This is a genomic window from Rhodopirellula bahusiensis, assembly GCF_002727185.1.
In the GTDB taxonomy this organism is placed as follows: Bacteria; Planctomycetota; Planctomycetia; order Pirellulales; family Pirellulaceae; genus Rhodopirellula; species Rhodopirellula bahusiensis.
In genome coordinates, this window is sequence record NZ_NIZW01000002.1 from 57,672 (window position 1) to 115,342 (window position 57,671).

General features: G+C 56.0%; 51 protein-coding genes and 1 pseudogene (2 of these 52 cut by a window edge). 17 read left to right on the top strand and 35 right to left on the bottom strand.

What is annotated here, in order from left to right; genetic code table 11:
• On the top strand, positions 1-90 hold the 3' end of the coding sequence (locus CEE69_RS02965; RefSeq protein ID WP_099259280.1) for a PLP-dependent aminotransferase family protein. It extends 1,251 nt beyond the left edge of the window; 90 of the gene's 1,341 nt are visible here — the last part of the coding sequence; the start codon falls outside the window, past its left edge; it ends in the stop codon at positions 88-90.
• A 50-nt stretch (positions 91-140) separates the two neighbouring features.
• Here the strand turns inward: CEE69_RS02965 and CEE69_RS02970 are convergent, their stop codons facing one another.
• Positions 141-1,460, bottom strand: coding sequence for an NRAMP family divalent metal transporter (locus CEE69_RS02970; RefSeq protein ID WP_233214559.1), 1,320 nt, complete (start codon positions 1,458-1,460; stop codon positions 141-143).
• 54 nt (positions 1,461-1,514) lie between these two features.
• Here CEE69_RS02970 and CEE69_RS02975 point away from each other — a divergent pair, with 54 nt between their 5' ends.
• Both CEE69_RS02975 and CEE69_RS02980 read left to right on the top strand, forming a co-directional pair.
• Complete coding sequence (locus CEE69_RS02975; RefSeq protein ID WP_099259672.1) at positions 1,515-2,282, top strand: glucosamine-6-phosphate deaminase; 768 nt, start codon at positions 1,515-1,517, stop codon at positions 2,280-2,282.
• Entirely contained in the window at positions 2,279-3,196 is a 918-nt protein-coding gene (locus CEE69_RS02980; protein ID WP_099259282.1) for an N-acetylglucosamine-6-phosphate deacetylase, read from the top strand. The genes CEE69_RS02975 and CEE69_RS02980 overlap by 4 nt, the downstream gene beginning before the upstream one ends.
• A gap of 33 nt (positions 3,197-3,229) precedes the next feature.
• Here CEE69_RS02980 and CEE69_RS02985 read toward each other — a convergent pair whose 3' ends face one another.
• Together CEE69_RS02985 and glgC are read right to left on the bottom strand one after the other, a co-directional pair.
• Entirely contained in the window at positions 3,230-4,198 is a 969-nt protein-coding gene (locus CEE69_RS02985; protein ID WP_099259283.1) for a GGDEF domain-containing protein, read from the bottom strand.
• A gap of 51 nt (positions 4,199-4,249) precedes the next feature.
• Positions 4,250-5,590, bottom strand: a complete 1,341-nt coding sequence (gene glgC, locus CEE69_RS02990; RefSeq protein WP_099259284.1) for a glucose-1-phosphate adenylyltransferase — start codon at positions 5,588-5,590, stop codon at positions 4,250-4,252.
• Positions 5,591-5,937: 347 nt separating this feature from the next.
• Here glgC and CEE69_RS02995 point away from each other — a divergent pair, with 347 nt between their 5' ends.
• Entirely contained in the window at positions 5,938-7,572 is a 1,635-nt protein-coding gene (locus CEE69_RS02995) for a Do family serine endopeptidase (RefSeq protein ID WP_099259285.1), read from the top strand.
• A 193-nt stretch (positions 7,573-7,765) separates the two neighbouring features.
• Complete coding sequence (locus CEE69_RS03000; RefSeq protein ID WP_099259286.1) at positions 7,766-8,644, top strand: hypothetical protein; 879 nt, start codon at positions 7,766-7,768, stop codon at positions 8,642-8,644.
• A gap of 238 nt (positions 8,645-8,882) precedes the next feature.
• Here the strand turns inward: CEE69_RS03000 and CEE69_RS03005 are convergent, their stop codons facing one another.
• The 5 genes from CEE69_RS03005 to CEE69_RS03030 all read right to left on the bottom strand — a co-directional run bounded on the left by CEE69_RS03005 (position 8,883) and on the right by CEE69_RS03030 (position 13,011).
• On the bottom strand, positions 8,883-9,023 hold the full coding sequence (locus CEE69_RS03005) for a hypothetical protein (protein WP_233214561.1): 141 nt from the start codon (positions 9,021-9,023) through the stop codon (positions 8,883-8,885).
• 589 nt (positions 9,024-9,612) lie between these two features.
• A complete protein-coding gene (locus CEE69_RS03015) occupies positions 9,613-9,753 on the bottom strand; it encodes a hypothetical protein (RefSeq protein ID WP_233214562.1) in 141 nt (46 codons plus the stop codon).
• A 216-nt stretch (positions 9,754-9,969) separates the two neighbouring features.
• Complete coding sequence (locus tag CEE69_RS03020; RefSeq protein ID WP_099259287.1) at positions 9,970-10,335, bottom strand: GxxExxY protein; 366 nt, start codon at positions 10,333-10,335, stop codon at positions 9,970-9,972.
• A 195-nt stretch (positions 10,336-10,530) separates the two neighbouring features.
• Complete coding sequence (gene ald, locus CEE69_RS03025) at positions 10,531-11,616, bottom strand: alanine dehydrogenase (RefSeq protein ID WP_099259288.1); 1,086 nt, start codon at positions 11,614-11,616, stop codon at positions 10,531-10,533.
• 3 nt (positions 11,617-11,619) lie between these two features.
• The gene (locus CEE69_RS03030) at positions 11,620-13,011 is read right to left on the bottom strand and encodes a sulfatase (RefSeq protein ID WP_233214563.1); all 1,392 of its coding nucleotides are present in this window, start codon (positions 13,009-13,011) and stop codon (positions 11,620-11,622) included.
• A 23-nt stretch (positions 13,012-13,034) separates the two neighbouring features.
• On the opposite strand from CEE69_RS03030, the gene CEE69_RS03035 reads away from it, so the two are divergent.
• Positions 13,035-13,976, top strand: a complete 942-nt coding sequence (locus tag CEE69_RS03035; RefSeq protein ID WP_099259289.1) for a WecB/TagA/CpsF family glycosyltransferase — start codon at positions 13,035-13,037, stop codon at positions 13,974-13,976.
• 61 nt (positions 13,977-14,037) lie between these two features.
• Here the strand turns inward: CEE69_RS03035 and CEE69_RS03040 are convergent, their stop codons facing one another.
• Positions 14,038-15,393 (bottom strand): S49 family peptidase, encoded by a 1,356-nt coding sequence (locus tag CEE69_RS03040; RefSeq protein ID WP_390179958.1) that lies wholly within the window; start codon positions 15,391-15,393, stop codon positions 14,038-14,040.
• A 779-nt stretch (positions 15,394-16,172) separates the two neighbouring features.
• Here CEE69_RS03040 and CEE69_RS33055 point away from each other — a divergent pair.
• Positions 16,173-16,544, top strand: a pseudogene (locus CEE69_RS33055) (O-antigen ligase family protein); the annotation flags it as partial.
• A gap of 304 nt (positions 16,545-16,848) precedes the next feature.
• On the opposite strand, the gene CEE69_RS03050 reads toward CEE69_RS33055, so the two are convergent.
• Entirely contained in the window at positions 16,849-19,563 is a 2,715-nt protein-coding gene (locus CEE69_RS03050) for a leucine-rich repeat domain-containing protein (protein WP_099259291.1), read from the bottom strand.
• Between the two features lie 302 nt (positions 19,564-19,865).
• Here CEE69_RS03050 and CEE69_RS03060 point away from each other — a divergent pair, with 302 nt between their 5' ends.
• Complete coding sequence (locus CEE69_RS03060) at positions 19,866-20,825, top strand: deoxyhypusine synthase family protein (protein ID WP_099259293.1); 960 nt, start codon at positions 19,866-19,868, stop codon at positions 20,823-20,825.
• A gap of 30 nt (positions 20,826-20,855) precedes the next feature.
• Here CEE69_RS03060 and CEE69_RS03065 read toward each other — a convergent pair whose 3' ends face one another.
• The 5 genes from CEE69_RS03065 to CEE69_RS03085 all read right to left on the bottom strand — a co-directional run bounded on the left by CEE69_RS03065 (position 20,856) and on the right by CEE69_RS03085 (position 25,758).
• Positions 20,856-21,335, bottom strand: coding sequence for a hypothetical protein (locus CEE69_RS03065; RefSeq protein ID WP_099259675.1), 480 nt, complete (start codon positions 21,333-21,335; stop codon positions 20,856-20,858).
• Positions 21,336-21,411: 76 nt separating this feature from the next.
• Complete coding sequence (locus tag CEE69_RS03070; RefSeq protein WP_099259294.1) at positions 21,412-22,464, bottom strand: nucleoside hydrolase; 1,053 nt, start codon at positions 22,462-22,464, stop codon at positions 21,412-21,414.
• Between the two features lie 307 nt (positions 22,465-22,771).
• The gene (locus CEE69_RS03075) at positions 22,772-23,221 is read right to left on the bottom strand and encodes a hypothetical protein (RefSeq protein WP_099259295.1); all 450 of its coding nucleotides are present in this window, start codon (positions 23,219-23,221) and stop codon (positions 22,772-22,774) included.
• On the bottom strand, positions 23,218-24,723 hold the full coding sequence (locus CEE69_RS03080; RefSeq protein WP_099259296.1) for a TIGR01777 family oxidoreductase: 1,506 nt from the start codon (positions 24,721-24,723) through the stop codon (positions 23,218-23,220). Before CEE69_RS03080 ends, CEE69_RS03075 begins: the two co-directional genes overlap by 4 nt.
• A gap of 12 nt (positions 24,724-24,735) precedes the next feature.
• Positions 24,736-25,758, bottom strand: a complete 1,023-nt coding sequence (locus CEE69_RS03085) for a sigma-70 family RNA polymerase sigma factor (RefSeq protein WP_099259297.1) — start codon at positions 25,756-25,758, stop codon at positions 24,736-24,738.
• A 464-nt stretch (positions 25,759-26,222) separates the two neighbouring features.
• On the opposite strand from CEE69_RS03085, the gene CEE69_RS03090 reads away from it, so the two are divergent.
• Complete coding sequence (locus CEE69_RS03090; RefSeq protein WP_099259676.1) at positions 26,223-27,113, top strand: helix-turn-helix domain-containing protein; 891 nt, start codon at positions 26,223-26,225, stop codon at positions 27,111-27,113.
• 57 nt (positions 27,114-27,170) lie between these two features.
• On the opposite strand, the gene CEE69_RS03095 is transcribed toward CEE69_RS03090, so the two are convergent.
• The gene (locus CEE69_RS03095; RefSeq protein WP_099259298.1) at positions 27,171-28,457 is read right to left on the bottom strand and encodes a L,D-transpeptidase family protein; all 1,287 of its coding nucleotides are present in this window, start codon (positions 28,455-28,457) and stop codon (positions 27,171-27,173) included.
• A gap of 443 nt (positions 28,458-28,900) precedes the next feature.
• On the opposite strand from CEE69_RS03095, the gene CEE69_RS03100 reads away from it, so the two are divergent.
• The 4 genes from CEE69_RS03100 (at position 28,901) to hisN (ending at position 34,464) form a co-directional block, all read left to right on the top strand.
• Positions 28,901-29,422, top strand: a complete 522-nt coding sequence (locus CEE69_RS03100) for a hypothetical protein (RefSeq protein WP_099259299.1) — start codon at positions 28,901-28,903, stop codon at positions 29,420-29,422.
• Positions 29,423-29,876: 454 nt separating this feature from the next.
• Positions 29,877-31,457 (top strand): type II secretion system protein GspD, encoded by a 1,581-nt coding sequence (locus CEE69_RS03110; RefSeq protein WP_233214565.1) that lies wholly within the window; start codon positions 29,877-29,879, stop codon positions 31,455-31,457.
• 237 nt (positions 31,458-31,694) lie between these two features.
• Complete coding sequence (locus CEE69_RS03115; protein WP_233214566.1) at positions 31,695-33,371, top strand: DUF4832 domain-containing protein; 1,677 nt, start codon at positions 31,695-31,697, stop codon at positions 33,369-33,371.
• A gap of 265 nt (positions 33,372-33,636) precedes the next feature.
• On the top strand, positions 33,637-34,464 hold the full coding sequence (gene hisN / locus CEE69_RS03120; RefSeq protein WP_099259303.1) for a histidinol-phosphatase: 828 nt from the start codon (positions 33,637-33,639) through the stop codon (positions 34,462-34,464).
• Positions 34,465-34,559: 95 nt separating this feature from the next.
• Here hisN and CEE69_RS03125 read toward each other — a convergent pair whose 3' ends face one another.
• Complete coding sequence (locus CEE69_RS03125) at positions 34,560-35,822, bottom strand: DUF1559 domain-containing protein (protein ID WP_099259677.1); 1,263 nt, start codon at positions 35,820-35,822, stop codon at positions 34,560-34,562.
• A gap of 65 nt (positions 35,823-35,887) precedes the next feature.
• Positions 35,888-36,058: a hypothetical protein gene (locus CEE69_RS32735; protein ID WP_199169780.1), complete on the bottom strand. Its 171-nt coding sequence runs from the start codon at positions 36,056-36,058 to the stop codon at positions 35,888-35,890.
• A 335-nt stretch (positions 36,059-36,393) separates the two neighbouring features.
• Here CEE69_RS32735 and CEE69_RS03130 point away from each other — a divergent pair, with 335 nt between their 5' ends.
• The gene (locus CEE69_RS03130) at positions 36,394-37,443 is read left to right on the top strand and encodes a nucleoside hydrolase (protein ID WP_099259678.1); all 1,050 of its coding nucleotides are present in this window, start codon (positions 36,394-36,396) and stop codon (positions 37,441-37,443) included.
• A 110-nt stretch (positions 37,444-37,553) separates the two neighbouring features.
• Here the strand turns inward: CEE69_RS03130 and CEE69_RS03135 are convergent, their stop codons facing one another.
• The 14 genes from CEE69_RS03135 to CEE69_RS03205 all read right to left on the bottom strand — a co-directional run bounded on the left by CEE69_RS03135 (position 37,554) and on the right by CEE69_RS03205 (position 51,164).
• On the bottom strand, positions 37,554-39,644 hold the full coding sequence (locus CEE69_RS03135; RefSeq protein ID WP_099259304.1) for a hypothetical protein: 2,091 nt from the start codon (positions 39,642-39,644) through the stop codon (positions 37,554-37,556).
• A 135-nt stretch (positions 39,645-39,779) separates the two neighbouring features.
• Positions 39,780-41,519 carry a Na(+)/H(+) antiporter subunit D gene (locus tag CEE69_RS03140; protein ID WP_099259305.1) on the bottom strand — a complete coding sequence of 580 codons (1,740 nt, stop codon included), beginning with the start codon at positions 41,517-41,519 and terminating at the stop codon, positions 39,780-39,782.
• Positions 41,516-41,842: a hypothetical protein gene (locus CEE69_RS03145; RefSeq protein WP_099259306.1), complete on the bottom strand. Its 327-nt coding sequence runs from the start codon at positions 41,840-41,842 to the stop codon at positions 41,516-41,518. The genes CEE69_RS03140 and CEE69_RS03145 overlap by 4 nt, the downstream gene beginning before the upstream one ends.
• Positions 41,839-43,386: a proton-conducting transporter transmembrane domain-containing protein gene (locus CEE69_RS03150; protein WP_099259307.1), complete on the bottom strand. Its 1,548-nt coding sequence runs from the start codon at positions 43,384-43,386 to the stop codon at positions 41,839-41,841. Before CEE69_RS03150 ends, CEE69_RS03145 begins: the two co-directional genes overlap by 4 nt.
• Positions 43,383-44,861, bottom strand: a complete 1,479-nt coding sequence (locus CEE69_RS03155) for a monovalent cation/H+ antiporter subunit D family protein (protein WP_099259308.1) — start codon at positions 44,859-44,861, stop codon at positions 43,383-43,385. The genes CEE69_RS03150 and CEE69_RS03155 overlap by 4 nt, the downstream gene beginning before the upstream one ends.
• Complete coding sequence (locus tag CEE69_RS03160; protein WP_099259309.1) at positions 44,858-45,457, bottom strand: sodium:proton antiporter; 600 nt, start codon at positions 45,455-45,457, stop codon at positions 44,858-44,860. The genes CEE69_RS03155 and CEE69_RS03160 overlap by 4 nt, the downstream gene beginning before the upstream one ends.
• On the bottom strand, positions 45,454-45,891 hold the full coding sequence (locus CEE69_RS03165; RefSeq protein ID WP_099259310.1) for a Na(+)/H(+) antiporter subunit B: 438 nt from the start codon (positions 45,889-45,891) through the stop codon (positions 45,454-45,456). Before CEE69_RS03165 ends, CEE69_RS03160 begins: the two co-directional genes overlap by 4 nt.
• Positions 45,888-46,466 (bottom strand): DUF4040 domain-containing protein, encoded by a 579-nt coding sequence (locus CEE69_RS03170; RefSeq protein WP_099259311.1) that lies wholly within the window; start codon positions 46,464-46,466, stop codon positions 45,888-45,890. The genes CEE69_RS03165 and CEE69_RS03170 overlap by 4 nt, the downstream gene beginning before the upstream one ends.
• A complete protein-coding gene (mnhG, locus tag CEE69_RS03175; protein ID WP_099259312.1) occupies positions 46,466-46,828 on the bottom strand; it encodes a monovalent cation/H(+) antiporter subunit G in 363 nt (120 codons plus the stop codon). The genes CEE69_RS03170 and mnhG overlap by 1 nt, the downstream gene beginning before the upstream one ends.
• A gap of 13 nt (positions 46,829-46,841) precedes the next feature.
• Entirely contained in the window at positions 46,842-47,270 is a 429-nt protein-coding gene (locus CEE69_RS03180) for a monovalent cation/H+ antiporter complex subunit F (RefSeq protein WP_233214568.1), read from the bottom strand.
• Complete coding sequence (locus CEE69_RS03185) at positions 47,267-47,749, bottom strand: Na+/H+ antiporter subunit E (protein WP_099259313.1); 483 nt, start codon at positions 47,747-47,749, stop codon at positions 47,267-47,269. The genes CEE69_RS03180 and CEE69_RS03185 overlap by 4 nt, the downstream gene beginning before the upstream one ends.
• Before the next feature lie 325 nt (positions 47,750-48,074).
• Positions 48,075-48,830, bottom strand: a complete 756-nt coding sequence (locus CEE69_RS03190) for a tetratricopeptide repeat protein (RefSeq protein ID WP_099259314.1) — start codon at positions 48,828-48,830, stop codon at positions 48,075-48,077.
• 6 nt (positions 48,831-48,836) lie between these two features.
• Entirely contained in the window at positions 48,837-49,619 is a 783-nt protein-coding gene (locus CEE69_RS03195; protein WP_099259315.1) for a tetratricopeptide repeat protein, read from the bottom strand.
• A 255-nt stretch (positions 49,620-49,874) separates the two neighbouring features.
• The gene (locus CEE69_RS03205) at positions 49,875-51,164 is read right to left on the bottom strand and encodes an outer membrane protein assembly factor BamB family protein (protein ID WP_199169793.1); all 1,290 of its coding nucleotides are present in this window, start codon (positions 51,162-51,164) and stop codon (positions 49,875-49,877) included.
• Positions 51,165-51,611: 447 nt separating this feature from the next.
• Between CEE69_RS03205 and CEE69_RS03210 the strand changes: the two genes are divergently transcribed.
• A complete protein-coding gene (locus tag CEE69_RS03210; RefSeq protein ID WP_099259316.1) occupies positions 51,612-52,829 on the top strand; it encodes an AraC family transcriptional regulator in 1,218 nt (405 codons plus the stop codon).
• A gap of 176 nt (positions 52,830-53,005) precedes the next feature.
• Complete coding sequence (locus CEE69_RS03215) at positions 53,006-54,385, top strand: sulfatase family protein (RefSeq protein WP_099259681.1); 1,380 nt, start codon at positions 53,006-53,008, stop codon at positions 54,383-54,385.
• A gap of 2 nt (positions 54,386-54,387) precedes the next feature.
• On the opposite strand, the gene CEE69_RS03220 is transcribed toward CEE69_RS03215, so the two are convergent.
• From CEE69_RS03220 to CEE69_RS03230, 3 genes are all read right to left on the bottom strand, one after another.
• Entirely contained in the window at positions 54,388-55,683 is a 1,296-nt protein-coding gene (locus CEE69_RS03220) for a hypothetical protein (protein ID WP_233214570.1), read from the bottom strand.
• Between the two features lie 10 nt (positions 55,684-55,693).
• On the bottom strand, positions 55,694-56,263 hold the full coding sequence (locus CEE69_RS03225; protein ID WP_099259683.1) for an RDD family protein: 570 nt from the start codon (positions 56,261-56,263) through the stop codon (positions 55,694-55,696).
• Between the two features lie 100 nt (positions 56,264-56,363).
• Positions 56,364-56,744, bottom strand: a complete 381-nt coding sequence (locus CEE69_RS03230) for a hypothetical protein (protein ID WP_099259317.1) — start codon at positions 56,742-56,744, stop codon at positions 56,364-56,366.
• A 410-nt stretch (positions 56,745-57,154) separates the two neighbouring features.
• Here CEE69_RS03230 and CEE69_RS03235 point away from each other — a divergent pair, with 410 nt between their 5' ends.
• On the top strand, positions 57,155-57,671 hold the 5' portion of the coding sequence (locus tag CEE69_RS03235; RefSeq protein ID WP_233214571.1) for a PDZ domain-containing protein. Its footprint extends 2,363 nt past the window's final position; 517 of the gene's 2,880 nt are visible here — the first part of the coding sequence; the start codon lies at positions 57,155-57,157; its stop codon lies off the right edge, out of view.

The following is a 57,671-nucleotide window of genomic DNA, read 5'->3' on the forward strand; positions in this document are numbered from 1 at the left end:
TCTGATGACGGCATCGCAATCGATCTGCGATGGATCACACCGGATCAACAAGCTCGGATCTCGCAGCTGTTTTCCGCCGCGATTCACTGAGTCGATCTTTGCCTCGCGATCGCGAGGCAATCGGAAGCACGCGGATACACTCAGATCAATCCGCTGAGTGTTTTCACTGACAAGGCGATCACGACGGCCAATCCGATCCAAGCCAGCACACGGATTGGCCAGGCGACGTCTTTGCGATCCAGCGTGTGCAATTGCCATACGATGACGCCGGCGAGCAGTGGAAAGCAAAGCACGGTGAGCGACTGTGCAATGACAATGAAGCTGACCAAATCCACATCAGTCAATGCGGCGAGGCTCGCGACCGCCCATCCCGCGAGCAGGGCCGCAATGGTTGCTCGCCGGACCGGTCGAGATGAGACTCGGCAATCCGTCCCAATCGCGTCGCAAAAGACGACTCCGCCAATCAAAGCGTTGACTAAGAACGAACTGGCCGCTCCCGCGAAAATTCCGATCGAGAAGACGATTCGGGCCCATGAGCCGAATAAGGGCTCAAGCGACAAGGCAACGACAGACGCGTCGGTCAAATCTTTTGGTGCGATGTTGCCGTGCAACGCAGTCGCTGCGGTGACATAAATCATTCCGGTGATCAAAGCCAAGGATGAAATTCCGACGAAGACGTCGAGAAATCCGGTGGAAAGGTTGTCCCGTTTCCAACCCTTCTCTTTGACTTGATAGGACTGGTAAAAGGCGCCCGCGACGGAAAACGTTGTTGCGACCAATGCCGCCATGCTCAACCAAGCGATCGAGGCGTTGTCGGAATTCGCAATCGCTTCGGAATCGCTGGCCAGCGCCGCGTCGGCTACTGGTGTCGGCAGGCTCGGGACCAATCCGCCGATCACTTCGCTCCAATCCGGTGCCGAAGCAAACATGCTGGCTCCAAACGACAGGACCATCGCACCGACGAGGAACGCCATCACTCGTTCAATCCATCGATATAAATCGCGGCGGCCCAGCCACACCAGTGCGATGATGGCTCCGTTGAACAGCAGCAATCCTGATGCACGTCCAAGTGTTGACCATTTGTTCACGGTGTCGTGACCGATGAATCCACTGACGGCCATCCACATCGCGTTGTTGTTCGATGCTTGGAACAACGTGATCGCGATCAGCAGGGAAAGTCCGACGATCCAGGCGGCCCACCGTCCAAATCGATCGGCAACCAAACCGCACAAAGTATTTTCTTTGCAAACGCCAACCGTCATCGCGGCGGCGGTCATCCCGATCATCAAGATTCCCGCGAGCGGAACAATCCAAAGCAAATCGAAGCCTTCTCCGCAGGCAACACGGCTGGCACTGACGATGCTTCCGGGGCCAAGAACGACCGCCGCGACGACGATTGCGGGTCCAATTCGGCGGTATCGTTTCCAACCACTCTCGTTTACTGCTACCGGCTGTGTCACAATGAAGCCTTGTCGAAGAACAAATGATTTGTTAGCCGCCACATGCGACCGCCAATGTTGAACAAGATCCTAGCCGCTGACCGCTTCGAAATGGGGCTGTGGGTTGGCCGAAATGCTGCCGACTCGATCCGAACGGCTCTGAATGAGTACGGTAATGCCAACATAGTGGTGGCAACCGGTGCTTCTCAATTTGAAGTTTTGTCGTCTTTGTCCGAGCAACCTGGCATCGATTGGTCGAAGGTGACCGGTTTTCATCTCGACGAATACGTCGGGGTTTCACCGGAACACCCCGCGTCGTTCTGCCGGTATCTGCGCGAACGCTTTGTCGAAAAAGTCTCGCCGGGTGCGTTTCACTATCTTCGCGGCGATGAAAATCCCACGGAAACGATGAAGCGTGTTGGTGATCTGCTGCGTCAAACCCGAATCGACGTGTCGCTGGTGGGAATTGGTGAGAACGCACACCTCGCGTTCAATGACCCGCCCGCGGATCTGGAGGCGACGGACCCTTATTTGTTGGTCGATTTGGACCAGCGTTGTCGTGAGCAGCAAGTCGGCGAAGGTTGGTTCTCGTCACTTGACGAAGTCCCAACGCAAGCGATCAGCATGTCGGTTCAACAGATTCTGAAATCACGTCAGATCTTTTGTTCCGTCCCCGACGCTCAGAAAGCGGAGGCGGTCGCCAGAACGTTGTCGGTAGTCAATGATCCGATGGTGCCCGCGTCAGCTCTGCACACGCATTCCAACGCGACGCTAATCATCGACATCGCGTCGTCAGCTCAACTCGATCGCGATCTTCGCAACTCGATGGAGCCTGGCAGTTGAGCTACGTCGATCTTCAGGTCAACGGCTATGCCGGCGTGGACTTCAATGGGAATGAACTTTCCACTTCGCAGGTTCAGCATGCTTGCCGTGCGATGCGTGACCACCAGGTGGACCGATGCTTGGCCACGGTGATCACCGATTCGATGGACGCCATGTGCGGACGAATCAGCCGTATCGCTGATGCGATTGATGCCGACGCCGACATCGCGAAAACGATCGCGGGAATCCATGTCGAAGGTCCGTTTCTGTCACCGTTGGACGGTTACGCGGGGGCTCATCCGAAGTCTGAGATTCGTGCGGCGAAGATCGAGGACGCTCAGCGTTTACTAGACGCCGGGCGAGGGCACGTGCGTTTGGTCACGCTTGCACCCGAGCAGGATCCGACGGGCGAAACAACGCGTTGGTTGCACCAGCACGGACTGATCGTTGCGGCGGGACACACCAACGCGAGCTTGAGTGAACTCGACGTCGCGATTGATGCTGGGCTGTCGATGTTCACTCATCTGGGCAATGCCTGCCCGTCGCAGGTTCCTCGTCACGACAATATTGTGCAGCGAGTCCTTTCGCGTTCATCCCGTTTGGCGATCAGCTTCATTGCCGATGGTTTTCACATTCCGATGATGGCCCTCGGCAACTATCTGCAGTGCGTGCCGGAAGAAAACATCGTGATCGTCAGTGACGCGATCAGTGCGGCTGGATTGGGACCGGGCACCTATGCTCTGGCGGGCCAGAACGTGCATGTCGATGACGACGGCGCCGCGTGGGCGGAGTGTCGAACTCACTTCGCCGGGTGTGCAACCTCGGTTCAAACCATGACCGAAAAACTACGCCAAGACCTGGGCATCGATGAAGCTCGTATCAAGGCGTGGACCCAAACCAATCCGGCAAGATTGCTGGATGAAGCTAGGTCGTGACCGCGAAAACGTTTCGCGGTTGGCAGACCGCGTTTACGATCGGACCACTTCGGGCGCGTTGATCAGTTGGGCGCCGTTGCCGTCATTGAAGTAAACCCGGTTCCGGCCCATGTTCTTCGCCGAGTAAAGGGCTTCGTCCGCCCGACGAACGATCGGACCGATGACCAAGTCTTCGTGAGGTGTGCTCAGCCCGACGCTCAATGTGACTTGCAGTTCTGCCGAGCCCGCTTCGATGGAATCGTTGGCGATACGATCTCGCAGTTTGTTGACCTTGTCGGCCGCGGCGCGGATCGGCAGATAAGTCAGGATGGCGAACTCTTCGCCACCAAAACGCGAGACGATCTCGGCGTCTTGCATGCCATGACCGAGTCGTTGTGAAATCTGTTGCAAGACGACATCGCCGATGGGGTGGCCATGCGTGTCGTTGATCATCTTGAAATGATCGATGTCCATAAGGATCAGCGTGAACGACTTGCCGCCAGCACGATAGGCGGAGAACATCTCGTCGAGCTTCTTGTCGAAGGCTCGACGGTTGAACAGGCCGGTCAATCCGTCCGTTCGAGCTTCGGTCAGGTAGGACTGAATTTGTTCCGTTTGTTCTTCGAGCTGTTGTTCGGCCGCTTCCAATCGCGTTTGCAGTTCGGTGTTGGTCGACATGATCTGGTTGATCAACGTCACCATGCGAGCGTCACTGGCTTGTTGGTTCTCATTTGCCCTGCCATTGCGAGCGGCGCCGGAACGCGATTGATGCAGACTGATCCGCATCGCGTCGCTGAGTTCACCCAGTTCGCTTTGGTAGTTCGAAACGTTCCCGGAATACTCGTTGGTCCATCGGGACAATCCTTCGAGTAAGCCCAACATACGTTGACGCTCGTCTTCTTGAATGATCGGGCCTTCCGGGATGGACTTCGTGACCTTGCGGCGACGTCGTCCAATGAAGTAACCGATTGCAATCAAAACCGCGGCAAAGAAGAAACCGGCGGCGATCAATGACGGGTTCACGGCAATGCGGAGGGTTACGAGGAAGCCCTCAGCGATCGCCGAAAGCTACGGTCAGGAAGTCAAACTGGACGTCGGATCATGCGATCCATTCGCGGAGACCGGAGGTGCGATCATCTCGCCGCGCGCTATCACAACGAGTCCACTGTCTGTCACTGTTAGCCCACGAGCACGATCCGCTGCCAGATCATATCCAATTTCTGTTTCTGGAGGGATGTGAACTCCCTTGTCGATGATCGCGCGTCGGATGCGGCTGTGTCGGCCCACGTTCACATCGTCGAACAGGATGCTGTCTTCGACTTGAGCATAGCTGTTGATGCGGCACCCCGTGCCAATGATGCTGCGCCGAACGCAACCGCCGCTGACGATCGCGCCTTGGCAGACGATTGAATCAAGGGCTTCGCCGCGGCGTGACGAGCGACCTTCGCTACCGAAGACAAACTTTGGCGGTGGCAATTGAGGTTGAAAGGAGCGAATCGGCCATTGGCGGTCGTACAGATTCAGCTGAGGATCGACGCCGACCAGGTCCATGTTGGCTTCGTAGTAAGCTTCCAACGTGCCGACGTCACGCCAATACGCATCGCGTTTGCGGTTCTCGTCGGTGAATGGGAACGCGAACACTTGGCTGTCTTTGATCGCGCCGGGAATGATGTTCTTGCCAAAATCGTGATCGCTGTCTGGCTGAGTCGCGTCGTCACACAGTCGTTCGAACAGGAACCGAGTGTTGAAAACGTAGATACCCATCGATGCCAAGCAGACATCGGGATCGTCAAGCGTTGGACGTGGGTTTTCCGGTTTTTCCTGGAATTCCACCAACCGATTGTCGGTATCCACCTGCATCACACCGAACTGTCTCGCTTCATCGCGACTGACACGCAGTGCGCCAACTGTGACATCGGCACCCTTACGATGATGGAAATTCACCATCGATTCGTAGTTCATTTTGTACAGGTGGTCGCCTGCCAAAATCACGACGTACTCGGGCGCCTCACGCTCGATCGCGTAAATGTTCTGATAGACCGCATCGGCGGTGCCTTGGTACCAATTGTCATCGATGCGTTGTTGCGGCGGCACAACGTCGATGAATTCCCCCAATTCGCGGCAGAAGTAATTTCGCCACGCGACGTTGATGTGTCGATCGAGCGACTGGGCTTTGTACTGCGTCAGCAACAGCAAACGCCGCATGTCACTATTCAGGCAATTGCTCAGCACAAAGTCGATGATGCGATAGGCACCACCGATGGGGACCGCTGGTTTCGCTCGGTCTCGCGTGAGCGGTTCGAGTCGTGAGCCACGACCTCCGGCCAGAATCACCGTTACTGTTTGTCGCATCATTGGATCGTGGTTTCCTACCTCGGTGGGCATGTTGGCACCCGCAACATGCGAAGACCGCATGCTAGCAAAGTCCCTTGAGGACTGTCGAGCGGAATTTAAGTTTCCCTCACCGGCTTCAAAGGGAGTTTCATGCGTCGATGCGGGGTTGTTTCTCTATCTTAACAGTCGCCGCTGCAACCACTTTCCCCGTTGCAGGTCGTTTGCGGCATTGGGGGCTCACGAACACTCTGCGTCAGGCGCCGCCGCAGTGGCGAACCGGGGTTGCCGACTCAGCACATATCGCGCCGCTGGGATCATGCACCGGCGGGCCGTGCCCCGAGACAGCACCGAACGTTTTCGCGAACTTGTCTCCGGTTCAAAGTGAACCAAACGGGCACCGTTCGCAGTAGTACTGCTCTCGAATTGTCATGGGAACGGTCTGGACTCGGATGCGTGCAACTCATGGCAAATGTTTGGAAGAGGTTGCGCGACGGTGCGTTGACTTCACCGCGGTACGAGCGAAATATCACTCACCCGACCATCCCCCTTTGGAGAAGACATTCACGATGCGAAATCAATGGAAACCAATCAGTTTTGCTCTGGGAAGTTTGTGGATAGCCACGCTGACCACCGCCGTGGTCGTGAGTTTGCCGGATGGAATGCAGTCGGACGCGATGGCAGATCAAACGACTCAGCGAACGGGCGCGATCGATCCGGGCCAAGGGTTGAACACGGCTCAAGATTTGTCCGCTTCGTTCCGGACGGTTGCCGAAGCGATGCGTCCCAGCGTCGTCAGCATCAGTTCCAAGACGACCGCTAAAGCGGTCAGCAACCAATTGCCGCCAGGATTGCGGAATCAGCTCCCGCCGGGATTGGAAGATTATTTCAGAGAACGTTCGCGGGGCGGTCAACGCATGCCCAGCCGTGAGGGTCAGGGCAGTGGAGTGATCGTGCGAGAGGACGGCTACATCCTGACGAACAATCACGTGGTGGAAGACGCTGATGAGGTGTTCGTCGAACTCAGTGACGACCGCCGTTTGCCGGCCGAAGTGGTGGGGACCGATCCGGAAACCGATTTGGCCGTTCTGAAAATTGAAGCTGACAACCTGCGAGCGATCGCGTTTGGCGATTCGGATGCAATTCAGGTCGGTGACTGGGTGCTGGCGATCGGCAGCCCGTTCGGTTTGGATCAAACCGTCACCGCAGGCATCATCAGCGGAAAGAATCGCAATCGCCGCATCGTAAACAACGGCGAGGGTTTCGAAGACTTCTTGCAAACCGATGCAGCCATCAACCCAGGCAACTCCGGCGGACCGTTGGTGAACCTGCGTGGCGAGTTGGTAGGTATCAACACCGCCATCCTTTCTCGCAGTGGTGCCAGCGCTGGAATCGGGTTCGCGATTCCTGTCACATTGGCTCGGCCGGTTTTGACATCGATCATCGAGTATGGGCAAGTTCGCCGCGGATTCTTGGGTGCCCAGGTTCGTGACGTGACGCCAGCTTTGGTCGACGAGATGGGATTGAGTGTTGACGATGGGGCACTGATCCAAGGCGTGTTGGACAAACAACCTGCCGCAAATGCAAACTTGCAACCTGGCGATGTCGTTGTCAGCGTGGACGGAAAGAAGGTCCGCAGCAGTTCGCAATTGGTCAACTACATCGCCAGCCGTCCTCCCGGTGCGAGCGTCGCGATGGTGATCAATCGTGATGGTGAAACGCTGAACAAGACGGTCAATCTGCAAGAACGAACCAGCGAAGCGATGGCGATGTTCAACGGCGGCAGCGTCTTGGGCGCAAAGCTTGAACCCATCACGCCCGAGTCCGCTCAACGCTACGGATACGCCGGGATGGATTCGGGGTTGATCGTTGTCAGTGTGGAGGACGGCGGCGTTGCGGCTGAGTCTGGATTGATGGCCGGTGATGTGATCGAGAGTGCCGGAGGCAACGCGGTCAACTCCGTGGCTGTCTTGCAGTCAGTGATTGCGGAAGCCAAACGCCAAGAGATTCCGTTGCGATTGATCATTCGCCGCGGGAACACTCGGATGATTGTTCCGTTGCAGTGATGAATGGACTATTGATCTGAACGGATGCATCGCCCATCGCGTTAATGCATTCGCTTTGTTCAGAGGAATGTCGTGCAAAGCGACGCGGATCGAATGAATGCAAACGGGCTGGTGGAAATCACCAGCCCGTTTTTGTTTATACTTCGCCTCATATCGCATTCTTCCGGCATCCAATCCATCAGCAGCTTTGCTCATGTCCAACGCGCCTCATTCGCCTTACACCCAACCCGTCCCCAACTCGCCTTCGAGTGGTGGTTCTTCGAAGAACACGGTCATCATCGTCGCGATCGTTTCGGTGACGATGCTGTTGATGTGCGGAGGTGTTTTGGGGCTCGGGTACTACGCGGTCGAACGGCTCGCGAAAGAAATCAATGCGGTCAACTATGACTACATGATCGATGACGAAGAAACCCCCGAGGCGTTGATGTTCGCGTTGTCTGAGAATGACACCCTTCGCGAGGAAGTCGGCGTAATTGAATCGATCGAATTCGCTGAAGAGCACAACGCTGACAATGCGATCTATGCCGAGAATTATTTTTATCGCGTGATCGGAACCGATGGAGAGGCCGTCATCCGTGCCGAACTCAGTGAGAAAGAAGACGTTTGGTTCAATCGCGTCGATTGGATTCCAGACGAAACAGATTTGTACGCTCGGGTGGAGTTGGAAACCATCCCGGTGCCGTTCGACTCGACCATGGCGCACTCCACCTATCGTTTGCTGAAAGACAACGAAACGATCCAAGACAAAGTCGGAACGATCAACTATGTCGGCTACGAATGGGAAATGACCGACGAATACACCGATGCGGAAGCGGCCAGCTATGTCTTCGTCGTTCGTGGCGACGCTGGTGAAACGAACGTCCGAGTCATGTTCAACGATTACGACTACGTGACGGTCGAGCGAATTGAACTGATGGAGGATCCGGAGAACCCAGTGCTTCTGTTCGGCGAACCGGAGGTAGGTTTGGAGATGGAGAAATCCGAGCCGTCGCCAATCAATCAAGATCTAGCTGAATCAGAAGCTGAGGTTGCTGACCCAGACAGTTCGGAAAATACCGAAGCCGGTGAGTGACACACCGTTGGCTTTCAAGGGGGGCTGTTTTCTTTGTGAGTCTGGTGTGGATTGGTTTTGCCACAGAGATCACCGAGTCCACAGAGATGGCGTTCGAGGCAGCGCGTCGGACCGGAACTACCACTCGCATCCCTCTGTGCACTCTGTGCACTCTGTGCACTCTGTGATCTCTGTGGCGAAAACTCAATCACGACTCAGTGAGAGTGTTTGTCTCTTCCGTCCGCCGGCGTTGCGATGGCTAGAGCGAAAGACGTTTGATTCCGTCCACCAAACGGGACTGGCCGAAGTTGATTGCATCGACGTCTTTCTGACGCTCGCAAGCCAAGTATCGCAGGCTGAGTTCGTGACAAAACGTTTCTTCGTCGATCGTCGCCAGCAACCCGGAGCACGATCAATTGCCACACCAATGATCGTCTCTGTTATTTCATCGCTCATTGGTTTTGCCACAGAGGGCACAGAGTCCACAGAGATGGCGTTCGAGGCAGCGCGTCGGACCGGAACAACCACGCGCATCCCTCTGTGCTTTCTGTGATCTCTGTGGCTAAAACTCAATCCTGACTCAGTGAGAGTGTTTGTCTCTTCCGTCTGCCGGCGTTGCGATGGCTGGAACGAAAAACGTTTGATTCCGTCCACCAAACGGGACTGGCCGAAGTTGATTGCATCGACGTCTTTCTGACGCTCGCAAGCCAAGCATCGCAGGCTGAGTTCGTGACAAAACGTTTCTTCGTCGATCGTCGCCAGCAACCCGGAGCACGATCAATTGCCACACCAATGATCGTCTCTGTTATTTCATCGCTCATTGGTTTTGCCACAGAGGGCACAGAGTCCACAGAGATGGCGTTCGAGGCAGCGTTTCGGACCGGAACAACCACGCGCATCCCTCTGTGCTTTCTGTGATCTCTGTGGCTAAAACTCAATCACGACTCAGTGAGAGTGTTTGTCTCTTCCGTCCGCCGGCGTTGCGATGGCTAGAACGACAGACGTTTGATTCCGTCCACCAAACGGGACTGACTGAAGTTGATTGCATCGACGTCTTTCTGACGCTCGCAAGCCAAGTATCGTAGGCTGAGTTCGTGACAAAACGTTTCTTCGTCGATCGTCGCCAGCAACCCGGAGCACGATCAATTGCCACACCAATGATCGTCTCTGTTAGTTCATCGCTCATTGGTTTTGCCACCGAGTCCACAGAGATGGCGATCGAGGCAGCGCGTCGGACCGGAACTACCACGCGCATCCCTCTGTGGACTCTGTGATCTCTGTGGCTAAAACTCAATCACGACTGAGAGAGAGTGATTCGTTCCTTCCGTCCGCCGGCGTTGCGATGGCTAGAGCGAAAGACGTTTGATTCCGTCCACCAAACGGGACTGGCCGAAGTTGATCAGAAGGGCTCGCTTCAGACCGGTTGCTCTCAGGTAAGAAAGCGTTTGGGCCGTTGCCACATCGGGCAATTTCTTCACTGCTTTCAGCTCCAGGACAACTTGCCCGTCGACCAGGATGTCTAGCTTCTGTCCTTTGATCGTTCTCCCTTTGTAAATCACATCGACGTCTTTTTGACGCTCGCATGCCAAGCCTCTCAGGCTGAGTTCGTGACAAAGGGCTTCTTCGTAGATCGACTCCAGCAACCCGGGACCGAGAATGCGGTGCACCTCAATTGCCGCACCGATGATCTTTTCTGTCAGTTCATCGCTCATTGCTTGATACCCTCCGAGATCCGCTTGCCTGCTTGTGGTTGCAAGAGCCTAGCGAAATTATTTTGTCACAGAGTTCACAGAGATGGTGTTCGAGGCAGCGCGTCGGACCGGAACAACCACGCGCATCCCCTCTGTGATCTCTGTGGCAAAAAACTCTTCGAGCGAAGAGCTGAAACAGCCAACAAGACCGAAGGCTCAGCCTTGGTAGGCGTTGGAGACGGCTTCGTGGACGATTTTTCCTGCGTGGATGTTGATCGCGGATTGCAGAGGGCCGGTGTCTTGGATGACACCGTCGATTCCCGAAGCAGCGACTTTCATCACCCAACGCATCGTGGCGTTGCACAACGCAAACGTGCTGGTCCGGCCGACTGCTCCGGGCATGTTCGCCACGCAGTAGTGGACGACCTCATCGATGATGTAGGTCGGTTCGCTGTGTGTGGTCGGACGGCTGGTTTCGATGCAGCCGCCTTGGTCAACCGCGACGTCGATCACGACCGCACCCGACTTCATGGTGCGAAGGTCTTCGGCACGCACCAAATTGGGAGCTCGGGCCCCAGGGATCAACACGGAACCGATCACCAAGTCGGCTCGTTCGAGTTGTTCGACGATGTTATGGCGATCGCTGTAGAGCGTGTTCACGTTGGCGGGCATCACGTCGTCGAGGTATCGCAAACGATCGAGGTTGACATCTAAAATCGCGACGTCGGCTTGGAAGCCGGCTGCGATTTTGGCCGCGTTGGCTCCCACCACACCGCCGCCCAGAATGGTGATGTGAGCGGGCGCGACACCGGGCACTCCGCCCAACAAAATGCCGCGTCCCATTTGAGGCCGTTCGAGAAACTTCGCTCCTTCTTGGATGCTCATCCGGCCTGCCACTTCACTCATGGGGGTCAGCAGAGGAAGCTGCCCCGATGCATCGCGAAGCGTTTCGTAGGCGAGGCAGGTCGCACCGCTATCGAGCATCGCTTTGGTGAGTGAATCGTCGGCGGCGAAGTGAAAGTAGGTGAACACCATTTGGCCAGACCGAATGAGCTCGTATTCTGACGGCTGGGGCTCTTTGACTTTGATGACCAAGTCCGCTCGCGCGAAAATGTCTTCGGCGGAGGCAACCAATTCGGCTCCGGCACGGAGGTAATCATGGTCGGGCAGTCCCGATCCCAAACCGGCCCCGGCTTGCACCAAAACGGTGTGACCGGCTTGCGTGAGTTCCGCGACCCCGACGGGCAGCATGCCAACACGGTATTCGTCGGTCTTAATCTCCGAGGGCACGCCAACAATCATGAGTCACTCTATTCGATGGAATTCGTTCAAAAGGGTTTGGTGAAGTTGGTCCGCCTCTTCGAGTCGCAAACGCACCACGTTGTTGAAGTCGTCGACATCGTCGGGCTTCAAATACAGGTGGCATCGATCATCGGAATCACTTGGCAACGAGGGGACGTCGGACCCGGCGTCTTCCGAGAGGACGTAAAACCATTCGTTGGTGGTGATCGCGATAGGAACATTGCGATGGTGGGTGATAACACGAGTTTCAGACGAAGGCGACGTGGTGTTTTCAGACAAAGATTCGTCGGGTTTGGATTCTTCCTTTGATGAGCCCCCAACGTTTTCGAAGACAAAACGTTCGGCTGGCATGAGGTCCCCACTCGGGTCGGCCAATCGGACGCCAATCGCTACCGCGACTTCATCAGCGGAAGCGACCATACGAGAGCGGAGCCCTGAGCCACCGGAGCAAATCAGCGGCACGTGCAGGTGACACGAACGCCACGGACCGGAGCGGTGTCCGATGCCACCGTTCTGCCCGAGTGCGAAACCGCTGGTCCCACCCAGCACGATTGTGTCAGTCGGTTCCAGCACCGAATCCAAGACATCAATCATCGCATCAACCAATTTGATTTGGCATCCGTAGGTTCGCATCCACGTTGTGATCCAATCCGGATCGTCGTTGGCGGTGATGCGATGGTCGGGCGGCGTGGTCGTTTCAACCATGAACGGCACTTCTTCGGCCGCGTTCTCGCCGTCGTCATCTGCGTCGGTGATTTCATGGCCGAGGTCTTCTTCATACTCGTCGGCGTAGTAGACCGGTTCGTCAGCAACCGAATCATCGCTAAGTTCTCGCGGTGCATCCCAACCATGCGTGAGAAAACGCGAGTGCAACCAAACCGAATCGCCTTGAGCCAATCGATCGGCAGCGACGGCGGTCAATCTTCCAATCGATGTGTCTTCGATTTCGATCGAAACGGTTTCGTCACCTGCGTCCTCATCGAGGTCGCTTTCCAACAAGACGATTTCTTCAAACACGGCCGCGGATTCGCGCTCCAGCAATCGTGGGTCGTCGGTGATCACGACGATTTCGCTGGCCCGCTGCGTCTTCGCCAATGTCCTTGCCCAGCGGTCCCATTGTTCCAGCGGATCCGTGACCGGAGTGATGGCTCGGTTCCATGTTGTTCCCTCGGCCGCCAAGCGATCGATGGCGGGAGTTCGATTCCAAGAGGACCCATAAGACGAGATCGCAGCGGGAGTGAATCCTTCCAGGGTGAAGATCAGCATGCGTTGCTTGGGGCCAAATTTGCGTTGGGTCAGAAAACGTGACGTAGGGTTCAGCGTGCAGTCTATCGCGGCACGGTCACTCTCAGAATGACAGGTGATCGGATTGTCGCGGTTGGATCGATTTTTCAACCACTCATCGAATACGCTCCGCAATGAATTCGGCTTCTCCCGTCAGTTCTTATCCCGAATCCTCGACCTCGACCGCCTCGGTTGTCGTGCCGCCGGCATCGAAAGAAGCCACCGGCAAATTTCAGTCCGGTCCGCGATTCGAGGCAACCGTTCTCACGGAATGCGATCCTTCGGTCGTCACGGCGCCACCCTGCGCCCGTGATACGGTGAGCGTTTGGGATGTTCCGTTTGATCGTTTGGATATGTGGCAATCGGTCGATGCGATTGATCAACTCATCGCCGCTCGAACACCTCAGTACGTGATCACGGCGAACCTGAACTACTGCATGCTGCATCATCGATCGCAGCAGCTTCAACAAATCACGCATCGCGCCGCGTTGGTGTTGGCTGATGGTCAACCGATTGTGGCACGCAGCAAATTGACCGATCGACCTTTGCCCGAGCGAGTCGCAGGTAGCGAGCTGATTGTTCACTTGTGTGGACGAGCCGCCCAACGTGGACACCGCGTTTACTTCCTCGGCGGAGAACCGGGTGTCGCCGACAAAGCGTCCAAGCGATTGAAAGCGATGTATCCCGGACTGCGAATTGCCGGATGTGAGTCACCTCCCTTCCGCAAATTGACAGCAGAAGAACAGTCCGCTCAAGACGCGAGAATTCGCGACGCAGGAACCGATCTATTGTTCGTTGCGTTTGGCCAGCCCAAGGGCGAACAATGGATCGCCGAACATTCCGCTCGCATCGGAGTGCCGGTCAGCATTCAGCTGGGTGCGTCGTTCGACTTCTTGGCCGGGACCGCGAAGCGAGCTCCAAAAATCTTCCAAAGCGTTGGTATGGAATGGGCCTATCGGATGCTCAGTGATCCAAAGCGTTTGGTGCCGCGCTACATGTCCAACATTGGTTACCTGTGTTCCGCATTGACAACCGATTGGAAGAACACGGTCAAGAGTTGGGGCATGACTTCCTAGACGAGCAGATTTTGTTCTGCGACTGAGGAAACAACGAATCCTTCCCGGACCGGGACCGGGATCAACCGCCGTTCGCGGTCACGATGCTTGGATCAGGCTGCCAGAGATACAGGAACGTTGGCATTGCACTGCGATCCAGTCCTGGCAATTGAATTGGCAGGATCGATGTCATCGGCACGTTGGGAGTGACATCAAACTCTGACATCGCTCGGTCGTTGTCTCGTCGTAGAAGCACGAGCGACGGGGAAGACGACAGACCCGCCATGCTTCCCGCCAACGCCACGGCGTCATCGAGGTAACCGGTTTGGTCGACGAGTCCCATGGTTTGGGCTCGCACTCCCGAGACAACCCGGCCATCAAACGGAATCAGATCGCTCGGATCTATTTCGGCTGCCTCATCCTCATCCGCCTCGCCGTCCGGTTTATCAGTGTCAATATCTTCAGCACTGCTGGTGACCACCAATCGCGAACCACGCGACGAGCGGACTTGTTCAATGAATCGATGGTGGAATTCATCAGCCATCGACTGCAGAAGATCGCGTTCTTCTCGCTGCATCATCCGTTCTGGAGATCCAACGTCGATCTTCTCACCGGCTTTGATCGGCAACGAGACGATGTTGAATTGGCCCAGCGTGTCTTCCATGTTGTAGTTGTTCAGGATGACACCGATTCCGCCGACAACTGACGTCGGATGCGCGACGATCGCGTCAGTGTGGGTGGCCAAGTAGTATGCGCCGCCGGTACCGGTGGTCATCAAGCACGCGACAATCGGAATGCCACGTTTTGCCTTGAGGTGTTGAAGTTGATGGGCCAGCATGTCCGAGGCGGTCACACCGCCACCGGGCGAATTGATTCGAAGAACGACGGCGGAGATTGTCGGGTCGGATTCGATCCAACGCATCTTTTCACGAAACAGCGAGACTGGGTTCTCACCCATCGATCCGAATCCACTGAGGTTCTGATCGATCAGCAACCCGTCGAGGTCGACGATTGCGATGCGAGAGTCGGATCCTGGTGAAGCCGTGCCGATCTCAATCGCACGTACCGGCGATGCCGTGTTGTCGGTCTTGCTGACCGTGGTCATCGTCCCGTTCATGTTGATGTCGCCATCGACACCCATTTGTCCGTTCACGCCCATGTCGCCGGCGATCCCCATGTTCCCGCCGACCAACGCTCGCACTGGATGCGAGCAACCGGCAAGAACCAACACGCAAATGACCAAACCAGCCAATCGGCTCGCGTGGAGCAGTGGCATGATCGAGGAACGACAACATTTTTCGCGGCGAGTCACTTGGAATCCAAACGCGATTGGATGAGCGAAGAAGGACGAGTGCAAAAGGCAGATCGCCTGTCTGATCGAATCGAACGTTTCGCTCGGGAGAATGAGTTCGATGCGTGCGACCGGCGTGAGACGCACAATGCGAAGAATCGTTGCAACCGTCAAAGTTGACGCTCCGCATCCGCGACAAACACCAGTTGAAACAACGTTCACGCCAGCGAAGTGAGCTATTGTTCGGCATGACCTTGCTTCTCATTCTGATTCTGTTGGCGATCATTCCTTGGTCGATCCCGTTGCTGCACGGCGCCCGTACTTGGGCGTTGGTGATGGCGGTGTTGTTTCTGGGGACGGTCTTTGGACCCGCGTTCTTCGCGTTCAATGGTTTCATTCAAATCAGTTTGGATCGATTGCTTTGGGCAGCAGTGGTGGGCATCGCTATCTTCCGCGTCTTGACCGGCGAAAACAAATTGCCTGCCGTGACCCGCACTGATGGCATTGTGATCGGTTTTGTTGCGGTGGGCCTGTTGAGTTGTTTGCGTTTCGGGATGTTCGGTGACGGGCAGCCACCCATCGCGAGATGGCTGTTCTACATGGCGATTCCCTGCAGCTTGTACGCTGTGATGCGGACATCGACCTTCACCAAGAAAGACATCCATCGGATCGTCACCGCAGTGATCGCACTTGGCGGATACCTGGCGTTCACCGGCGTGATGGAGATGTTGGACGTGCGAGCGTTGGTGTTTCCACGCTTTATCAACGATCCCGAAGTCTGGGAATTTTACGGACGTGGTCGAGGGCCTCTGCTCAATCCCGCCGGCAATGGAATTTTGCTGACGTTGGCTTTGGCCGCATGCGCCAGTCGCTTTCTTGAAAGCGGACGTCACGGCAAGGCTTGGTACGCGATTCTGTCGCTGCTGATGCTGGCTGGTTGTTACTCAACATTGACGCGAAGCGTCTGGCTGGGTGCGATCGCGGCGATCGGATGGATCGGAATGATCTATGTTCCCCGTCGTGTTCGAATCGTGGCACTTGCCGGCGTGGTCGTTTTCAGCGGTGCGATGGCGTTGGGGTTGAAAGACCAGATCATGAGCATGAAACGCGACAAAGCGTTGAGTGCCGCGGACGCTGCAAAGAGTGTTGAGTTGCGACCGCTACTGGCGCTGGTTGCTTACGAGATGTTCCTGGACCGACCGTTGGGTGGTCACGGGTATGGCAACTACTTCGATGCAGCGGAACCTTATCACGCGATTCGACGACATGGTGTGCCGCTGGAAAACGCACGGCCCTACATGCAACACAATGTCTTTTTGTCGACGCTTGTTGATCTGGGCTTGGTCGGATTCAGCCTGCAATTGCTGCTGCTGGTCGTTCTGTTCTGTTTGGCGTGGCAACTTGCTTCGGCCAAACACGCCGACGCGACCGGTTCGCAGATGCGAGTGACTTTGTTAGACGCCACCGCGGAGGACCATCGCCGAACGATCGGCATTCTGATGTTGGGAATGCTGAGCGGCTATGTCTGCAACGGAATGTTCCATGAGGTTGGAATCATTCACATGGTGCACATGTACTTATTCGCCGCGGCGGGCATTTTGGTCACGTTGCATCAGTCGTCCGATTCTTCGGTTGCGAGTCCATCGATTCGTTGGAACCCTTTTCTTCGTTGGATGCCCAACGCGGACGTCGCCCACGCTGCGGCCCACCTCGGAAGAGATCCTTCACGCGGCCAGCCCCAGCTTTGAAACCGTTGGACCAGCTTCCGGCCACGCGCGGGTTGTAGTTTCCGGCCGCCCATTCTTCCGGTGACAAACGGATGGCTTGAAGTGCATCGGAGAGCGAGATGGATTCGTTCACGGACAATTCCATCAACCAAGCAAGAGCGGCCAACGGTTCAAAAGCGGTGCCGGACAAATCCAGACCGACCAAGGAAACACTCTGCAACCGGTCGCAATGTGCGAGCGTCAAAACGCCTTTTTCGGTCAATGCGGTATCGTCCAATCGCAAGCGTCGGAGGTTCTTCAGGCTTGGCAGATCTTGCAAATCTTCATCGCGAAGGGGCGTGCCGATCGCGTTGAGTTCTTGCAGTCCAGGCCAGCACAGGAAGTGTTTGGCCAAACCCTCGGGATAGTGGCTGCCCGGCAGGATTAACGAGTGTAGTTGGCGACATTGCGTCAGGCTGCCCAGCGAAGACGAGTCCAGCACGCCTCGCTCCAAAGTGAACGACAGCAAGTTTGGAACACCGCTGATTTCGATGTGATTGGTCTTTGGCCGACGAATCGAAATCTCCGTCAGGCTGGGCAAATTGACCACGCGAACGGTCTCGGCACCCGGTGCCACACGCAGGCGACTGACCAGTGATTCGAGGTTCACCAATTCAACATGCTTGGCTCGCAGCGTCCGCGTGCCGAAAGCTCGTTTGAGTTGTCGCTGATCGATGATTCGTATTTCGTCGAGTTCTTCCCAAGGCAATTCGAGGACTTCCCAGTTGTTGTGCATCGCCAACAACTGAGGGATCACTTCGGCATCCACATCGACACCCGATACGGACAGCTCACGCAGGGTGCTGACAACTCGCAGTTCTTCAAGTTGCCGCGGGTCGAGTTGGCAATGATCGAGTTTCAGTGATTTCAAGAACGAGCACGATTGCAACTTCGAAAGCTCACACGTGGTGAGGTTCATTTGATCGAAGGTCAAAGTGCGAAGCGACGGTAGCGAAACCGCCCACGCCATCAGGCCCTTGGGCGACTTCTGCGGCCTTGGAGCGGGACCCGAAGCGATCGCGGCATACAGTCGGGCTCCAACGAATTGTGGAGGAGCTTCCCAGCCTCGCATGCTGCGACGGAAGCGACCGTATCCGCCGACGGCAGGTCGTCTGATTCGCACGTCGTGCAGTCGTGGGCATTCTTCGACTTCCCATTCATCGAAGTTCTCGCCCGCCAACTCCAAGTGTGAAAGCGAGCTCAGACCGGACATCTTCAGGGACGAGACCCAAGCCACATAGCCGTCTTCTCGTTCGGGCTGACCCTGGTGCATTGAGTGCGATTCGACGCCGTTCAATTTGGTCAATCGAGGCAGATCCAACAGGCTCAGATCGATTGGGATACCGCCGTCGATGGAAAGTTCCGTCAACGCAGGCAGCAACCGGACAGTCATCTTGAGTTCATCAGGATTCGTTTCGCGATTCTGGCGAAGGTGACGAAACGACAGCGACTGCAAATTGTTTGCGTCTTCGAACACCCAAGAGTCGACGGTGGGGCCGATCGTTTGGATTTCCAAAGTTGAGAGGGAAGGCGCCAACAACTCTTCGGTGCAGATCGCAGACGCATGGACACGACGAAGTGACAACGATGCCAAATGACTGAGTGACTGAACCCGAAGTTTCGCGTCCGAGGGTTGTTCCGCGTTTTGGTCGCTGTGCCGGAACGATAGCGAGACGCTTCGTAGCGAAGGCAACTGTTCCAACACGGCGTTCGCACTTTCGACGCTTGGAACGCTCGACCAACGTAGTCCCGTGACCCAAGGATTTTTTTGAATCGCTTTCAACGTTTCGGGCGCAATTTCGCCGTGCAATGAAACGAAGTCGAGCGAAGGGTAGTCGCTCCAGTTGATCGATTTCATGTTCGAGTTAGGCGGGCACTGCACTTGGAAGGCGTGTGTCCATGGTCCGCGAAAAGCCAATGGCAGTCGAGCGACCATGGGATGGTTGGTTGATCGCACCATCGTGACCATCGACTCTTTTTCAAACGCATTCAATCGGCGTTGGGTCAAGTAGAAGTGTGCAGCGGTCACGACCAAACCGACCGACGCGATGCCGACGACGGTGCGGCGATAACGCGAGTTCCCGCTTACTTTGGGCGACCACAGAACGTTCCACGGCGATTGGCCGGGCCGGACGTGGTAAGCCGCGATGCCAGCCAAAGCGAGAACGCCGATGCAGAACCAAAGGTCGATCCACAACCCCAAACCAAATGTGCTCCAACGTTCCAATCCGTCTACGCCTTCGTTTTGCGACAACCGTGCTTGATAGGCGTCCAACGGGAATCCGCCGATGTACCAACGGTGTCGAGGCGAGTTTGCTTTTGGGTATGTCACCTCCTCGGCCAGCACATCGGAGGCTTGTCGTCCGATAGGGGGGAGCTCGCTGTCGGTCACCATCACGTTGGCGGCATCCCGAAGGTAATTCTCAGAAACCAGCCGTGGTTTCCAAGCGATTCCGAGCAGAGTTCCGAGGATCACGAGTGTTGCGATTGTCCGTATCCACTGGCGGTGGGTCGGTTTCAGAGACGCTCGTTTGGCTTGCAGCTTGTTCATAGTGGATCCAACATCATGGGATGCAAAATGTTTCGCTCGAGTTTCAGAATTTGCGTCTAAGTTGCTTGGTGCTTGCAATCACTGCAACGGCTGTTCGAAAGGTTTTCATGAACCAAAACTGCTATTGATCCCCTGACGACATTGAGCGGAGTGAACGGTAAGATTCGGCGCCATCGCCAAACGTGTTTTTCTTGCGATTTTGCGCAACGACACCGTTGGAAGATCTTTCGGGGCTGAATCGGTCGCTCGCCGCTCCCGTCAATTTCAGTGCCTCATTCCCTTGTATTGGTAGCCGAAACGTCATGAATGTCACGGAATTCTTGGAAACTCATTTTCGGCACTTCAACGCTCGTGAACTGCTTGCGTCCGCAAAGGCTTATGGGGACTTTGTTCACGGTGGTGGCAAGATGATGGTGACTCTTGCGGGGGCAATGAGCACCGGCGAGTTGGGTCTGTCACTGGCCGAGATGATCCGGAAGGGCAAGGTGCACGCTGTCACCTGCACCGCCGCGAACCTGGAAGAAGACATTTTCAACTTGGTCGCTCATGACGAGTACGAAATCGTCGAGAATTGGCGGGCTCTGTCGGCTCAAGACGAGGTCGAGCTGCGAGACCGTGGCTTCAACCGAGTCACTGACACCTGCATTCCCGAAACGGTCATGCGCCACCTAGAGGATCGTTTGGTTCCCATGTGGCAAAAGGCGGCCAGCGAGAACGCCGCTCGCATGCCCGTTGAGTTCATGTTCGATCTGTTGGACGATGAAGGATTGGTGCAGCACTACCAAGTCCCACGCGAAAATAGCTGGGTCGCGGCGGCCAAGGACGCGGGCATTCCCGTGTTCACTCCCGGGTTCGAAGACTCCACGCTGGGCAACATCTACACCGCTCATGTCATCGACGGCAGCGTCTCGTCCCACGGCGCGTACGCGACCGGCACAAAGCAATTGCAGCAATTGGCCCATTGGTACCAGAGCACGATGAAGGACCCGATCGGATTCTTCCAGATCGGTGGCGGGATCGCGGGCGACTTCCCGATCTGCGTGGTTCCGATGTTGATCCAAGACCTGAAGCTGGACATTCCACTGTGGGGCTACTTCTGCCAGATCAGCGACGCGACGACCAGCTACGGTGGATACAGCGGAGCGGTGCCGAATGAAAAGATCACCTGGTACAAGATCGACGCCGACTCGCCCAAGTTCATGATTCAAAGCGACGCGACGATTTGTGCACCGCTCGTGTTCGCTCACGTGCTGGGGTGGTGATCCCGTCTATTTCGGGCAAACATTCGCCGTTCAGTCGTGGCTTTGAATTTCTTCAATCAGCGACTGACGTTCCCGAATGTAGCGTTTCCGTTCGGCCTTGTACTTGTCGGCTTTTGAAAACGAGCTGAACAGACCGACGACGGCCACGCCTAAGAAGACCAGGCCGAACAAAGCCATCGGGGCAAACATCACCGCGGCCATTCCGGTCCATATCAACGCGAAAACGATTACAAATCCGGAAGTGAAAATCATGACCGCCGGATTCGGCGGTTGAGTGATTTGTTTTCCGTGCTTAGTCGTTCCCAGCAGTTTCAATCGCCGTCGTTCCCAATGTTCGTCCAAGCGATCCAGGGCGGCGTTGTGTTTGATCTGCGCGACGTCTTTGACCAAAGCATCCGTTGTTTCCTTCAGCTCTTCTACAAGCTCAGTGGAATACGACGAGCCAGTGTGATGAATCGCCAAGCTCGCATGGCAGAAACCACACGTCACAAACTTGGCTTTCGCCTTCACATCGATCGGCGCACCACAGTGGTCGCACCGAAGAGAGATCAAATGGACGTTCATGCTGGTCAGAATCCTTTCTGAATCAATGGACCGGGTGAGGTGGTTCACTGGAAAGCAATTGCAGTGCTTCTAGCGTTCTCGCAATCTGTTCGTCATTGAGCGTGAAGTATTGGTCGCGGCCATCAGCATTCTCTTCGAAAGTGGTCAGGCCATCATCGGCGACGGTGACCTTGCCGACTGAAGTCAGACCGAAGTAATCGCGAGTCGGACGTACCAATTGCAGCACGCACGTCAGGTCCCAAGTCGGGCGATCGTGAGGCGGCGGGTTGTATGCGATGTACGCTTCCGCCAAAGGATGATGCTCGACATAGCCGAAGTCTTGCTCGATGCTTTCGTGGGGGTAACGCAGTGCGATCCCGATTTCGTAGCCGCTCCAAAGAATCGGCGTCGGCCATTGCTCGGCGAGTTTCTGTGCCGCGGGGATGTCTTTGATCACGTTGTATTCTTTGTGATCGTAAGGTTGGCCCTTGTTATTCATGATCTGAGTGAAAGCACCCGCCATCACGCTGAGTCGTTGAACCTTCTGCTTGACCAGTTCCAGCCCAGTGAGTGGGCTGATGTCATCGGCGGGTGAGTCCAGGAGGTTGGCCAGGTTGGTGGAGAATCCAACTTGAGCGATCACGACACTGTCGTCGTCAGCATCGGCCAGCGTGCGACGCAAAACTTCGACGGCTTCAGGTGCGTCCTTGCCGCTTCGCAAGTCATGCGGGAAACGATCCTTGCCATCGTCTTTGATCGCGGCCAACCCGTTGAAGCGTCCTTCGCCGTTGGTGACATCGCTGCGGCAAACGCCGATCGGAATCTCACCGCGTCCGTAGAAGGTGTTGATCACGTCGGCGAATGGGGCGGCCAGTTCGTGATCCTTTGTGATTGTGACGGCCAACAATTCGCATTCGCCGCGAGATTGCAGCGAGTGGATGACGCCCATGGCCAACGCATCATCGACGTCGTTGCCGAGGTCTGTGTCGAAGATCAATTGAACGGGTTCGTCTGCGCGAAGTGACGTGTTGGAACCGGTGAAGCCAAGACTGACTGTGATCGCGAGCAGCAGCGACCCAAATGTTTTTTGAGGCATAGGAAACGAGAGGCGGGAATGGGGAGGGATGGGGATTGTTGTGGTGTTTCCTAGAACGAAACACGAACGCGTATCTTAACCCAATCCAATTGACGCGGCACATCGGACCGTCAAGGTGATCCTCGATGACGCGAAACCCTCGTTTTCCCTGTTGTCGCAAGGCTCTTAGGAACCGTTCGGAATCAAGTTCGGCTGTAGCGGAGCGGCGCGAGCCGCCCGGTGTGTCACCGGAGGGCTCGCGCCCTTCCGCTGCCTTTTTGAATCCCGAGGTTGTTTCCGAATGATTCCTTCGTGGCGCCGCGGTGTTTTACGCTCTGACGGGAAGCAGCGTCCACAACGCCCAGCCCACCATCACGCCGCGAATGGACCAGGCGACTGTTCGGATCCAATTGGTCGTCACCAAAGTCGAATAGACATCCGGCCGGAAACCAGAAGCAAGCTTGCCGTGCGCGGGAACTTGCAAAGCAGCGGTGCTGGTCCAAATCACAACCAACAAAATCAATCCCGACACGGCCCAGGCAAACGACAGGTTTCCGGGACGGAGGATCAGCAATCCCGCGGCCGTTGCGATTTCGATCAGCATCGGAACGGCAACGATTGGCGTGATCAATCGAGCATGGTCGGTCGCGTAGCGGGCGAACACCTCTTCGCCAACTCGGTCAAACATTTTGTAGTGAACGACTTGGACCATCCAAATCAATCCGACCATGTACCAAGTCGACAAAGCGTTCAGCAACAACAGCAAATTCGCGTTCATTCGGTCGCCTGAGGCGCTGGTTTGCGTTCTTTTCCCAGAAGCGAACGCAAGCAATCTTTCAAATCGGTGAAGCGAAACTTGTAGCCCGTCTGCTGCAGCTGTTCAGGAACCGCCCGCGTGCTCGCCAACAGCAAATCGTCGGCCATTTCACCAAGAGCGAGGCGAAGCGCGAACGCGGGGGCCGGGAACAACGCGGGCCGCTTCAGTACGTCGCCGAGCACCTTCGCGAAGTCTTGGTTCTGAATCGGATTGGGCGATACGAAATTGACCGGGCCGGACACCTCTTCGCGGTGGATGCAGTGAATGATCGCTCCCAGTACGTCATCGAGAGCGATCCACGACCACCACTGATTTCCACTGCCAAGCCTTCCTCCCATCATTTTGGCGGGCAACAGCATTTGCTGCAGCGCTCCGCCTTGAGGTGAAAGGACGATCCCAAATCGAGTGTGGACCACTCGGATCCCAGCGTCTCGAGCGGGTTGGCAAGAGTCTTCCCACTCTCCGGCAACATCAGCCAGAAAGTCATCACCGTGAGCCGACGTTTCCGTCAGAATCTCATCGCCCCGATCGCCGTAGATTCCAGTCGCCGAAGCGCAGATCAACACTGGTGGTTTACTCTGCAGTCCCGCCAGACCTTCGCATAGCGAACGAGTCTTTTCCACGCGGCTGTCTCTGATCTGCTGTTTGACTTCGGGTGTCCAGCGTTTTCCCGCGATGGACTTTCCGGCCAAGTGAACAACCGCGTCGACCGACTCAAACTTCTCCATCTCGGGTGGGCTACCCCAAGCGGCGATTGAATCCTCGTCGCCGTGTTCGTCACGCGTGATCGTCAGGACTTTGTGACCAAGCAACGTCAGCAGCGTGCAAAGCGAACCACCGACCAAACCGCTCGCACCGGAGACTGCGATTGTTTTTGGGCTCATCGGGTAATCGACCAACATTTGCAGATCATCCTTGGTGACTCGGTGGCGATAGGCGAACATCGCTTCGATGGTCCGACGAGCCTTGCCGCTGCCGAACATTTTGCCGGCCATCCCGGCAGGCAATTTGTACTCGATCGCGTCGGTGAGCTGGGACCGATCGTCGTCGATCGATTCGAATCGATGTTGATGGGACCAGCGAGCAAATGGTCCGGAGTCCTGCACGTCGGCAAAACCGTGGGGGCGATCGTACCACACGTGCCGAGCCTTCCATCGCACCGGGATTCCGGCGATCTTGGTTTTCAGGACGACGCGGCTGCCGGGTTGAAGTGATTGATCAGAGTGTTCGAGCTGGACGCTTTCCCAAGGTGGCGTCAATCGATTCAAGCATCCTGGACGCTCGTGATAGGCGAACGCTTCGTCGATGCTCACGGGCAACTCAACACTTGCGGCGTAGAAGTCGCTTCCCGGTTGAGGTCTGCATTCCTCGGGGAGCTTTGGATCACTGGTGGGCTTCGATGACGCCAACTTATCATTGGCTATCGTTAATTTGGATTCAGCGGATTTGTCTTGGGATGTCATTGGCGAGAGTTCTTATGCTTCCAACTCTGCCAGTTGAACGTCACCAGCCATCGCGCGGAGTTTGTCCATCGCACGTCGCTCCAGTTGCCGCACGCGTTCTTTGGAAACGCCCAATCGATCGGCCAGCGACTGCAACGTGTGGACTTTGCGATGCGGACCAAGCGAGAACCTCGCGCGGATGATGAACTTTTCACGGCGATCCAAGTCACCCAGCATCACGCTGAGTCGACTTCGCAATTCGTGCCAACGCTTTTCGCTGATTGCCGAAGAACGCTCTTCTTCACTGACGTCGATATCCATGTCTTGCAGTCCCCCTTGGACCTTTTGACGTTCTTGTTGCTTCTCAACGACCGTTCGATATGAATTGCGACGGACAACCTGGGTTGCGTACGTGCTGAATCGGAACCCGCGATCGAAGTCGAATTTCTCAACCGCTCGGATCAAGGCCACGATTCCGTCACTGAGCAGGTCGTCGAATGTGTTGTTTGGATTGACGAACTTCTTCACGATTGAGAACACCAAACGCAAGTTGGCTTCGACGATGCGGTCGCGGTGCCAATCGGCCAGGGCGACGAACAGTTCAATCAATTCGAGTCGAAGGCGCGAAGGCCGCTCAGGGTTCAGAACGCTGCGATGAATCGCCGCTTGTTGTAGCAGGTAATTCATTCGCTCGAACAACATCCTTTCTTGTTCGGGCTTGAGCAGCGGAGCTTCGCACAACCGACCCAGGTGAATCGGAAGGTCAACGCCGCTTCGTCGAATCGTCGCGATCCCAATCGCGGTTTCGCGAGGAGCCAGTCCAAGCGTTTGAGTGAAGATTCGTTTGCCTTCCCGAACCGAAGTGAACTTCTCGTTCGAGATGAAGTCGATTTCTTGTCGCAACCGGCGTTTGGTCAATCGACGCAGAGTCGCGTGATCCGCTTCCGAGAAATCGGTGAGAAGCGGCTGGACCTCAGCCATGGCTTGGTCCAATTCTTCGCTGTTGACCCATGCGGGACGTCGGGCGGGGACCGAGGAAGCGGTGACGACGGACATGATTCGACCTTTTCGAATGGCTGGACTGGGTGGCTGATAGCTAAATCGCAGGGTCAGTCAGCGAGGTGTCGACGGTGGAAACTGCCAGCGGCAATTTCGAGTCGATAACCTCTCCCAACCCAATGGACATTGAGCGACGACTTCCGCAATTGATGTGCCGAACGCCGCACGTGGATGAACGTTTTGGGTTTGCAAAACGTTCACAACGTTCTTTTTTATATCGGGCTGTGAAACGTAACGCAAGCGAAATCCAATTCGAAACAGAAAGAATCGCCAGCTCATGCAACCGGCGATGGAGGCAGAATCTGATCGGAAATGGACCATGGACGCTCATTGTGTTGGCCGATCAACGTTCACCGTTGTCAATCAATTACACTGGAAGCGTTCACGGCAAGCGTCTAAAACGTTCAGGTCGTTCGTCAAAACGTTCATGCCCTTCCCTTCCTCGAATCCCAGCGTCTCTCGTGGCAGCTCGTCAGCCCCAGTTTTCACCGAAAGAAGTCGCAGCCGCGATGGAAGTCAGCGAGTCATCGGTGAAGCGATGGTGTGACAATGGTTCGATCCCGGTCATCAAGACTGCGGGGGGCCATCGCCGAATCACGCTGGATGCTTTGCAAGCGTTCGTTCACGCCAACGATCGATGTCTTTTGAGACCCGAGGTGCTGGGGCTTCCACAGCTTTCGCCTAACCGGACGACTCGGATCGAAGGCGACGAAAATCCGCTGAATCAAAGCTTTCGCGATTCGTTGGCGGAAGGCGACGAACCATCCTGTCGCGAATTGATGTCCAAGAAAATCGACTTGGGATGCACGCGAAGCGAGGCGGCGGAGTCGTTGATCACCGACGCGATGCACGGGTTCGGTGAAGCGTGGGACAGCAACGTATTGGACGTCTATCAAGAACGTCGTGGATGCGAGATCGCGATGCGATTGATTTACGAACTGCGATCCGAAATCCCGCCGCCCTCATCGGACGCACCCATCGCCATCGGTGGTGCACCGGAAGGCGATCCGTATCAGTTACCGACGATGTTGGTCGAACTGGCTCTGCGTGAAGTCGGCTGGAATGCAACCAGCTTGGGCAACGATTTGCCGATGGAAAGCTTCGTCCAAGCCGCCCACGATTATGATCCGCACATGGTATGGATGAGCGTTTCATCGGTCAGCGAGCCTGGTATGTTTGTCGCCGCTCAAAATCAGTTGGCCGAATCGCTCGGAGAAGACGTGCCGTTGCTGATCGGCGGACGAGCGTTGAATGACAAGCTGCGTCCGCGATTGCGATACACGGCTCATTGCGACTCGATCCGCAATTTGGTCGAGCTGGCCGCGTTGATGCGACTGAACCGCAAGAAGTGACTCGCAGCCGATGCCAGCGTCGCTCACAGATTCATGAGCGACGTGTCAGCGTTCTCGTCAGCGAATCGTGACGGAAGATCCTTCGGACAAAATGCCGAACACGTCCCGAGAGTAGTTGCCCGCCAGGCTGATGCAGCCCTTGTCGGTGGGGGCGTTCGCATCGGGGCTTCCGTGGATGCTCAAACCGGATCCCAAATCGATCCACATCGACCCGTAGGGGTTGCGTGGGTTGCCGGGCGGAATCGGTGTGCCAGACATGTCGTAGTAAGTCTTCGCGGATTGCTTTTCTTGGATGGTGTACGATCCTGGCTTCGGAGCCGGGTCGCTTCCGACCGCTATCTTGAATCGACCGGCGTACAGATCGCCCAAGAACAGTGTGAGCTCTTGGTATTTCAAGTCGATGTCACCACGGAACGGGCCGCGGACGACCTTTAAATCTGTGCCGGGCAGAACAGTCACGGGATCGTCGACACCGTTGATGTTCGCCAGCAATTGCCAAGGCACTTCATACTTTTTCGCGATGTCCATCAACGTTTCGTTGGGGCCCACGCGATGCGGTTCCGCCAGCAAATGCTCACCCGAGTAGATGACTTCGGCGGCGAGTGGATCAAGACGGCTGAGCAATTCGTCGCGTTGCTCGCTGGTCAGGTTGGGTGTTTCGTAAAACAGGCTGAGTGTTGCCAACGCCTCTCGTCGACGATCGGAGTGATACTGACGATCAGCCGTCGCAATCGCGTTGCTCAGACCAGCGGAGGCGATTGCGTTGGATTCGGTGGCGACAGCGTCGGTGGCCGATTTGGTAGAAGCCTTGACCGATGCCACGGCATCATTCGGATCAGGCGACTGATAGGTTGATCCGGTCGATGTGTATTCTTGGTTGGGATCCAACTGGATCGGCGTGCTCGAACCAGGAGTCACTTCCGGCAAACGACTGGCTTGCAGATCACCAGCACCGGCTTCCAAATCAGACATTGAGAACGAGCTGGATTCAGTTCCCAAGTTGTCAGTCGCTGAAGAAGATTGCGAAGGAATATCCGCGAAACTTCGATTGACGGAATCCATCGACATTTGATCGGACGCGGCGCCGATTCCATCGTCGGCGTTGGAATCGTTGAGTGCCATGTCCAGGTCATTGAAGTCGCCGTTGGCGGCATCGTTGATGACTTGATCAGACTCAGCAAACGAGTTCACATCGCTCACTGTCCCATCGTCGATTCCGAACTCCGCGAGGGGGTCGAGTGTGCCCAGCGCTTCAGGAATCCCATCGCTGATATCAAACGTATCGGCATCCACGATGAGGTCCCGCGCCACTTCGGGCGGCAACGCATCGGGAGGCGTCGTCATGGAGATCCACGCCCCGTAAAGGACGGTCGTCATCAGGACGACAACGGCGGCTGTTTTCAAAGTCTGCACGGCTTTTTCTCCCCTGCCGGGTACGTGCTCACACGTCGGGTTTTGTAACGATTGCCTCTTCCATAGTGAATGCGAACGCTTCAGGACCAGCCCAATCTTGGATTCAGCTGAACATTGAGCAGGTTCTAGCCCGAACTTTGAAAACCGTTTTTCAGCGGTAGTGAACAGGAAATCTTTTGATGTGCCGTCACGGCCAAAATTGCAGCTTAGGTTTCGATGTCAAAACGAAAAGCGAACACCGGAACGAACACACCCGGCCAACATCTCAAACTTGTTTTGGATGTCGGTGTGTTGAGCAAGGACAGCCGGTATCGCAGGTCGCTTGGCACTACATCTTGATTGCCCCCTTTGCCCAAACTTAGATAAGTAGAACGATGAAAAAATTTGCCCTTACCTTTGCTGCTTTGTTGTCCGTCGGTTTCGTTTCGAACGCATCGGCTGATCTCACCGACACTCAAAAATTCAGTGCCAACGTTGCGGTCACCATGAGCGTGACTGCACCTGCCGACGCAGTGTTGACGCACGATGAAACTCACACCAACCAAGCGTTCACCGCACAACCGTGGAACGTGATTGGTAACAGCCAAACGGGAGTCAGCGTCTCTTTCGCGACTGACGGTCCTTTCGTCAACACCACGGATCCCACTTTCAAACGCGATGCGAAGTTGGGACTGTCAATCAACAGTCAAACCGGTCCGGGGTCATTCACGATCTCGCAGGGCACTGCCCAAACGGACTACGCCAATTCAGTCAACATCGCGACTGTTTCCGCTGTCAGCGATGGTGTCTCCAACGCAACCTTGGATTTGTCCGTTGAGTTCATCACAGGAACCTTCGGCACCTTCGCCGCTGGTACTTACGAGACAGTCGTCACAGGCACAATCACTGCTCTCTAATCCGAACCGTGGTGCTTGTTCAGCAAGCATCGCAAGACGCATCCCCACGAGTTGATAGGCTGGTTCGCCCCGACCGCCGCGATCAAAGTTCCTGACCGACGTTGCTTCCTTCATCATTGCCCCGATGGAAGATGCCCTGAAGAAACGTCGTCTTGGTTCCATCAAGATCACAACTCGATCCGCGACAGCCCGTGAGTGATCACGGGCTGTTTGCGTTGGTGTCCTCAAGTTTCCCGAATCTGGTTGCATAGTGAACGCTTTGCGGAACCATCATCGATTGGATTCGAATTGAGTACGCAAATAGCGGACGTTTTCCAAACCTTTCAGAAATCGGGATTGGCACACCACTGTACAACCGGTAACAGCTTGGATGAGTGAAACATCGCGTTTCGCTTTGCTGCCCACCTGAGATGCATCGTTGTTGTTTTTGCCCCGTTCCAAGCCGACTCCACGAATGAAATCCATTCGTCCGATTTGCATGCTTGGGATTCTCTGCCTGATCTCTATGTTGGTGGGGTGTGTCTACCGCCCGGGCTATCGCCGGACGAACATGGACGAATTGATCCAACAATCCTTGGACCAGTCCAATGCAGCCAGGGGTGGCGATACCGAACTGATTGGAAATATGCACGATGAAGGCGTGGTGTTTGACCACGGCGAATTCAGAGCAAACGTCAGCGAAGAAATCTTGTTCGATTCGGACTTGCCGCCTGAATCTCAACCGGTGATCGATGGTGACTGGCACGGAGATGGATACAGCCAGATCCAAGAAGAGGAAATCATTCCGCTGGAATTGATACCGATCTCTCAGGCTCGGTCATCTGCGATCGCCCGTGTTGAGTACGACGAACCGTTCTTGATCAACGAAGATTTCATTGAGACCGATGTCCGCGAAGTGCTGACGCTGTTGGCGACTGATGCTGAGTTGGATTTGATTCTCGATGACAACGTCGCTGGCATCGTCAACACGCAGATCATTGACTTGACGGTCGACGAAGCGGTCGAGAAAGTTCTGATGCCGTTGGGATTGGCGTCCACACGACGAGGAAAGCAATTGATCGTGGCTCCGCCGGATCCCGAATCGCCGCTGTTTTCGTTGGTGTCAATCAAGACGCAGTACCAGCCGCAACACATGGATCCGACCACGTTGTTGGAAACCGTTCCGGTTCCGTGGTTGCAATACGTGACCGAGATTGAACAAGCCAAAACGATGTTGGTCGAAGCTCCACCGCGAATCGCGAATGACATCATCGCTCGATTTCAAAACATCGATCAACCGATTCCGCAAGTCGTTTTGGAAGCGATCATTTGCGTGGTCTCGCCGGATTCAGGGTTTCAATTTGGATTGGATTGGCAACACGCTGTTGAGATGGAAGGTGTCAAACAGTTGTCGCTCAGCGCGTCCGGTTTGGCTCTTAACGGAGAGGTTTCTCAGGCCGGCCTCGATGCGATCTTTTCAGACTTCGGCAGCACTTCAGCGTTCGTGCGGTTGTTATCCGAAAAAGGCGATCTCACCATTCGCGCGACGCCACACGTGATGGCCAAAGACGGAGAGCCAGCGAACATCGCCATCAATCGCGAAACGTTCTTCAGTGTGCAACCGCCCGGGACGACCGGCAGCAACTCGGTGTTCTTTCAACAGGACATTCAAAAGGTTGATGCCGGCATCGTGTTGGACATCACGCCGCACATTCGAGGCGATGAAGTGACCATCGATATCGAGAAGGCAGAAGTCAGCGAAGATGTTCGAAATGCAACCTCGCAGTTGTCAATCAATCAGTACCCAATCATCAACCGTCGAAGCGTCTCCACAACGGTCACTGTCAAAGACGGCAAAACCATTGTCATTGGTGGATTGGTGCAACGGGAGACGGTGGATCAAATCAATCGCATCCCAGGACTGAGTCGGTTGCCGGGAGTGGGCTACCTTTTTCAAACGACCCAGCGGCAGACACGCGACGCGGAAGTGGTGATTTTTATCTCGCCGCGAATCGTGCGTTCCGCCAGCAGTGCTTTCATCACCTCGGGGGGATGATTGGCGAGGTCGTTGGATTGAAATCGAATTCACAGCTCGATGCTGACGCTCACTTTGCGGACGACCACCTTGATGAACTCGCTAGCCAACTTCCGTAGCACTCTCGCCTCCTTGCGTACTTCGCTGCGAACAACACTTCGTTCAGCAACCAGGTTTGCATCGACAAATTCTGCAGCAGATCGTTCTATGGCCCCTCGCAAACGATGGACGACGCTCGGATGTATGAGTTGCCTGCTGGTGTCTGGATCCGTCCATGCACAACAACCCGGCGTCCAAACCGCTGCGGTGAGTGAGCAAGACGGTCGACGTGTCAGTATCGAACGACGAGTGGAACAGGCGTTTCGAATCGAGCCCGTGGTTCAACGATTCCGAGGTCGTCGTGGAGAGGTGATCCCGTTTTCGTTCCAGGTCACTTCGACCGGAAAGACGATGCAAATCGATGTCTCGCCCATTCAGTTGCGGCAAGAAGAAACGGGCATCATCTTGCACGATGAACACAGCCCACCGATGGAAGGCGTGAAGTTCACGACGCCGACCCGGTTCACGTTGAATGCTGGCGAGACTGTTGAACTGAAGGGCAAGGTCACGATTCCTTTGGTGAAAACCAACTACATTTCGTTCGGACTGTTGGTTCGCGACGAGGGAACCGTCAACGATCCTTCGGCGGAAGAGTTCGCCGGCGATCAAACCCAAGCCAGTGTTCGATACGTCACTCAGTACGTTTTGCGAGTTGATGTGGAAACGGGTGTGTCAGACCTCAGCAGCGTTGAGCGACTCGAACTGCAAGAGGCCCAAGTTGTTTCGCACGAAGGCATGCCGTACGTCCGAGCCTATGTTAAAAACCCAACAAACTTCGCACTCGAATGTCGTATCCGTGCCGAGCTTACTCCTGCCGATTCCGGAAACCTGCCAAGGTCGCGTTCTGCCAATCCCGTGTCGCTTTTCATGCCTTCACGAGCCAACGTGGAAGACAAAGACAAGTACTTGATTCGCATGATGCCCAACGCTCGATTGCGTTTGGAAGCTCCACTGGAAATGTCGTTGGTTGACGGGCAGTACGATTTGAATCTGCAAGTCAGCAACGGACGCCGGACGATGCTGGAGCAAACGTTTCCGCAAACGTTGTTGGTCGACGCCTTCCGAGCTTTAGACACTCGCATCGCGAATTTGGGTCCTGGTGTGACCTTGGAACCGGCGCAGATCGAACTGGGCCGCGTCGAAGGAACCCAGCGAATGCTGACGATTGAAATCAGCAATAACAGCGAGGACGATCAACAGATTCACCTGGTTCCTCGGGATCATCTCGGTGACCCGATGAGCCGATTGATGTTGTCGAAGTCGAAGTTCGATCTTGCCGCGGGTCGTTCCAAAACGATCCGAGCCCTGCTGCGTGGCATTTCGAAAACCTCGTCGCAGTGGGGAACGCTGGATGTCATTCGACGCAATCTCAACTCGCCCAACGATGTTGAGTCAGCGACATCGTTGCCGCTGGAATTGGTGCATCAACAGCGACCGGTGCTGAACGTTGAATCGGGGCCGTTGCAATGGGCGAACCTTGCCGGCGGGAACGCTTTCGTGATGGAGATCACCAATCAAGGCGAAGGTTACGCGCCGATTCAAGGCGAACTGTTGCTGGGTCGGGATGATGGATCGCGCCCGCACCGATTGCTCGATGGTTTTGGTCGGTGGCTGGCTCCCGGGCAAAAACGCGAACTTCAATTTCACGTGCCCGCCGATTTGGAAGCGGGCAAGTACCAAGTCCGCTTGAGCGTTCGATCACGAGAGAACGTTGCGGTGGAAGAACAGGTTGTGGTGTTGGATTTGACGGAGGACATGCTTGTCGGAACCGGCAGTGTGGCTGATCAATCGGCGGAGTTGTCGCACGTGGTACCAGCTGGTGCCACCGTTCGCTGAGTCGACGTCGGATGCGAACGTCGGGATGATACGAGCGATTCTTTTCGAGGGTCGAAGCCTAGCGTTTCGGCGAGTCTGATCAACGTTCGAACAGGAATCCAAGAATGCGGGACCAGCTCGCTTTGGATCCACCCGGGTAGTGCGAGATTCACATGTCCGCTTAGATTGTTGGCGTGACATTTCGTGATGCACGACCGGCGAGGCTCAGTCGCTTCGAATTCCGGGTGTTCTCGTTTTCCTACCGCACGCACAACTTTGGATTCTCATGTCGGATTGGACTCCCGCCCAATGGCAATCGGATCACGATGGACGACTCACCGCGATGGTCGACATCGCGTTGAAAGCCGGGCAGCACACGCTGACTCACTTTGGCAAACCGTCATTGTCGGTGGATCGCAAATCCGATGATTCGCCAGTCACGATTGCCGACCGAGAGGCCGAACAATTGGTTCGCAAACTGGTTGCCGAGCAATTTCCAGATGACGCGATCGCTGGTGAAGAATTTGCCGACAGCGAAGGTGCCAGCCGATATCGCTGGGTTGTTGATCCGATCGACGGAACCAAGTCATTCATCTGTGGGGTGCCGCTGTACAGCACGCTGTTGGCGTTGGAATGTGACGAGACACCGTTCGGCGGAGTCATCTATCTGCCGGCGACGGACCAAATCGTCGTCGCCGCGTTGGGCGGTGGGTGTTACCACAGCGAAGACTTGAAGATATGGCGTGAAGCTCGCGTTTCTGACCAAAGCGATTTGTCCAAAGCCGTCTTCGTGACCAGCGAGGCGAAGTCGTTTGGTGATCGTGGCGAAGGACCTCGCGGTGACAGCGACGTTTTCGAAGCCTTGCAGCGGGACACGTGGCTGACGCGAACTTGGGGCGATGGATACGGGTACGCGATGGTCGCAACCGGCCGCGCCGATTTGATGGTCGATCCAATTTGCAACGCCTGGGACATCGCGGCAATGGCTCCGATCATGAGCGAAGCCGGCGGACGATTCACTTCATGGAAGGGCATCGACACGGTCCGCGGCGGCGACGGCGTCGGAACCAATGGCCACCTTCACGATGCGGTGTTGGCTCGGCTGCAGAAGTAGAACGCAACATTCATACACGAAACGAGCCACCTCGAATTGCATTTCGTGGTGGCTCGTTCGTTATCGACTTGATGGATGTCGCTTCTTCTCGTCGATCAGAATTCCTGATCGATCACCTCTTTGGAGGCACGTGTTCCGAGGGCACCCCAGATACCAAACGGACTTTGAGATCCGCCCGGATTGATTGCCCATCCGTCCCATCGAACCGGTGGAGCCCCGGAGTTGCCGGCATCGATCGATTCGGTGATGAACTTCACCGCACCATCAGCCATCAACACATGCACGCCGCCTTGGTGATGGCTGCTCGGTGGCAAGATGCCTTCGTTGTGACGGTTGCCTTGCATGCAAATTTCGGAGTTCGGTGGCAGAATCGTGTTCATGCCAGAAAATAGCGGACGCCCATAGGCCCACTTGTATCCACGTTCCATTTCGCCGGCTGGACCCGTGACCGCTGGCGATGCAACGAACGGTGCTCCGTTGCGCCAAAACAGGGGACGCTCTGGATCGATCATGTCACGACATGCCAATGCGTTGTCGGGACCGCTGGGGTTTCCGCTATCAGCTTGAATGCTAGTGGGTGCATCCGGTGGCATGGCACGAATGTCGCGGTCACCAAGGCTGGTGATGATCTCGCCCGCCGCGATCGTGTTTGACAAACCGTCCAAAATTTCTTTGAACTTGGTCGAACGACTGGCGACAAACGTTCCTCGGCAGGCGGCTCGTTCGGCTTGGGCCCAATTCCCGTTTGGAATGAGTCCGGGATCTTGCTCGGCGCCAACGTGCATATGGTGGGTTGAATCTCCAAGACATGCCGCGTAGTTGGTTCGGCCTTGGGCGGGCAAACCTTCGCCTGGATCGCTGGGGCATCGCAACGTGGGAACATTGGTCAGCCACGGACGGTAGCGATTGCCGGCCGCATTGTGATCGCTCAAGTTCATGCGGGCATCCGGCCCCATCGCTTGAAAATCGATGACACCATCGCCATCCGAGTCCATCGGATTGCTGATTTCTTCCCACAACCCCTGTTGTTCAAAGAATGGTGTCAGGCCTGGCAACCAACTGAGTTCGTTGCGGTTGTGTCCGCCACCTCCGGCAATCCGACGCGATGGGTTCGGATTCCCTGAGTTGGCACTGTTGGTGGTTCCCGCGGAGTGCGCCGGGAGCATGTTGTAGGCGGAATGGTAATTGTGCAGTGACAAACCAATTTGTTTGAAGTTGTTGCTGCAGCTCATTCGACGCGCCGCTTCACGTGCGGCCTGAACAGCAGGCAGTAAGAGTCCAACGAGGACTCCGATGATGGCAATGACCACCAACAACTCGACCAGTGTGAATCCCTTGGGACGGGCTCGATGTGGCATCAGGGGAGGTTCCTTCATATCAATCAAAACGAAAATGAATGTGAGTCGGTCGACAACGAACGCGGCTAATTTGCGGTGTCGCCATCGTCCAGCGAGGCATTGCTGTCGAAGTCGTGTGGATTCTCATCGACGTACTGTGTCAGCTCGTCGTCGGAGGGCGCCGTGGTGGCCGAGCTGTCGCAACCGAGGGAGCCGAGAAGGCCCCAAAGTGCCATCAAGCAAAGCAGTTTCTTCATCGTGTTCGTCTTTCTAAGAACGGGGAATATCTTGGAATGAGTCCCGGGCTGGCATGGCCATTTCGTTGGCAAGCTCGGTCAAATTTGGCCGAGCGAGACGCGAAATTGGTGAGCGATGCCTGTCTCCCAAACAGGGGATTACTGTCACCCGCAAGGAAGTCTATAGTCCTGTTAGGCGCAATGTGAACCCCTTTCGGGCGTCCAGTGTGGCGGAAAACGCCGGAGGAACCCCGGTAAATGCGTCAAAGCCCGTTTGGAACCGGTTGCAAGCGCGAAGTGTTTTTTTGAATCTGTTTCAGTGCGAACCCAAACCTTTGATTTTGAAAGCCGCGTTGATGTTTCGACTGAGTCTTGCTGTGCTGGCCGCCGCGTTGTTTGACTGCTCTGGTCTTCACGCTGAATCGGAGGCGGCGCAAAGCGTCAAACCAACTCCGGTCATCTTCGACACCGACATCACCGGGGACTGCGATGATGTGTTGGCACTGGCAATGTTGCACGCGTTGCAAGATCGAGGCGAATGCGAGTTGAAGGCGGTCACCATCTCGAAGGTCAATCCGCTCGCGGCACCTTTTGTCGACGCGGTGAACACGTTCTATGGTCGCGGCGAAATTCCGATCGGTGCAACCCGAGACGCTCAGCATCGCCCGAGCCTCTATCTGAAATTGTGCAAGACTCTCGATGGCGAATCATTGCGATATCCACATGACTTGCTCAGCAGCGATGACGCACCCGATGCGGTTGAGGTCTTGCGCCGGACGCTGTCAGAGTCGGAGGACGCCAGTGTCGTGATCATTCAAGTCGGTTTGGCGGCCAACCTGGCTGATCTCTTGGAGTCGAAAGCGGATGCGATCAGTCCGTTGGACGGTCCGACGTTGCTTCGAAAGAAGTGCAAACTGATCTCGGTGATGGCCGGATGCTTCGGGCCGACGCTGGGCAAACCACGGCATGACGAGGCCAACGTGGTCAATGGCATCGATGCGATGCGGCGCTTCGCTGAGTTGTCGCCCGAGGATGTGCCGGTGGTATGGAGTGACTACCGTATCGGGATCGCTGTTGCCTACCCCCGCGAAAGTATCGCTCGTGATTTTTCGTACGTGCAGCACCATCCAGTCCGCGAGGCTTACTTGCTGCACAGTGGTCCCAACCACGATCGACCAACCTGGGATTTAACCAGCGTGCTTTTCGCGATTCGTCCAGACGATCAATACTTCGATCTGTCCGAACCCGGTCGTGTGGTGGTGGACGAAAAGGGGTTCACCGAATTTCACGCGGATGCGAACGGGCGTGATCGATTGCTGGAGATGGGCCCAGAGCAAGCCATTCGGGTGATCGAAGTCCAGCGAGCACTTTCCAGCCAACCGCCGCGTCATTCATCGTCGCAGTGAACCAGGTTGCGAAGGCTCGTCGATCTCCAACGTGAGAAGAGTCACTCTTCAACCTGCACCAATTAGCCGACGGCCGTTAGGCCCGGTTGCGCCGCAAATGCCTCTAGCGTTCAGAACTCAATGAGCTGAAGCTTGCTCGGGATTCCTTGCTTGCCAACGTATCCGATCGCCTCCAGTTGAATCGGACCTCGGCCGACTTTGTCAGCCGTCAACGAAACGGTTCCGGATGTCCCAGTGGTTTCAGCCACGACTCGTCCCAGATGTTTCAATTCGATTCGATCCGCGTCAGGGCACGCGAGCTTGATCTGCAGCGTTTCGTTGTCGGTCGATTGAGCGTCGATCGTGGGCACGATGTTGGGATTGCCTAGCACCAACGTTTCCGTGATCGCGACGCGAGGCTGGGTGGGATGGCGTCCGATCACTACGGCTCGGCAGCGCAGGGCTCCTTCCAGACTGCTTGGCAGTTTGACTTCGATTTTGCGGGTCGGCCGTGCCACCGCGATTCGTTTGTCTTGAAGGTACAACTCGATGGCGGCGGTTGGCGACGTGTTCTTGTTGCCGGGTAGGGCTTGCCAAAAGAAATTCACCGGGACTTTGTCGCCCGACGCTTCGCCGACTTCCATTCGCACGAAATCAATCGGTGCTTTTGCATAGGGTTGGCATGCGGGATCACCGACGATCAACAACTGATACGGCGACGTCGTGGTCAGGTAGAACGCTTCGATGGCAGAAACGCCTTCTGCGTAGTAGGCGTGCATCATCGGGGTCGGGAATTTTGGAACCAGCGCGTAGGGCTCCGCAACGGCACCACTGCTGATCGCGGCACCAGCATGCAGAAGCTCAGTCAGCTTGGTTTGGGAATTGGTTTCGAATGCAGCGCCCAAACTGGTCAGGTTCTCGGCGATCGCTCCGGGAGTCATCGACCACGACCGTTTCCGAGCATCAAAGCTGGCGGCGCCAAGCATCAATCCCGAGTATCGCTTGTCCGAAGTTGGCAACTTCGAAGAAAAGATCTCCACGTCGCGGTCGCGCGAAATCAACCAAGCGAGAGCGTCGGCGTACAGTGGTTCTCGAGTCGTGACACGGACGTCGGATGTCTTCGCGAATGCGACGGTGCCATCAGGGGTGGTTCGGTCGGCCTTTCTAGCTCGCTTTAGAACCTCGATGGCTTGTTCAAGAGTGCTGCCGCGTTCATTCACGACTCCCAGCACGCACGACAGCATATACGGCATGCCACCTTTTGCGTTGGGGATCGGGTGGCCGGCGCTCGTCCACCCCACCCTTGCTGCGAACGGGACCGGACCTTGGTTCTTCATTGGAACGTCTTGAAGCTGCTCCAATTTTTCATTGAAACCCTCCGTCCCTGAAAGCTTTTGCAAGGATTCAGAATCTTCGACATACCGACGATTAGCCCAACCCGACGCGACTGCCTTCGCCAAACGTTCCAACGCGGATTCTAGGTCGTCCGCATTGGCGAACGCTTCCGCGGCGCGAATGTTCAGCGGATGCAGCGTTGGGTAGTCGTCGGCGATGTCTGACCATCGCGTGGCAGCTGCGGTCCACTCTTCCGCTGTGGTTGCATCGTTGGTCGCGGATTCCGCCGCCTGGAACGTCTCACCCGCTTCCCCCGCGAAAGGATTCGCGAAATGACGTTCGAATTTTCCTCGAGCGTAGAAGTTGCTGCCCCAACCCAGATAGTCCGGCGAATCCGAAATCACCCAACGGTAGAAGTACGTCATTGAGTTGATGGACGCGACCGGACGCTGGTACTTCTTCTGGTTCTCGTCGGTCAGTTTCTTGGTGTGTTCGCGAATGTCGACCGCGGTGGGGAAGCCCGCAGAGTACGCGATCACTCGGGCATGGGCCGCGAGCTCCCGCCGATTCAGCTCATTCAGAATTGGCTTCAGAATCTTTTCGCGAAAGTCGTCTAGGGAGACTCGAAGACCCGAGGGAACGTCCTCCAATAAGACTATGTTGGACGGCGGAATGTCTCGCAACTGGACGTAGTGGTTCGCTAGCGTCAGCGAGTCTTCCGACTTCGCGTTCACGACCACGATGATGTTTTCACCACCGATTCCGGCTTGAGCCGAATTGCAAAATATCCAACCGACGAGTGCCAGCAGAAACAGGCAACCAAAACGCCGAAGCGTCAGAAGGCTGGGGAAAAACGGCGTCGCCAAGTTGGGAGTGTGCGAAAGCATCGATCGAAAGTCGTTTCTGATAGGGCTGGCGTTTGCGGAACCAGCTCATTGTAGATCGATTGCTTCAGTCGTTTGCCCAACACGAGTTTTCACGTCGCGGGATTTGCCAGAAATACCCAGTGCTGGGGATGATTGCTAGGTGTAGTACAGCACCAAGCTGATCGCCAGCAGTGTCGCGGCCCAGAATGCCATCGTGCTGGTGGACCAAGTCTGGCCGATCCAGCCGTTGACGTTGAACGAACGCTGGATCATTCGAAGGACGCTGCGCAGGGTCAACAAGAAGTCGTGGCGGAACGTTTGGTCCACCAGTTCAATCGCGACTTGACCGCCACGTGTTACCTTGGGGATCAGACGTCGGTAGAACCAATCGGTGTCCAGGTTCACGGCTCGTTGTTCTGCTGGGTACAGTCCCGACTTCATCAGCGCGACGAATGCGAGAGCCGCGAAAAGGAGCAGCTGCAATTGGGTGACGACGTGGGTGATCGTGTATGGGTGATAGTCCACGTCGAAGGGAAGCAACCGGTACAGCAACGGGTAAGCGATGCCCAACGCGATGCATGAGAAAGCAGCGATGCTCATCGCGAGTAACATGTTCCAAGGAGCTTCCTTGACTCGTTTGCCGCTGTCATGGGCAAAGAACGCAAAGAACGGAATCTTGATTCCGGAGTGCTCCATCACACCCGCCGAAGCGATCAGCAACACAATCCAAACGCCGAACATGTGTTCTTCGCCGGCGGCTGAGATGATCATCGATTTGCTAACGAATCCGCTGAGCAGCGGGAAGCCGGAGATGGCACCCGCACCGATCATGCAGAACGCGGTGGTCCATGGCATCGACTTGTGAAGTCCGCCCAGTTCGGTTGCCTTGGCGGTGCCGACTCGGAACAGCACCGCGCCGACGGACATGAACAACAATGATTTGTAGATGATGTGGCAAAACGCGTGAGCCACGGTTCCGTTGATGGCGAGCTCGGTCCCGATGCCAACACCGACGACCATGAACCCAAGTTGGTTGTTGAGCGAATATGCCAGAACTCGACGCAGGTCATTTTCGATGACCGCGAAAATGATCGGGAACAGCGTCATGACGCAGCCGACGGTGATCAGTGGATCGAAGCCAGCAAACCCACGGGCCAGCGAATACACGGCGAGCTTCGTCGTGAACGCGCTGAGGAACACGGTGCCGGTGACCGTTGCCTTGGGATACGAGTCTTGCAACCAGTTGTGAAGCAACGGAAAGGCACACTTGATCGCGAACGCGAACAACACGCACCATGCGGCGGGCGAGATCGAATTGTCGCCGAAAAGGGTTTGACCTTCGCTGACAAACAGTTCGAATTTCAGCGAACCCGTTTCCACATACTGGATGATGGCTCCGGTGAGCAACAACACGCCCGAGCCAACTTGGACGATCAGGTAACGCATCCCAGCGCGGTAAGCGGCGGGTGTGTCCGACGCCCAAACAAGAAACACGCTGCTGATTGCGGTGAGTTCCCAAAAAACGAACAGCGTCATCAAGTCTCCGGCACAGCAAGCGCCGATCGCGCCGCCGGCGTACACCATTCCCGCGATATGTTGCCGGGTGTCTCGCACGTGCAAAGCATAAATCGCCGACACGACCGCAGCGATGTGGAATACCAATCCAAATGGTCGACTGAGCGAATCGATGCGGATTGGTTGCAGTTCCGCACCCAACATCGAGAACGTTTTCGCGGACTCGCCTTCACCCAGGACGGGCGTGAACCAGAACAGCAAACCGCTGAGGATTGCCAGGCTGAGTGCACCGCCGGCTTGGGCTCGTTTGGGAAGCAACCACAGGAAAACGCCGCCGACAATCATCGGCCATCCCGGAGGCAAAGCAGACAAGAAATTCATGCTTCGTCTCCTGGGTGGTTGTCTTCGGGGCGGTCCAAACGCGGGAATTCGTTTTCGGGTTCAGGGTCGTAGTAGCCCTCTGGCTTTTTGATCAACGGACGCAGCAACGTTCCCAGGAAGACGACAGCGACGAAAGCGATGAACCCGAACCAAGCTTGGAAACCAAAGAACGTTTCCACCTTGCCAAAGTGTGGGTGAGGGTTTTCGTAGAACAGGTTGGCGAAGACCAGCAGCACGCAAACGACCACCAGACCGATGATCATCCGTTGGATGTTCTGCGGCCGTTCGAACCAGCTGGGATCGGAAGGAGGGTTGTGGCTCATAAGTTTGGCGTCTGCGTGATCGGCAACAGGGCTTCGTAAATCCAGTCGGCGGCGAAGAACAACGCGACACTGCCAATCGCGGTGATGCAAAGTGGAACCACGCACATCATCGGAGCTTCGTGAATTCCCTCGGTCGGTGCGTGCCCATGCGAGTCATGGCCGTCCGATTCATGTCCATGCGAGTCGTGATCGGCGGAGTCATCCGCTTTGGGTTTGCCCATGAAGGCGAGCATCGGAATCGGCACCAAGTAAGCGATGTTGAGCAGTGAACTGACCATCAACGCTGCCGTCAACAAATACTGATGAGTTTCCACCGTGCCAACGGCCAAGAACCATTTGCTCCAAGCACCTCCGCCCGGCGGCAATCCAATGATGCTGACCGAAGCGAGCAGGAAGGCACCGAACGTAAACGGCATTTGCCGCCCGAGTCCTCTCATGTCGCTGATGTTCTTCTTGTGAGCTCCGACATAAATCGCTCCGGCGCAGAAAAACAGCGTGATCTTGCCAACCGCGTGCATCGCGATGTGCATCCCGCCACCGATGATGCTGCTGGGAGTTGCGAGCGCCGCACCCAGCGTGATGTAGGCCAATTGACCAATCGTCGAGTACGCGAGTCGTGCTTTCAGGTTGTCTTTCGTCATCGCAACCAACGACGCGACGACCAATGAGAATCCGGCGACATAGGCCAGCCAGAGATTCACGCCTGATTCGGTCAGGAGGTCCAAACCGAAGATGTAAACCACGACTTTCAAAACCGAGAACACACCGACCTTCACGACGGCGACCGCGTGCAGCAAAGCACTGACGGGTGTCGGAGCGACCATCGCGGCGGGAAGCCAGCGGTGGAACGGCATCAAAGCGGCTTTTCCGATCCCGAACGCAAACAACGCGAGGAGGAATCCGAGACCCACGATCGAGATTTTTTCGTCCGCTACGCTTTGGGCCAGGATCCCGCCAGGAGCGAAGTCCAACGTTCCGGCCAAGGTGTAGGTCCAGGCGATCGCCAGCATGAAGAACGCGATCGAGGTGGATAGCAAAATCCCCAGGTAGACTCGTCCGCCATTGCGGGCTTCTTCGTTGCCATGATGAGTGACCAACGGGTAAGTCGAGATCGTCATGACCTCATACGCGACAAACAGCGTGAACAGGTTTTTCGCATAAGCGGCCGCGAGAGCAGCGAAAATAGCGAAAGCAAAGCAGCCAAAGAATCGCGTTTGATTTTCTTCGTTATGGCCCCGCATGTAGCCGACCGCGTAGATCGTCGTCAGGATCCAAAGTCCCGATGCGACGAGTGCGAAGAGCATCCCCAGCGGTTCGACTTGGAACGCGATTTGGAAGCCGGGCAACCATTCACCCCACATCCATTCTGGACGCTCACCGGCGAACACGCCGCTGGCCATCCGGCAAGTCAGCAAAAACAGAATGGTGGCGACCGTCAGCGTGCAGCCTTCGCGAACGTTTGGCGATTTGCCCGTTAGCGTGAGCAACACGTACGCGATCAGCGGCAGCAGCAATGACACCCAGATTTGCATGGAGTCCGTCATGGTGTGGCTCCCAGCAATCCCGCGGCCGCGGCCGCGGCCATGTCGGCTGAGTAGGTGGTCCAAACACCGAACAAGAAAGTTCCAGCTAGGACGATGTAGGTTGGGATCAACATTCCCAGGGGAGCCTCCTTGGCCTTCAGGACTTTCGCGGTTGGTTCGCTGAAGTACAGGGTTTCAACCACACGCCAAACGTAGACCACGGCAAGTAACGAACTGAACAGCATCAACACAGCGACCGGCCACATACCTTTTTCCATTGCCGCGGTAAGAAGCAACCATTTGCTGATGAAACCCGCCGTGACCGGAACACCAATCAGTGCCAGTCCCCCGATTGCCCAGCCGAGCGACGTCCAAGGCATCGTTTTGCCGGCGCCCTTCCAGTCATCGAGTTTGACGCTGCCCAATCGCAACGCGAAGCAACCGACGATCATGAACAACCCGCCTTTGATCAACGCGTGGTTGAACATGTGAACGATGCCGGCGGTCAGTCCACCCGGTGTCGCCATGCTGATGCCCAAAATCATGTAGCCGATCTGAGCGACACTGGAATAGGCGAGCAGGCGCTTGACGTTGGCTTGATAGATGGCCGCTGTCGATGCAACGAAGATGCCAATCAATGCCAGGATGGTCAGTTCGGTGTCCAGCGGCAGATAGTCGAACGCGAAACTGGGAGTGATGATCCCAAAGATGACCCGGATGAACGCGTAGACCGAAACCTTGGTCGCGGTCGCCGCGATGAAGCATGTCACGACGGAAGGTGCGTACGTGTAGGCGTTGGGCAACCATGTGTGCAGCGGAAACACCGCCATCTTCACACACAATCCGATGACCAGAAAACCAAACGCCACCAAAACCGTTCGAGGGCCGTTTTCGTGTGGCACACGAGCGGCGATGTCCGCCATGTTGAGCGTGCCGGTCATTTGGTACAGCAACCCGATGCCGATCAAGATGAACGTCGCGCCAATGCTACCGATGATCAGGTACTGGAACGCAGCCAATGGAGCTCGCCGGGTTTGCCCGAGGCTGATCAGTGCGTACGACGACAGCGATGAGATTTCCAAGAAAACGAAAACGTTGAAAAGGTCACCCGTCACGCACATGCCCAACAATCCGGTCAGGCACAACAGATAGGTTGCGTAGAACAGATAGTGTTTCGATCGAGCGATCTCGTCGTCGACCGATTTCGGTGCATAAACCAAGACGATGGCACCGATCCCCGAGACGAACATCATCACAAAGGACGACAACGAATCGACCACGTATTCGATGCCGTATGGCGGTGCCCAGCCACCCAGGTTGTACCGGATCACTCCGGACTCGCTGACTTGTGCGACCAACGCGATTGAGATGGCAAACGTGATCCATGAGACCACCAGCGCGAGCGTGTAGGCGGCAGTTCGCTGGTGCAGGATCATGCACAGCGGAGCCGCCACCAGCGGCAGCACGATCAATAAAATGGGGAGATGTTCCGTCAATTCACTGACTCCGAATCGGTGGGGTTGTCAGGCGAACTCCCCGCCAGCGAATGAGTCTCCGTGTCGATCCATTGGTCTTCGTCATCGTCGTCCGGCAATCCATCTTCGCGATCAATTTCCAAAATCCGATCTTCTTCAATCGTTCCATAGTCTTCGCGAATGCGAACCACCAACGCGAGTGCGAGCGACGTGGTAGCGATGCCGACCACGATCGCCGTCAGCATCAAAACACTTGGCAATGGATTGGAGTAAATGATTTCGGCACCCGGCAATTCAGCATGCCCGGTGTGAGCACCAACGATCTCTTCGGAAACAGTTCCCAAAGCGTGCGTCGAATGTTCGCCATGCCCCGCATCGTGCATCACTTTGGCCTGAGCCGCGGCGACTTCAGGTGGGATGATCGGAGCGGTGCCGCCACGAACTTTTCCCATCGTCACGTAGAGCAAGAACACAGACGTTTGAAAGATGTTCAGACCAATGACAGCTTTGATCAGGTTCCGACGCGCAAGCACGATGTAGAACCCGGTCATCATCAAGACGATCACGATCCAGTAGTTGTAGAGCCCCGCGGCTTGTTCCAAAGCTGGACTGCTCATACGAATCGACTCCGGCTGGCGAAGGCGTAGAAGATCATCGTCATCACCGAGGTCACCGTGATACCCACGCCGACTTCCACCAAGAAGATCCCCAGGTGTTGTCCACCGGGCAGGTACTTGTGGTTGAAGGAATGTTCCAAAACGTCGTAGTCCAAAAAGTTGCCGCCCAGCATCATCGTGGCAAAGCCGGTGCCGGCATAAACCAACACGCCGATCGCCATCAGCTTTTCAATCACGATTGGAGGAGCAACGCGTTTGATTGCATCAAGGCCGAATACCAGGCCGTACAGGATCAACGCTGCGGCAAAGATGACTCCCGCCTGAAAACCACCGCCCGGGCCGTAGTCACCATGGAATTGAACATAGAAGGCGAACAGCAAGATGTACGGGATCAGCAACTTGGTGATCACGCGAATGATTGGGAACTTGATCATGCGCTGGCCTTCCGTTTGCGTCGTTTAGCGCGGCTCGCGATGGCCGGGCGTTCCAATTCATCTCTTCGTAGAATCAGCAACACGGCGATGCCGGCGGTCAAAACCACGGTCGTTTCACCCAGCGTGTCGTAACCCCGGTAAGAAGCCAGTAGCGCCGTCACGACGTTGGGAAGACCGTGCATGTCCTCGAGTGATCGCTCGACAAACGACGGATCCGGATGCATGTGCACGGCGGCGTTGGGATCGCCGTAGTGAGGCATGTCCAACGTGCCGTAGATCAGGGCTCCGCCGGTGACGATGACCACCAACAAAGGGATGATGGGCGAACGTTTGGTTGGTTGTTCTTGTTCGCCGGTCAGCGCCAACGTGCTGAGCATCAACACGGTTGAGATGCCCGCGCCGACGGCGGCTTCCGTGAACGCGACGTCGGGTGCATCCAGGATCATCATCCAGGACGCACTGAGAAAACTGTAGATGCCGGTGAACATCACCGCGGCCCATAGCTGCCGCAATCGTGCGACTGTCACGGCGGTGAGTGCCAGCAACGCCAAGATGGCAAAGACGATCCAGTTCATTAGGAGACGTCTCCATCACGCGTAGTGGTCGGTGGGTTACACGCCTGATTGGTTTTTTGTTTGACGTCCAGTTCCGGTTTGACTCCATGAATCAACGCCGAGTGTGCCAATGCGTGACAGGAACTTGGGCTGGTGATGGTCAGAAAGAACAGGATCGCGATCAGCTTCGCCGCGACCAACGTAGGGCCCGCCAAACACAGCAATCCAATCAAGATCAAACCGGCACCCATCGTGTCGGTGATGCCGCCGCCGTGCATTCGCGAAAAGAACTCGGGCAATCGGATGATGCCGATTCCTCCCACGATGGAAAAGAACGCTCCCGCGATCAGGAAGAACCAACTTGCGATTTCAAACGCGATCATGAGTCACCTCTCATCAGGCGGGTTCCTCACCAAAGCTGCGATATTGGGTGAATCGCAACAAAGCGACCATGCCGATGAAATTCATCAAGCTGTAGAGCAATGCGAGATCCAGAAAGTCGGTGCGAGCGGTCATAAAACTGACCACGCAAATGAACAGCACCGTTTTGGTGCCGAACATGTTGAGCGCCAAAACGCGATCGAAAACGGTCGGTCCCGCCATCGCTCGGATCAACGCCAGCGTCATGGTGATCAAGACTGCAGCGGAAGTTGCCATCATCACGTGATGCGTCGCGCTCAGGCTGAACGCTTGCGCCGAATAGCTCAGCATTTCGTGCAGGTCAGCGGAGCTGGCGTGCCCGCGTCCCGACGGCGTTTTCGCGGCGTGAGCTGCCGCTTCGCTGACGGCGAGCATCATCGGCATCATGCAAGTCGGAAAAATCACTTGGATTTCTCCAGCCGGCAGATGCGTTCGTCCATTTCGCCGGACATGTCTTCTTCGGTTTCTTCCAAATTCAAACCGTGAATCAGGATCTTCTCGCCTTCCATTTGGACTGACACCGTACCGGGGGTCAGCGTGATCGAATTGGCCAAGATGACTCGGCCGAGTTCGCATTTCTGATGCGATTTGATGGTGACCATGTTGCGTTTCAGCTTCATCTTGCGAGACAAAATGATCTTGGCGACCGCCAAGTTGCTTTCAACGATTTCTTTGGCCAACCATGGTGCGTAGAAGACAAACGGACGAATCCCGAGTTGCGCCGGAGCACCTTCTTCGTCGACGATGTCCATCCGCAACGAGACGTAGAGGCTGACCAGCACCGACAACGCACCGAGTCCAAGAAGGAACGGGTTGTCAAAATGTCCTGACCAGAACAGCCAGGTCGCAACCAGTGCGACGGTGAGCCAAAACGCGTATCTCACGAGAGGATCCGATCCGTGGGGAGATGTGCAAAACGTAGACACGTTATCCACAAACTTGCGCCCGCAACAAGTGGGCCCGATGCGAGAAATCGCTTTGTTGGAACGATTCGTTCGAACAGAGATACGTGCTCTATGTTTCACCCCATGGCAGATTCACCGGGTGGGAATCCAGAGCGATTTTCTTGCTGTGGTTGCCTGGTTTAGCTGCTTTGCTCAGTTTGTTGTTTTGCGGTCCGCACAAACCCGCCATTGTGATGTTTGCCGGACCTTTCAGCCTGGTTATGTGTTCAGCGTTTGAGCCAGTGCAGGGTGATCGTCAGGGAGGTTATGCGACGTTGCTGTGTTGCGCAGTGGTCGATTGTTTCGACAGCTTTTTGAGTCGCGACGCGCAAAGTCGCGCTCGTTGGACATCGTCGCAGTCGAAAAACAGGTTCGCGATGCGCTTGAGGCAGCACTGACAGTCCACTTCGTCCAGACGGTCGGGAATGACCGCGGCGAGAACCTTGATCGCATCGTCCTTGCGTTGCAACCGAATCAGCATCGAAGCCAGCCCGATGCGAAAGTGCACGTTGCGAGGATCCAGGTCGATCGCATGGCGGATCAATGATTCGCAAATTTCAGTGGGGTGGCCGCACTGTTGAGCATAGTAGCCCATTTGGTAGTGAACCTCGGGTTGATCCGGATTCAGAATGCCAGCTTGGCGGCAAGCTTCCATTGCCAATCTCGGTGAGTCGATCGCTTCCAAGCCCGCCGCGATTCGCAGAAGTTCCGAACTGTTGACCTTGCCCGATGTCGCAACCGACATCAGCAACTCTTCCGACAGGTTGCGTCGGCCAATCGATCCGTACGCGATTGCCAGTTCGATTTGAATGGCTCGAGACAACGGTCGAATGAGGGCCGCACGTTCGAGTGCATCAATGCCTTCGCCGAATTCGCAATCGCAAAGACTGGCCATTCCCAACAGCGTCAGAGCGGCGACGTCATCGGGGTCTTGGGCCAACGCGTACTGAGCGAACTGGACGGCACGAGCAAACTGGCCCGCTTCGAATTCAAGGTGAGCGATGGAGAGAGATTCGTTCATTTCGGTCTAAATTGATGGCTTGGTGAGGTGAAGCGACTTGGCAGTGCGTTCGGTTCGCAGAACCTTCACGCGAGCTTGGCAAGCGGTCGCCAGATCGGGTTGTTTGTGTCGGGATAGCAAGTCCGCGATTCTTTGCAGGCAAGAAAAGCATGTTGCTTCTTGGATTTGAGCGATCTCGAAGGTGCGAGCGATGTCGAGTGCTTCGCCTTCGCATTGAAGTTGAATCAGCAACGAGACCAGCCCGACTCGATAGTGAAAGTTGCCGGAGTCCAGGGCAATCGCCCGACGCATGAGCGCTTCGCTGATGTAAAGGGCGTGACCACAGTTGGCCGAGTAGATGCCCATGTCGTAGTAAGCCTGCGCGACCGATTCGTCTTGCTCGGTGATCCATTCGCACACCTTCATCGCCAACTGTGGCGAATCAATCGCGGACAAACCTCCCGCGACTTTTAGCATCAAGTCAGGTTCGAGTCGTCGACTGAGTGCAAGCTCGAGATACAAATCGCGAGCCAGGTCGATCCGCCGAAGCTGTGCATAGCACGATGCCAGCGTGATCCGCGCTTCGTCCGGGATCGGCCCTAGCAAGCTGGCTTTTTCGAATGCGTCCGCGGCTTCGATGACTCGGGAACGATCGTGAAGCGCCAACCCGAGCAACACCGCGGGTTCGATATCGCCATGCGACTGAGCCAGAATGTCTTTCGCCGCGAGAAGTTCAATGACTCGATCGGGATCGCTGCTGGCGTGAGCTTGCCAAGCGAGGTCCAGTGTCTCTGGTGAGATGTTTTTCATAGGGCCAACCTTGATGACGGATTTGCTGCTTCGAACATTTCGAAGCAATCAGGTCATGGCTGGCTGGCATTTCGGCGGCTTTCGCACAAAGCGTCGGTGGTCCGACGCGGGCGAATGGTGGCCGCCAAACGGTGCTCGCTGGCTATCAGTTCAATCGCTTATTGCGACTGGTTCTCAGCATGGTAGCAATTTGCTGATTTGCGTCAACATCGGCTGCGAAAAAGAATTTCCGCGCGACCGATAACGCGGTGGATGCTACTTCGCACCAATCGCGTAGAGCTTGTCGCCGCGTCGGATCAGCAAACGGTCGCCGGCGGGAGCTCCGGCGTACAGCACGTTTCCGCCACCGAAACCGGGCGTCTTGTCCCCGTCGCCGCCTTCGGGCCAGCAACGATTTTCGGCGATCTCTTTGCCATCGGCGAGCGAGATGACGCTGGTCGTTCCCTTGTAGCCGAATAGGTACAGGTTGCCTCCCGCGACCAAGGGTGTCGCCCAAAGGCCACCCGCGTCAGTCCGTTTCGCCGAGACTCGTTCGCCAGTTTCCAAATCCAGTCGGTAAAGAACTCCGGTGCGATTGACGATCGCGGCGGTGTCACCGGCGACAACCGGGCTGCCAAAAGTGCAGGTCGCTTTCTCCGCTTGCCAAACGAAGCTCGCTTGGAAGGAGCCGTCTTCGCCGCGACTGATTTCGATCAATCCGTTGCTAGCCGCCGATGCGCCCGTGTTCGTTTCGCCGCGACCATCCGATGCTCCAATCAGAAACCTTCCTTCGCTAACAAAGGTTGGTGTGCAGGAAGTGTTGTTGGACAGCTCGGTGAATTCCCACAGACGCTCGCCGGTGGATGGATCCAGTCCAGCGAGTTTGCCGCTGGCACTGCACACCAGTTGCTCACCACCGTCAACGGGAATCAATCGCGGCGATCCCCAAGACGTCGCGCCCAACCCATCGACCTTCCAGATTGTTTCGCCGGTCGTTGGATCGACGGCCAGGACGTACGGGGCTTCGTCGCGTTCGACCCACGAATAGACTCGCTGGGAGTCGGCTTCCAGTGAAGCGGACAATCCATGCCGAGCGTTGATCGGTCCATGCTCGGCGACCAAGTCGCGTTGCCACTGAGTCTCCCCCGCAGGCGAAATTGCCAGCAACACGCCGCCCTCGAAGAAAGCGACAAAGCCAGCGTCCGTTGCGACAGCGCTGGGAGCCGCGCGACTGACCATCGGAGAGTTCTTGAAGGGAGATGGGTTGGCTAAGTCGACTTGCCAGTTCAGTTCGCCGGTTTCGATCGCGAAAGATTGCACGTGGTACTCGTCTTTGTTTTCGCCGCTGGTGGATGTCACAACGATTTGGTCGTGAGCCACGATTGGAGTCGACTGACCGTAGCCGTTGATGTCGGCGGTCCAGGCGATGTTTTGTTCTGGTGACCACTCGGTCGGCAACGCTGTGTCGGTCGACGAAAGTCCGCCGTTTTGAAACTTAGGCCATTGGGCTTCGACTGCCCCGGCGAGCGGGAATCCTGTTAGCAACCAACACGTGACAGCCGCCACGAAGGGAACGCGGACGAAGCGGTGTACAGGTGAACGTCGGATCTGGCTCACGGGTCGAGTCCTGGTGCGAGTGGATGATATGTGTGCCACGTCACTCTGACCCAGCGGCAGATCATTTGCCAACCCGGGACAGGATTTTGTTACCGACCGGAACGCGGTCCTTGCCCGGTTTGACGACTATCAAACATCAGCAACAGAGCTCGGAAACGGTCTCCGCAGGTCCATCCGAGAACACCGAGTTCGCGTCTCTTGGGTGGTTGTTTGCGACACCGGATATCTCTTGGTTTTGGTCCGGTTCGAGATTTCGGTGCCGTAAATTGCAGTGGGTTCGCGATCTGCTATGATGTTGCATGCCTATAGATTTTCGCGTTTGCATGTTGGCTGTATCGATTTGCGTCGCGTTGTGGTGTTTCGAAGTCAGCAGCTTGGCTGTGGAGAAAGACGATCGTGAATCCAACCGCTCGACCTCGTATCGCTTTGCTGGTGGAGGTCTCTCGGGCCTACGGTCGTGAGCTGCTTCGTGGGATCTCGCTCTTCGCCAGGACCAAAGGTGATTGGTCTTTGTTGCACGAAGAGATGACGATTGATTCGGGAGTTCCCGAGTGGATCTCAAAAACGCGTGTCGACGGCGTGATTGCGCGATTGGACCATCATTCGATTGGTCCACTCCGCGAGCTGCGCGTCCCGATTGTGGATGTGCGTTGCAATCGAAAGTTCACCGGCGTGCCCCAGGTCGAGGCTGACAATCGGCAAGTCGCTCAGATGGCGTTCGATCATCTTTGGGAGCGAGGGTTTCGACGATTCGCCTTTTGCGGCTTTCGCTTTGCGACTTACTCGGATGCTCGCTTGGTCGCGTTTCGCGAATTGGTTGAGAAGGCGGGCTGTCCGTTCACGGAGTATCAATCACCAGGCGCACCCGGAATCGCGTTGACAGAATTGGAACGCGCCGGCGTGGTCGAGCAAGAAACCTTGGTCGAGTGGTTGGCAACGTTGAAGCGTCCCACCGGAATGTTTGTGTGCAACGACATTCGCGGCCAGCAAGTTTTGAATGCTTGCCGGTTCGCCGGCATCGCGGTCCCTGACGATGTGGGTGTGATCGGAGTGGATGACGACGACACGATCTGTTCGATCTGCGATCCGTCGCTCTCAAGCGTTCGGCCGGACGCGGAGCTCGCGGGTTATCGCGCCTCCGAAATCTTGCACCAGATGTTGTCGGGCTGGGTTCCTGATCAAGAGGTGGAACGCATTCCGCCGGTCTCGGTGACGGAACGATTGTCGACCAAAGTCGTCGCGGTCGAAGATGCGGAGTTGGCTCGCGTTTGCCGGTTCATTCGTCAAACCGCTTGCACGGGAATCAACGTGGGCGATGTGGTCGAATTCACTTCGCTGTCACGCCGGCAGCTTGAACGGCGTTTCCGTGACGTGCTGGGGCACACGCCTCATCACCAGATCACGATGACTCAAGTCGAACGCGTCCGACAATTGCTCACCGAAACCAAGATGACGTTGGAACAAATCGCTCCTCTGGCTGGTTACAGTCACAAGGAGAGCCTTGGTGCTGTCTTCAAACGCGAGACCGGTCAATCGCCGGGTGAGTTCCGAACCGAGCAGCAGAAAAAGGTCAAAGGTGCGGGTGACGAGATGGATGAAGTGGAAGCAAACTGACCGGCAACAACCGTCGCAACTTGAGTTGCAAGTCCTTCGACATCGTTGTTGGATCAGAACACCTCTTTAGTAATGAACCGAGTGAAAATCGAATGTGGAATACAAGGGACATCGTCGGCCAAGTGATCCAGTGTGGGATTCGCGTGGCCTTGGTTGGGGCATTCGCGGTCTTTCTCATGGTGGACTCGAATCCCATTTCGGCTGCCGACGCGATCGAATCCGATCGCGACGCAAAGCCGAACATCTTGTTTATTTTCGCCGATGATTGGGGATGGGGCGACCTTTCGTGCCACGGTCATCCGTACGTTAAGACACCGAACATCGACCGACTCGCTCGCGAAGGCACGGACTTCCATCGATTCACGGTCGCCAGCGGAGTTTGTTCGCCGAGTCGAACGGCGGTGATGACGGGACATTTTCCCGCTCGGCACAACATCGATGGCCACTTCGCTTGGGTGCCCAGCAATGCCAAGCGAAACATGCCCGATTGGTTGGATCCGAGTGCGGTCACACTGCCAAGGTTGTTGCAATCCGGTGGGTACAAGACTGCTCACTTTGGCAAGTGGCATCTCTCCAACGACATGATTCCTGATTCGCCCACGCCGGCGGAATACGGATACGATCGATACGGAGCGTTCAATTGCTCGGGCGAGCAAATGCCTGTGCACGAAGACGCGAATGAAACGATCGCGTTCATCGAATCGGCGCACGCTGATGACCAGCCATTTTTTGTGAACCTTTGGATTCATGAACCGCACACACCGTTTCATGTGATCCCGAAGTACCGTTGGCGTTTTCGTGAGCTTGGGCTGAGCGAAGCCGATGAGATTTACGCCGCTGTGTTGTCTCATGCGGACGATCGGATCGGTGAAGTCTTGGATGCCTTGGACCGATTGAATTTGACGGACGAGACATTGGTTGTCTTCAGTTCCGACAACGGCCCGGCGCGTGGTTCCGCCAATTCCAAGTTGGAACTGAGCTACGACACAGCGACCGGAGCCGGTTTTGGCATCGGAGCGGCGAAAGGTATCACGGCGGGTCGCAAAGGCTACAAGGCGTCGCTGTTCGAAGGCGGCATCAATGTGCCTTTCATTGTTCGTTGGCCAGGAAAGGTGGCCGCGGGACAGAGCGATGAATCGGCGATGATGAGCGGCGTCGATCTGCTGCCAACATTTTGTGATGTCGCCGGTGTCGAGTTGCCTGCGGACTACCAGCCCGATGGAGTCAGCCAGGTCTCTGCGTTAAAAGGCGAAGCAAACTCCGGGCGTTCCAAGCCGCTGTTTTGGAAGTTCGCCTCGCGTTGGCCGCCGCGAGCCAACCATCCGCACCACTGGGCCTCGTACTGCGTGGTGCATGACAAGTGGAAGCTTTTGACGAACGAAGACGCGAGCTACGTCGAGCTCTACGACATCGTGGCCGATCCCTACGAAGCAACCGACTTGAAAGAGTCACAACCGGACGCCGTCGCCAGCTTGTCTCGTCAACTGCAAGAGTGGCAAGCAACCCTGCCAGATTCACCAAGTCCGCAACTTTTTTCCAAGCTCAGAAGCGAGTGAATTCAAAGGTTGTTGGTCAGGCGAGCTTTCCAGTAGGCGCCTTGGTGGTAGATGATTCCGCAGCTGGAATTGCGTGAGTAGTCCGTGGTCAGGATCAGGTTTTGCAGTCGTCGTTTTTGATCGGGCGAGGTGGCTGGATGGTTCACCATCAGCGGTACCATCGCCGACTCCCCTGCTTCGCGTGTGAGGTGCCAAACTTCACGGTATTTGCCCCATTGCGGGTTGGCATATTCGTTCTGGTTGATCCAACGATCCACGTGACGCCAATCGGGACCCAGCATTTGCATTTCTTCTGCCGTCTTGTGCGAAAGGCGATCTGCAATGTGCGAGGATCGCTGCTCCGCCATGTCGGACACATGACGCATTCGGTCCTCGATTTCCTTCTTCAATGTTTCGTCGATTTCCAACGAGTGCAGCAGCTCCAATGAGCACTGCATTTGTAGGAGCGCGTAAGCGGGAGTGTTCTTGTCAGGGGCCGCGGATTGTTGGATCGCATCGGCAACGTAGTGCCTCCATTGCCGATAGTAGGTTTCGTCCTGGGTGACATCCCATGCGGCTGCGAAAATCATTGGGAGTCGGGCGGCCTCATGCGGTTGAACGTTCCACATGCGACAGATCCCGAGCGGACAACGTTGCCCATCGGCTCGACAAAAGTCGAAGTCGTTTTCCGGCGTTGCGAATTCGATCATCCGCTCGGCGACCGCGGTCAGGATGTCGCGAATTTCGGCTCGAGTTGGCTCGTCTGACAACGGGCTTCGATAGTATTTCCAAAGGCCATGCACGCCGTGTGTGTATTGGTCGCGAGAGGAATTGATGTAGACGCTCGTTTGATCTTCCGGACAAACGTTTCGAGCGAGGAATCCTGGGACGCCGTGAACGGTCGCGCAGAGTTTCAAACCGGCGAACACTTTTTGAGCGTCGGCTCGCAGGCTTGCGTCATTCGTCACCGCGAATCGATCTGCCAAGACACTGAGCATGGCTCCGCCCAAGATCATTCCGTCTTCCATGCCGGTGCTGTAGCCGCATGGGTTGGGATATTGACGTTTGACTTCGTCCGCGGTGGGCAAATGCGCGAGCTCTTTGCCCGGTTCATAGCTGCTGAGGTAGTCGGCGAACGTTTGCACGTCCTTTTGAAAGAACCGGTTCCAGGTGACTTCCCAGGCCTGATCCATTTGCGATTTCAGATCAGCGGTTCCGGGCGGTGAGGCTTCTTCAGCTACGACTTTCATAGCCACTGTGAAGAGAGACAATGTCGCCAAAGTCAGCATCAAAGCGTGGGAGATTCGGAAGGGATGCATGCGAACTTCCTTAGTGCGACGGCAAGTCGATGATTGACACTGGCCGCACAACGCGTGGGTAGGACGGAGCTATTCCGGCGGCGAAGTAGCGGGTCAAGTGGAGTGGTGCGGTGCCTTCGGGCTGTGCCGTGGACCGAACCACAAATGTGCTGCAGTAACAGTCTCGCAAAGTCTGTTGCTCGGAGTCAGCGCCCAGCCAAACCATGTCGAGGATGAAATTGAATGGACCAAAAATCCACATCAGCATTCGAAACGTCATCCTGGTCAGCGAAGGTCTGGACCCGCGAGCGTCGACGATTTGAAGTCCTGCCAGTCGGTAGCCGACTGTGCGGAGCCAGGAGCGTTTGATCACCGTCATGTAGAGCCAAGTGATGGCCGACCAAATCGCAAAGTACAGCGCGTCGGGGCGATGGCTGAACTCCATGGCATAAAACAGCAGCAATAGCAGCATCCAAATCGCGGTTCCAGCGAGCATCAGAATCGTCCCGTCAATCACCATCGCAAGCGTGCGGCGGATGAACCCGGGGTACGACTGACGCGAGAAGTAAACGCCGTCGCCAAGTGAACTGTCAACCTGCATGGATGCATCCATTGAAACAGAGGTTTCCCCTCGGACGATCGAAAGTGCCTCGAGTGAATTGACGCCCGAGACGCATCGAAGGGATGTCGCGGCTCGCCGCCTACATAAGTGTGAAAATGAACCAGGCCACACCAGTCAAGGAAACCACTTGCGCGACCATGTACTTTCGCTGATATTCTGCAGGCATTTCAAGCGATCGCAACTTGCGTTGATTGAAAACTGTTTTCAAAACAACGATGATGATCAGCAGCACAAAGTACATCGCGGTGACGGCTTGTCGACCCATGTCCGTCTGAGTCATCAGCAGCCAGAATCCAGCGACCAGAAGGAAGAACGGAATCATCGAGTACATGCGTGTCGATGAAAATCCATCCATCAACCTCAGTTTCTGTTCCGGATCCAATTCGCGAAAACTGTGTTCGGTGATGAATCGACTGACAACCATCGATCCTAGCAAGGCGATGAAGCCTGAGATTTGCATGGTGGTTGCACCTTGTCAGGTAGAGATGTGATTCGGTTTTTCTTCGTTCTCGACAGATTCGAATTCTTTGCAATGTCTCGCGAGATTACATCGGAGCATCAGAAGCAGCCAGACGTTCCTGCATTCCGTTTCGCGGCTGGAGGCTTTCACGGCCGATTTTAAGATGTCTGGGTTGCCTTCGGGGCCAGTAAGATGGTTTAGCGGTCGATCGACATGCCTTCCGTGTCGCAAATCATTTTCAGGTCGCCGCATTGGCGTGTCGAGTTTTCGAGCGGTTCGATCATGGTCTTTGGTTGGCGAAACCCATCTCATTTTAGAATGCAATGATTCATATTTCTCGATTCCAAAACTCGTGGGTGCTTTTCAGTGTATCACGAGTTCTTCTTACGCTGATTCTGCTCGGGCTGGCGATGCCTTCTGCTTTCGCGTTGGATGTGCACGTCCGATTGAATGGCGATGACTCCAACGATGGTTCCGAGCAGTCTCCAGTCGCTTCGATCGAGCGTGCTCGCGAGATTGCGCGTCCGGTCGCTGGGAAAGAAGCGGTGACGGTTCGAGTCGGTGACGGCGTGCACTATTTGCCACGAACGTTGGTGTTTGATTCCGGCGATTCAGGAACGGCCGAGTATCCGGTCATCTATCGCGCCGAAAACGAAGGCCAAGCGATACTGAGCGGCGGTTCGCTACTTGAACTGAATTGGAAGCCGTTTCGGGATGGCATCGTGCAAGCCAGCACGGAACCGGGGTTGGCGATCGATCAATTGTTTGTCGATGGCCGGATGCAACGCATGGCTCGCTATCCCAATTTTGATCCGACTAAGAAGACGCAAGCGTATCAAGGTCATGCTGCGGATGCGTTTTCAAAGGAACGTGCAGCGAAGTGGAAGGATCCGAATGGCAGGTTCATCCACGCAATGCACCGAGCAC

What these genes read in the sequence shown, in the direction of transcription:
- CEE69_RS03165 (WP_099259310.1), bottom strand. Translation starts at nt 45,891, where the DNA reads ATGATCAAGTTCCCAATCATTCGCGTGATCACCAAGTTGCTGATCCCG.
- CEE69_RS03225 (WP_099259683.1), bottom strand. Translation starts at nt 56,263, where the DNA reads ATGCAGGTTGACAGTTCACTTGGCGACGGCGTTTACTTCTCGCGTCAG.
- CEE69_RS03100 (WP_099259299.1), top strand. Translation starts at nt 28,901, where the DNA reads ATGAAAAAATTTGCCCTTACCTTTGCTGCTTTGTTGTCCGTCGGTTTC.
- CEE69_RS03145 (WP_099259306.1), bottom strand. Translation starts at nt 41,842, where the DNA reads ATGAGCCACAACCCTCCTTCCGATCCCAGCTGGTTCGAACGGCCGCAG.
- CEE69_RS02975 (WP_099259672.1), top strand. Translation starts at nt 1,515, where the DNA reads ATGTTGAACAAGATCCTAGCCGCTGACCGCTTCGAAATGGGGCTGTGG.
- CEE69_RS03060 (WP_099259293.1), top strand. Translation starts at nt 19,866, where the DNA reads ATGAATGTCACGGAATTCTTGGAAACTCATTTTCGGCACTTCAACGCT.
- CEE69_RS03050 (WP_099259291.1), bottom strand. Translation starts at nt 19,563, where the DNA reads ATGAACAAGCTGCAAGCCAAACGAGCGTCTCTGAAACCGACCCACCGC.
- CEE69_RS03070 (WP_099259294.1), bottom strand. Translation starts at nt 22,464, where the DNA reads ATGCCTCAAAAAACATTTGGGTCGCTGCTGCTCGCGATCACAGTCAGT.
- CEE69_RS03195 (WP_099259315.1), bottom strand. Translation starts at nt 49,619, where the DNA reads ATGAAAAACATCTCACCAGAGACACTGGACCTCGCTTGGCAAGCTCAC.
- CEE69_RS03150 (WP_099259307.1), bottom strand. Translation starts at nt 43,386, where the DNA reads ATGACGGACTCCATGCAAATCTGGGTGTCATTGCTGCTGCCGCTGATC.
- CEE69_RS03135 (WP_099259304.1), bottom strand. Translation starts at nt 39,644, where the DNA reads ATGCTTTCGCACACTCCCAACTTGGCGACGCCGTTTTTCCCCAGCCTT.
- ald (WP_099259288.1), bottom strand. Translation starts at nt 11,616, where the DNA reads ATGATTGTTGGCGTGCCCTCGGAGATTAAGACCGACGAATACCGTGTT.
- CEE69_RS03215 (WP_099259681.1), top strand. Translation starts at nt 53,006, where the DNA reads ATGGTGGACTCGAATCCCATTTCGGCTGCCGACGCGATCGAATCCGAT.
- CEE69_RS03160 (WP_099259309.1), bottom strand. Translation starts at nt 45,457, where the DNA reads ATGAGCAGTCCAGCTTTGGAACAAGCCGCGGGGCTCTACAACTACTGG.
- CEE69_RS03085 (WP_099259297.1), bottom strand. Translation starts at nt 25,758, where the DNA reads ATGTCCGTCGTCACCGCTTCCTCGGTCCCCGCCCGACGTCCCGCATGG.
- CEE69_RS03080 (WP_099259296.1), bottom strand. Translation starts at nt 24,723, where the DNA reads ATGACATCCCAAGACAAATCCGCTGAATCCAAATTAACGATAGCCAAT.
- hisN (WP_099259303.1), top strand. Translation starts at nt 33,637, where the DNA reads ATGTCGGATTGGACTCCCGCCCAATGGCAATCGGATCACGATGGACGA.
- CEE69_RS03220 (WP_233214570.1), bottom strand. Translation starts at nt 55,683, where the DNA reads ATGCATCCCTTCCGAATCTCCCACGCTTTGATGCTGACTTTGGCGACA.
- mnhG (WP_099259312.1), bottom strand. Translation starts at nt 46,828, where the DNA reads ATGATCGCGTTTGAAATCGCAAGTTGGTTCTTCCTGATCGCGGGAGCG.
- CEE69_RS03140 (WP_099259305.1), bottom strand. Translation starts at nt 41,519, where the DNA reads ATGAATTTCTTGTCTGCTTTGCCTCCGGGATGGCCGATGATTGTCGGC.
- CEE69_RS03190 (WP_099259314.1), bottom strand. Translation starts at nt 48,830, where the DNA reads ATGAACGAATCTCTCTCCATCGCTCACCTTGAATTCGAAGCGGGCCAG.
- CEE69_RS03035 (WP_099259289.1), top strand. Translation starts at nt 13,035, where the DNA reads ATGAATTCGGCTTCTCCCGTCAGTTCTTATCCCGAATCCTCGACCTCG.
- CEE69_RS02995 (WP_099259285.1), top strand. Translation starts at nt 5,938, where the DNA reads ATGGGAACGGTCTGGACTCGGATGCGTGCAACTCATGGCAAATGTTTG.
- CEE69_RS03230 (WP_099259317.1), bottom strand. Translation starts at nt 56,744, where the DNA reads ATGCAAATCTCAGGCTTCATCGCCTTGCTAGGATCGATGGTTGTCAGT.
- glgC (WP_099259284.1), bottom strand. Translation starts at nt 5,590, where the DNA reads ATGCGGTCTTCGCATGTTGCGGGTGCCAACATGCCCACCGAGGTAGGA.
- CEE69_RS03110 (WP_233214565.1), top strand. Translation starts at nt 29,877, where the DNA reads ATGAAATCCATTCGTCCGATTTGCATGCTTGGGATTCTCTGCCTGATC.
- CEE69_RS03075 (WP_099259295.1), bottom strand. Translation starts at nt 23,221, where the DNA reads ATGAACGCGAATTTGCTGTTGTTGCTGAACGCTTTGTCGACTTGGTAC.
- CEE69_RS03130 (WP_099259678.1), top strand. Translation starts at nt 36,394, where the DNA reads ATGTTTCGACTGAGTCTTGCTGTGCTGGCCGCCGCGTTGTTTGACTGC.
- CEE69_RS32735 (WP_199169780.1), bottom strand. Translation starts at nt 36,058, where the DNA reads ATGAAGAAACTGCTTTGCTTGATGGCACTTTGGGGCCTTCTCGGCTCC.
- CEE69_RS03170 (WP_099259311.1), bottom strand. Translation starts at nt 46,466, where the DNA reads ATGAACTGGATCGTCTTTGCCATCTTGGCGTTGCTGGCACTCACCGCC.
- CEE69_RS03000 (WP_099259286.1), top strand. Translation starts at nt 7,766, where the DNA reads ATGTCCAACGCGCCTCATTCGCCTTACACCCAACCCGTCCCCAACTCG.
- CEE69_RS03020 (WP_099259287.1), bottom strand. Translation starts at nt 10,335, where the DNA reads ATGAGCGATGAACTGACAGAAAAGATCATCGGTGCGGCAATTGAGGTG.
- CEE69_RS03125 (WP_099259677.1), bottom strand. Translation starts at nt 35,822, where the DNA reads ATGCCACATCGAGCCCGTCCCAAGGGATTCACACTGGTCGAGTTGTTG.
- CEE69_RS03095 (WP_099259298.1), bottom strand. Translation starts at nt 28,457, where the DNA reads ATGACGACGCCTCCCGATGCGTTGCCGCCCGAAGTGGCGCGGGACCTC.